The sequence below is a fragment of the Yimella sp. NH-Cas1 genome, from assembly GCF_022359705.1.
GTDB lineage: Bacteria > Actinomycetota > Actinomycetes > Actinomycetales > Dermatophilaceae > Yimella > Yimella lutea.
Genome location: NZ_JAKSGG010000003.1, coordinates 228163 through 285254, shown reverse-complemented (window position 1 = coordinate 285254; position 57092 = coordinate 228163). Strand labels below are relative to the sequence as shown.

The window sequence follows — 57092 nt, the reverse complement described above, 5'->3', positions numbered from 1 at the left end:
TGCACCGGTGTTCGCACGTGTTGAAACCGAACGGTGTCCTGCTCTTCAACATCGCCGACCGACCGGAGCGCGCCTTCCTCAAGCGGGTGTTGGCTACTGCCGCAACGGCTTTCGACACGATGGCGCTCCTGACCACCACCGAGGTCATGAAGAAGAAACGCTTCGGCAACTACGTCCTGATCGCGTCATCGACGCTCGACGAGGCCGCACTCGGACGCCGCGCTGCCGCGTCCGACTTCCCGACAGCCTTCGTCCGCGCCGGCGAGACTGCGGCTTGGGCACGCTCGGCGAAGCCGATCGCCGACCCGGACGAGGATCCAGCACCACCGCCCGAGACGAGCGGCACCCTCCGGTTCCGTTGAGCGTCAGTCGAATCGGCGTCCGGTGAGAGACTCGTACGCCTCGACGTACTTGGCACGCGTCTTGTCGACGACCTCATCGGGCAACGGCGGAGGCGCTTCGCCGGAACTCTTGTCCCAGCCACTCGCCGGTGACGTCAGCCAGTCCCGGACGAACTGCTTGTCATAGGACGGCTGCGGCCCCCGGGCGCGTAGGAGTCCGCCGGCCAGAAGCGCGAGGAGTCGGGCGTCAGCACCTCGTCGGCGAGCACCAACGTGCCGTCCGGGCGCTGCCCGAACTCGACCTTGGTGTCGGCGAGGATGATCCCGCGCTTCTCCGCAATCTCGTTGCCTCGCTTGAGGATCGCGATCGTCAGGTCCCGCAACTGCTGAGCGAGTGGCGCTCCGACCTCGGCCACGACCTCGTCGTAGGAGATCGGCTCGTCGTGCTCACCGAGGGGCGCCTTGGTCGAGGGCGTGAAGATGGGATCGGGCAGACGCGATCCGTCGACCAATCCATCCGGCAACGAGACACCGGAGACCACACCGGCGCGCTGATAGTCAGCCAGTCCGCTCCCGGTGAGGTAACCGCGAGCCACGCACTCGACCGGCGCCATCTCCAGCCGTTCCACCAACACCGCCCGACCGGCAACGGCGTCCGGCACATCCGTGGAAATCACGTGGTTGGGCACGAGATCGGCCAACTGCTCGAACCACCACAGCGAGAGCTGGGTAAGCACCTTTCCCTTGTCGGGGATGACGGAGTCGAGAACGAAGTCGTAGGCGGAGATGCGGTCGGAGGCGACCAGCAGGATCTGGTCGTCGCGGGCGACGTCACCCACAAGGGGGTGTAAAGATCGCGCACCTTTCCCGAGTAGGCGTGGGCGTATCCCGGCAGGTCGAGACTCATGTCGACATTCTTCCCGAGGCCACCGAATCCGATGACGCCGACTTCCCAAATCTGCGAATCCGCGGGTGAAGATGGAAGGAACGACGGCCACGGAATCGCCGTGAGGTCGTCAGAGGGAAAGGACCGAGCATGGGTATCGGAGACAAGATCTCGAACAAGGCCGAAGAGCTCAAGGGCGCAGCCCAGGAGAAGATCGGCGACGCTCGTAACGACCCGGGCCAGCAGGCCGAGGGCCAGGCCGAGCAGTCGGAGGCCAAGATGAAGCAGGCCGGCGAGAACGCCAAGGACTCGTTCGGCGACGCCAAGGACTCCGTCACCGGCAACTGACCCCGGAGACGTGACGAGGGCCCGGATCCGCACGGATCCGGGCCCTCGTCGTGTCCTGAGCGCTCAGACGGAGATCTCGCCGCGCTCGGCCTTCAGCGCGATGTCGGTACGGAACTGACCGCCCCGCATGCCGATTCGGTCGATCGCTGCGTACGCCTTGTGCCGAGCCTGCGCCAGACCGTCACCCAAGGCGACGATCGAGAGCACGCGCCCTCCGGCCGACAGCAGACGGCCGTCGTCCGACGACGTGCCGGCATGCAGGACGTACGCATCGCCTTCGACAGGAAGCCCTTCGATCACGTCCCCCGTCACCGGCGCAGCCGGGTAGCCCTCGGACGCCAGCACAACCGTCACCGCGTGCTGCGTATGCCAGCGCAACGACTCCAGTTGGTCGAGTCGGCCGCGAGCTGCTGCGCTGAGCAAGGACGCCAGTGGCGTGCGCAACCGGGCAAGGACGACCTGCGTCTCCGGATCGCCGAAGCGTGCATTGAACTCGATGACCCGCGGCCCGCGTGAGGTGAGTGCCAGACCGACGTACAGAACTCCGGAGAACGGCGTTCCTCGCCGCCTCATCTCGTCGACCGTGGGTTGCGCGATGGTGCGGACGACGTGATCGACGAGGTCGCCGGGCGCCCAGTCCAGCGGCGAATACGCTCCCATTCCACCGGTATTGGGTCCTTCGTCGCCGTCGCCGATGCGTTTGAAGTCCTGCGCCGGCTCCAGCGGGATGACCGTCTCGCCATCAGTGATGCAGAACAGGGACACCTCAGGACCGTCCAGGAACTCCTCGATGACCACCTGCGCACCACCGGCGAAACACGCCATCGCGTGCGCGACGGCTTCCTCAAGATCGTCGGTGACGACGACGCCCTTGCCTGCGGCGAGCCCGTCGTCCTTGACGACGTACGGAGCGCCGCTCGCGTCCAGTGCGTCCCGGGCTTCGGTCTCGGTGGAGCACACCCGGCTCATCGCCGTCGGCACCTCGGCGGCCGCCATGACCTCCTTCGCGAACGCCTTGCTGCCTTCAAGACGAGCAGCTTCACCGGATGGACCGAAGACATCAAAGCCGTTGTCCCGCAACACATCTGTCACGCCGGCGACCAGCGGGGCCTCCGCGCCGATGACAACGAGATCGGCGGACTCGGCCTGCGCGAGCCGAAGTACATCTGCCGGGTCCGTCGCCACCACAGGTCGACATTCCGCCAGCTCGGCCATGCCCGGGTTGCCCGGTGCCGCGACGACCGCCTCTACATCGGGATCTGCGGCGAGGCTTCGCACGATCGCGTGTTCGCGGGCACCGGATCCGATCACCAGAATTCTCACGGGACCGACCCTACCCAGACCACGGAAAGGGCCCGGAGCCATCGAGGATCCGAGCCGGGAACGAGAAAAAAGGACGGCAGGGCCCTCCCGAAAGTCAGGGGGGAGGTCTCTCGGGAGGAGCCCCGCCGCGAGCCTTGGGGTCGGCCGGAGGGGGACTCGGCGACGCACTCAAGGGCTCGCACAACCGGAATGTTGTTGGCTCAACTATTACGCACGGACGCGGCCCATGTCCAGAAAAACCGTGACGGCCTTGTGACACTGGCGGTGAACCGACAGTACGCTGGCGAAGAGTTGAGTCGGGCACGGGCCGGGTAGGAGGGGACGAGCATGGACGACGCGAGGCAGAAACGACGCGAGGACAGCAGTGATCTGCCGCCTCCCGTCGTGGGCGATTTCGATCTGACCGCCGACCACACCGAGATCTACCTGGCGCTGCTCGAAGCACCTTCGGCCACTCGCAACGAGTTCGTCCGTCGCGGCTTCGAGCCCGAGTACGTCGACAAGAGCATGCGTGCCTTCGAACGTCGCGGCCTGGCTCGTCCTCTCGGGTACGACGTGTGGGAGGCGATCCCGCCGGACATTGCACTGCCCGCCTTCGCCGCCCGACTGGAGGAGTACGCGACGACGATCCGTGCGTCCACCTCTGCCCTCTCCCGCAGCTACGCCAATCGTTCGGCCGATGCACCCGACCCGAGCGGTTACGACCGCTTGAACAGTGTCGAGGAGATTGCGCTGGCCACCCAACAACTGCTGGCCAGGTCCGGCACTCAGGTGGTCGGGCTGCGCAACGACTCGCCGTACACCCGCTACCTGCTGGACCTGCCGACCGACTTTCACGTGACCCCCGTCCGCAATGCACAAGGCGTCAAGCTCGCGGCTCGCGTCACAATGGACACGTCGATGATCCCGCACCCCCGCTTCAACGAGGTCGTCACCGCCCGGCGAAGCACCGGCGAGTTGTACCGCTTTCACTCGGGCCTGCCCTTCTCCGCGATCGTCAATGATCGAGGTCTGGCGGTCATCGACGCGCACGGTCCGGACGGTGAGGCGTTGGGTCTGATGATCAGCACTCCGGGCGCCGCGGCCGCCGTCAGCAACGTGGCCGAATGGGCCTGGCGACTGGGTCGCGAGTGGCGCCTGGCCCAGGAGACTTCGGGCGAACTCGATGCCCGTGACAAGCGGATCCTGGAACTGCTCTCGTCCGGCACCACCGACTCCGTGATCGCCAAACGACTCAAGGTCTCCCAGAGAACCGTCGAGCGCCGGGTGCGCGAATTGATGGATCGTCTCGGCGCGACCACACGCTTCCAGGCCGGCGTACTCGCCGCCAAGGACGGTCTGATCTGAGAACGGTCGGCACCCTGCGTAAACTCTTGCACTTGCGCGGTCCACGCAACTCACGCGAGAACCGCCGCGGCCTGTTGAGATCTGCGCTCACGCGTACGGTCCCCGACCGAAGCTGGGGGAAGCAATGACGACGTCCTCGACGAATGCGGTGTCGCCCGCCATCGAGAGTGAACTGTCTCGCGAACAGGCACACGTCGACCGCGTGTACGCCGAGCTGAAGAAGGCGGCCGACCGGGCTGCCCTCGTCGAGGCCGAGGGCCACACCCGTGGCCGTTCCTCACGCACCGGCGAAGTACGCGAGGAGGAGATCACCGGCCTGTTCGAACGCGACGTGATGGTGTTCCAGGCGAGCAACCGTCGCCGTAGTTTCGAGACCCAGCACGAGGGCTTGGTCTTCGGACGCCTCGACATCGAGCACGACAAACCCGACCACCTCGGCGACACGCGCGAGGTGCGGTACGTCGGTCGCCTCGGCGTCCGCGACGACGAGTACGAACCGCTCGTCATCGACTGGCGCGCACCCGCAGCAGCCGCTTTCTACCAGGCGACCCCGGTCGATCCCAAGGGCGTGATCCGACGCCGCGTGCTGCGTAGCCGCGGCGTGAAGGTGATCGGCATCGAGGACGACCTGATGGTGCCCGAGGCGCCTGAGGACATGGTGGTCGTCGGCGACGGCGCGCTGATGGCGGCGCTCACCCGCACCCGCGGTGGACAGATGCGCGACATCGTCGCCACCATCCAGCAGCACCAGGACGAGGCGATCCGCGCTGCCGCCCGCGGCGTCACCGAGATCAGCGGTGGCCCGGGCACCGGCAAGACGGTCGTCGCACTGCACCGCGCCGCCTACCTGCTCTACTCCGAGCGCCGCAAGTACGAGAACGGCGGCATCCTGGTCATCGGTCCTTCTTCGGCGTACACCGCCTACATCGAGCGTGTTCTTCCCTCCCTCGGCGAGGACACCGTCACCCTGCGCTCGCTCGGCGACGTGATCGAGGGGATCACCGCCACCCGCCTCGACGAGCCGGCCGCGGCAGCTGTGAAGGGTTCCCTCCGAATCCGCCCGGTGCTCGGCCGCGCCGCCCGCGACCTGCCACCGGGAGCACCCACACGTTTCCGGGCGATGATCTCCGGTCACCCGGTGCGCATCGAAGGGGATCGACTGCTCGACATCCGCCGCCGGGTGTTGCGTCATCACCAGCACAACGCCGCGACCGCTGCCGCGCAGGACGCACTCGGCGAGGCAGCGTGGACCCAGGTGCGGCCACACGTGGGCGCGCTGGAGAAGTCGGAGTTCCTCGACCGGTTCGGCGACCACCTCGAAGTCGAGTCGTTCATGAACCAGTGGTGGCCCCAGGTCGACCCCCGCGAGGTGCTGCTCTGGATGACCGATCGTGGCCGCCTGCAGCGGTATTGCGACGGTCTGCTGTCCACACAGGAGCGGGACGCGCTCGGCGATTCGCTGGACGCCGCTCTCGCGACCGGCGCGTGGAGCGTCGCCGACGCCGCCCTGGTCGACGACGTCTCGGCCCGGCTCGGGCTCGTCGTCGAACGCCAGGCCGAGGAGCGCGGGTTCTACGAGATCGAGTTGCTCGACGACCCGTCAGCCTACGACGTGCAGGAGGTTCGCACCGCCGGACAGGCCGCGTCGGTGCAGGAAGTGCAGTTCGAGCGGCGCCCCACCGACGCCCGCGAACGGCTGTTGCAGGGCAAGATCGGTCGCTGGGGCGAGTACGCCCACGTGCTCGTCGACGAGGCACAGGACCTCTCCCCCATGCAGTGGCGAATGGTCGGCCGTCGTGGTCGGTACGCGTCCTGGACGGTCGTCGGTGACGCCGCGCAGTCGTCCTGGCCGGACGAGGCCGAGGCGCTCGGGGCCCGCGAGGAAGCCTTCGGCAAGAAGGAACGCCGTCATTTCCACATGACCACCAACTACCGCAACGCCCGCGAGATCTTCGAGTACGCGGCGCAGGTCGTCCGTCGGCACGTGCCTGACGCGGACATTCCGGACGCCGTGCGCGAGACAGGTGTGTGCCCGCAGGACCTCGAAGCACCTGATGTCGTCGAATCGTCCGTGACCGCTGCTCAGGATCTGCTGGGCGAGGTCGAGGGACTCGTCGCAGTGGTGACACCCGCGAAATGGGCTGCAGCACTAGGCGCTTCGCTCAACGATTCAGACGAGCGGATCATCCTGATCGACCCGATGTCGACCAAGGGACTGGAGTACGACGCCACGGTCATCGTCGATCCTGACGAGATAACGCGAGAGTCTCCCGGCGGTGTCCGCGTGCTTTACGTTGCACTCACCCGTGCAGCGCACCGGATGACGGTCGTCCACCCGGCCTGATTCCCAAGGACATCCGTTGCCCACTCCACGGACGCGGTCGGCCCGCCGGTTAAGCGGTGTCCGAGAATCGAGGGGTGGATGACTTGAACGGCCCCGAAGACCAGCGACTGCGCTCCTACCGGCAGTCGATCGACAACATCGACGCTGCGCTGATCCACCTGCTCGCCGAGCGGTTCAAGATCACCCAGGCGGTCGGCCAGTACAAGGCCGAGCACGACCTGCCGCCGGCCGACCCGTCCCGTGAGGAACGTCAGGTCGCACGGTTGCGCACGCTCGCGGCGCAGTCGCAACTCGACCCGGAGTTCGGGGAGAAGTTCCTGCGGTTCGTGATCGACGAGGTGATCCACCACCACGAGCGGATACGCGAGGACCCGACGGCATGAGCGCGCTCAACCCAGCAATGCGCGCAGCTTCTCCGGACCGATCGCGAGCAGCAGCGTCGGCAGCCGCGGGCCGGTGTCCTTGCCGATGAGCAGGTTGTACAGCAACTTGAAGAACTCCCGCTGGGCGGCGCCGAGGGCGGCCGCGAGTTCAGGCTCCTTCTTGCGGTCGGGTCGAAAGTCGGGGCTCTCGCCCTGCATCACCTTGGGCACGCCGTAGACCTGATGGGTCAGACCGTCGAGCGACCAGTCGTCCTCGATGGCGCCGAGCTCGGTTCCATTGCCGTCCAGCAGGATTCGCAGAGATTCACGCTGGTCGTCGCTGAGCGCGGCCATCGCTGCGGCGTCGGGCTCCGCCCGGACGACAGTCTTGTCCTCGTCCGCCATGCGTGTGGCGACCCAGGTCTGCACGCAGGTCAACCTCGGGCGCAGTGACTCGAGGGAAGCAGGCGGATTCTCGGGGTCGAGTTGACCGACGATCCGCAGCGTTTGTGCTTCATCACCCGTGGTGATGTCGACGATGGACGCGAGCGTGCGGTACGCAACCGGGTACGGCGTCGAGGGCAGTTCACCGGCGGCAGTGCTGGAAGCGCGGGTGTACGACGCGACGTCGCCGGCCTGGCCCTTGCCCTCGGAAACCTTGCGCTGCAACGCATCCCACTCGTCATACATGCGCTGGATCTCGGCGTCGAAAGCGACGTCGAACGCCTGGTTCGGCTTGCGGCGCGCGTAGAGCCAGCGCAGCAGAGCCGGCTCCATGATCTGCAGCGCGTCCTCGGCGACGGGCACGCCACCCTTCGAGGAACTCATCTTCGCCATGCCCTTGATGCCCACGAACGCATACATCGGCCCAATCGGACGCTGCCAACCGAAGATCGGCGCAAGCTCGAGTCCGACCGCGTACGACGAACCGGGCGACTGGTGGTCGACACCGGAGGGCTCGAACACAACCTTCTCGTAGGCCCACCGCATCGGCCAGTCGACCTTCCAGACCAGCTTGCCGCGGTGGAAGGTGTGCAGGTCAACCGTTTCGGTGTGGCCACATGCCTCGCACTCGTAGCGCAGTTCCGCTGTGGTCTGGTCGTATCCGCTGACCCTGGTGAAGTCCTTGTCGCACACGGTGCAGTACGGCTTGTACGGGTAGTACTCGGATCCCGAACCGCCATCGTCCTCGGACGCTGCCCCTGAACCCTCTGCGGCTTCGGCCGCCGCAGCGGCCTGCTCGGCGTCCAACTTCTTGTCGACCTGTGCGGTGGAGTTGGCAGCAAGCGTGCGGTACTGGTCGAGCACCTTGTCGATCTCGCTGCGCTGACTCATCGCGAACAGGATCTGATCGGTGTACGCACCGGAGGTGTACTGCTCGGTCTGGCTGATCGACCGGTAGGTGATACCGAGTTCGGCCAGGGAGCGCTCACACTGCTCTCGGAAGTGAGCGGCCCAGGAGTCGGCTCTCGATCCGGGCGGCGCCGGCACTGACGTGATCGCCTTGCCGATGTGTTCGGCCCACGAATCATCCACTCCCGCAATGCCCTTGGGCACCTTGCGGAACCGGTCGTAGTCGTCCCAGCTGATGATGTGTTCGCACTCGATGCCGCGTCGGCGAATCTCGTCGGCCACCAGGTGCGGGGTCATCACCTCGCGCAGGTTGCCGAGGTGGATCGGGCCGGACGGTGAGATGCCGGACGCGCACACGACCTTGATGCCGCGCTTGTCCGCGTCGGCGATCACTTCGTCGGCCAGTCGGGAAACCCAGTCGTCAAGCTGCACGTCAGTCACGGTCGACCATTCTACGGGCGATCGAACGGCCGTCCCGACCGACCGAAACCAGCCGACCCACGTCCCGGATCCAGCGGCGGTGGTACCCCCGTCGGGTCGACAACCGCGGCGGACGCAGTCGGACTCAGCTGATCCCGATCGCCCAACTCAGGAAGAACAGCCCCAGCAGAAGGGTGGGGACCGCGAAGACCGCCAGACAGCTCGACTGAGCGCGGCGCCCCTCGGTCGGTCCGTCACCGCGGCGTAGCCAGGCGGCGAGCAAGGCCCACGCCGCCGACCCGATCATTACCAGGCTGATCGTCCACATGGTCGCCACGAACCAGGACGGGGTGTCGCGGACCGCCTCGGCGGCCACGAGCACGCTCGAGGGCACGTCAGTCGTGGAGCAGGTCGTGCCGGACGATGACCTCGTCACGGCCCGGTCCGACGCCGATCACGGAGATGCGAGCGCCGATCTGCTGCTCGACGAACTCCACGTACGCGCGGCAGTTCTCAGGAAGTTCCTCCCACGTGCGGCAGTGCGAGATGTCCTCGAACCAACCTGGGAGCTCTTCGTACACCGGCGTCGCGTGGTGGAAGTCGGACTGGCTCATCGGCATCTCGTCGAAGCGCTCACCGTCGACCTCGTACGCGACGCACACCGGCACCGTCTCCAGACCCGTCAGCACGTCAAGCTTGGTCAGGACGAAGTCGGTCACGCCGTTGACGCGATTCGCGTAGCGTCCGATCACCGTGTCGACCCAACCGCACCGACGCGGACGTCCGGTGGTGGTGCCGAACTCGGCGCCCTGCTTGCGCAGGAACTCGCCCTTGTCGTCCAGCAACTCGGTCGGGAAAGGACCCTCGCCGACGCGGGTCGTGTAGGCCTTGATGATCGCGATGACGCGGTCGATGCGGGTCGGCGGGATGCCCGCGCCGGTGCAGGCGCCGGCCGAGATCGCGTTGGACGAGGTGACGTACGGGTAAGTGCCGTGGTCGACGTCCAGCAGGGTCGCCTGACCCGCTTCGCACAGCACCGTGTCGCCGCGGTCGAGCGCCTTGGACAGTTCGAGGGAGGAGTCGACGACCATCGGACGCAGCCGCTCGACGTACTGCAGGAGATCCTCCACCACTTCGTCGACCTCGACGGCGCGGCGGTTGTACATCTTCACCAGCAACTCGTTCTTCACATCGAGCGCGGCACCGACCTTCTGGCGCAGGATCGAGGGATCGAAGAGGTCCTGGACGCGGATGCCGATGCGGTTCATCTTGTCGGCGTAGGTCGGACCGATGCCGCGACCCGTGGTGCCGATCTTGCGCGAGCCCAGGAAGCGCTCGGTCACCTTGTCGAGCACCCTGTTGTAACTCGGGATGACGTGCGCGTTGCCGCTGATCTGCAAGCGGCTGGTGTCGATGCCGCGCGCGTTGAGGCCGTCGATCTCCTCGGACAGGACACCCAGGTCGATGACGACGCCGTTGGCGATGACCGGGGTGACCCCCTCGGTGAGGATGCCGCTGGGCAGCAGGTGCAGCGCGTACTTTTCGCGGCTGCCGTCCGGCTGCTCGATCACCACGGTGTGACCGGCGTTGTTACCGCCGTTGAACTTCACCACGTAGTCGATGCGGCTGCCCAACAGGTCGGTGGCTTTGCCCTTGCCTTCGTCGCCCCACTGGGCACCGACGAGCACGATCGCTGGCATGACTGCTCAGACCCCTCCGTCACGGAACGAGGCCGGCCAGTCGGCCGGCTCGTAAAGGCCAACGATACCGGCCACCGATCTGCTGTGCTCAGGCGACGACGACCGCGAACGGGACGGTGAAGCCCTCGTCGAAGACGGGCTTGCCGGACGCGTCCCGGATCTCGAACTCCGCGCTGCACCCACCGGCGCGATCGGGCGCCTGGAAAGCGATGCTCGCGGAGAACGTCTCGCCCGGGTCGAGGTCCGCGATGCGTCCGGTGCGGTCGGCGTCGGTGAGACATGTGCCGGTCGACTTCACCATGTGCACGGTCCATCCCGAGATCTTCGTCGTGCCGGTGTTCTTCAGCGTGAATCCCTGCTTCGTCGTCTCGCCGGCGGCAACCTTCCCGCACAGCGAGAGACGTCCGGACCGGTACTCCATCGCCGCACCGTCGATGCGGGAGGACTTCCAGGAGCGGACGCTGGATTCGTTGGGGCGCGGGCAGGGCACCGAACCGACGGACGACGGCGAAGATGTCGAAGAGGGCCTGCTCACGGTGGGCGATGTCGCGTTCGCGGTGTTGGACGAGGACTGCTGGGTCCAGGACGCAGCCGCGTAACCCCCGACGATGAGGACGATGGCAGCGAGCAGAGTGCCGAGCTTCTCCCAGCGGCGTGCGACGTGTCGCGTACGGACCGATACCGGCATCGTCCTGGTCGGTCCCGTGGTCGGGACTTCGGTCCGCAGCTGCTTCACTCGTTCATCGCCTTCCTCTCCGGGAGGACTCCACGACGGGCCGGCAAGCTGCGAACGGTCCGGTTCACGGGTCGGTGAGGCGGTGCCGGTCGCAGTGCCGGTCACGGCCGGTCGGGATGTCGGCTGAGCTGGTTGCCCGGTGGACGGGCGACTGACCAATCGGTTCGCGCGACGCCACTGCTCGCGCCACGGGTGCGGATCGACCCCACACGCGATGAGGAACTGTTCGGTCGCTTCCCAGGTGGGCAGTCGCTTGCCACGGGTCGCCTCGTGCAACGTGGCGTGCGAGATGCACCCGGAGGTCTGGGCCATCTGCCGGAAGGAAGGCTGTCCGGCTGCCTGCCGGACGTCCGACAGGGCCTGGGCGAAACCGAGGATCACCTGACGACGATCGGTGCCGTTGTTCCCTGCACCGTTCGTGCCCGGCTGCGGCGACGCGTTCGTCATCTTCCTGTTCCTTCGTGTGTCCGACTGCGTGTCAACGGGTGTAAGACGTCAGCTCCGTGTCAATGGCTCCCCGCGATGTGGTGCCTGACGCCGGGGTCGGCCGGTCGTAGGGGTGTCGGTGTTCGACCAGAGAAAAGGACAGTGATCGACACGAAGAACGAATCCCTGTGTGAACCGCGACTCGCCCCGGAAGCCATCGGCTCCCGGGGCGAGTTGCGTTCAGCGGAGGTTCAGGCCCGCATGCCGATCTTCAGGGCCACCTCTGCCGCGAGGACGGCTGCCGCTCCGATCGCGCCTGCCAAGAGGTATCGCCGAGCATCCGGCGCATGACCGTCCGGGCTGACCGGCGGGCTGCCGATGTCCCGAACCGGTTCATCCGGTTCGCGGCCTGCTCCGATCCACTGCAACCGCTGTGCCCGCTGCCATTCATGCCGCCAAGCGGTCGGATCAGCCCCGCAGGTGAGCAGAAACTGTTCGGTGGTCTCCCAGGTCGGCAGCCGGCGTCCTGCTGCGGCTTCGTGCAATGTCGTGTGTGAGATACAGCCCGACCGGCTCGCCATCTCCCGGTAGGACGGTTGTCCGGCGCTCTGACGTACATCCAGGAGTTGCTTCGCGAACGCCTCGATCACGTCACGGCGCGGAGAGGGTGAAATCGGCATCGTTTCAGGCCTTTCTTACGGTCATCGGCACTGTCAGGCAGGTGTTTGACACGGCGTCTGACGTCCATCGACTGTTCACCGCTCCCTCTGACACGGCACCTCCTGACACCCGGCTGCATCGACTCCATGTCCGCAGCTCGGGAACAGCCCGGCCGGACGCCGGGGCACGGTTCAGCCCCGACCGCACAGGGAGGAAACACCCATGCAGGTATCCAAGCGCAAGAAGATCGTCTACGCCGTTGTCGGCACGTCGCTCATGGCGGGCACCGCAGTCGGTGGACACGCAGCCGTCAGTCATGCCGAGGGGTCCAAGATCCGTACCGGCACCGTGATGACGAAGTCCGATCCGCTGTCGGTGCGGTCCGGACCGTCCACCGACGAGGCACGCGTCGGCTCGCTCAAGAAGGGAGCGAAGGTCAAGATCACCTGCCGGACGAAGGGCCAGTGGGTCAAGGGCACCCGGTCGACCACGAACTGGTGGGACAAGATCGGCCCCGGTAAGTACGTGTCGCACGCGTACATCAAGACCAACCTGTGGATCCCGGTCTGCAAGGGGTCCGGCAGCACCAACGGCTCCTTGCCGAAGGCGCCGCGTAACAACCCGCACCCGAGCGCGATGTCGCAGGCACCGAACCTCACCGAGCGGGCCGCGCACGTCCGCAAGGAGATGGCCAAGGCGTTCCCGGGCATCCAGTGCGACGTGAGTGCCTACCGTCCAGGCCAGAAGTCGGACCACAACTCCGGCAATGCGATCGACTGCTTCCCGGGCAGGTTCGGGGTTTTCCCCAAGGGCGCGACCAAGAAGGAAGGTGACCAGGCCGCCGCGTGGCTGCGCAAGTACGCAGGCAAGCTCGATGTCCAGTACGTCATCTGGCAGAACAAGATCTGGAACAAGAAGCCGGGTCTGAACGAGAAGGGCTGGCGCGAGCACCGCCACGCCGGGCAGGTCACCCTCGGTCACTACGACCACCTGCACATCTCGGTGACCGCACCGGTGCAGTACTGACCGGTGTACGGATGCGTCACTGACATCGTCACCGACGCATCGAGCGAGGCGTCCCGGCTCTTCCCTGCGGCCGGGGCGTCTCGCTGCCGTCGTGTTCAGCGGTTGCGGTCGGCGCGCTCGGCGACCTCGAGAGCGAGCTGGAACCGCGTCTCGACCCCGTGCGCGTCCATCAAGGCGGCGATCCGACGACGCACCGTGCGCAGCGAGACGCCCAGAACGCGCGCGATGGCCTCGTCCTTCAGACCCTGACGCATCAGGTCGAGCAGTCCGTCGCCGTCGACGTCATCGGGCGCCGGCGCGGCGCCCGCCCAGAGCCGGTCGAACAGTTCGACGAACGCGGCCACGACCATCGGGTCGCGCAGAATGACCCAGTCACCGTCCGACCTGCCCCACTGCGTCGTCGCCAGCGCGGCGTCGGTGCCGAAACACACGAACTCCGAGGGCACTGACGGCACGACCCGCTGCACTTCACCCACGTCGGCCCACCGCTGCATCCACCCGGCACTGCCGTCGACGGCCGAAGCGACGTAGAGGGTTCGCACTTCACGGCCCGCTTCGACCTGGCCGACCGTGGTCGGGTATTCGGTCGGGTCCCGGTCGGGCGGGTGAGCACGGGTCCGCCGGATCGGCCCGACACTCGACGCGGCGAGTTGCTCGTGCATGGAGGTGAGCAGGGCCCCGTCGACCCGCTCTCGGGTGGGCGGGGTGGATGACGAACGTTCCTGTCCCACGCGGTAATCGGTCGCGAACTGATCGATCGAGTCGCGCAGGCGAGCGAGTTGCTGCCGACGGGTGGCCAGCTTCGCCTCCTCGACCGAAACGACCCGTTCGAGCGCCGCCCTGGGGTGATCCGCGCTGAGCGTCCCGTCCTGGGAGATCCGGACGAGGCGGTGGACGCGCAACTGCTGCACCTCGCGTTCGCCGTCGTGATCGGAGCAACCGAGTTCACGCACGTGGGCCGACAAGGGCCGGCCCGGTGTGCGCAGCACCTGCCGGTAGAGGGCCTCACCGATCGCGTCCACACCCAGAACCGCGAGTCGTCCGTCCACGGACGCCAATCTAACGACGCCGCGCCGGTGTTGGACAATGGCGCAGCCCCCGCTCACGAGAGGTCCCGAATGAGTCTGCTGATCCTCGTCCGCCACGGACAGGCATCCATCACCGGCGACGACTACGACCTGTTGTCGCCGCTCGGCGAACATCAGGCGGGGGTCACCGGGCGTGCCCTGGGCGAGCGCATGGCGCAGCCCGCGGTCATCGTGCGTGGGTCACTGCGTCGCCACGGCCAGACGGCCTCAGGCATCACCGCCGCAAGTGGTTGGTCCTGCCCGGTCGAGACCGATGACCGATGGGACGAGTTCGATCACGACGGCCTGCTGGCCGCTGCCCACCCGGAGTACGCGACCCGGCCCGCGCTGTTGGAAGCCCTTGCTGCGCAAGAGAATCCGGCGCGGGCGTTCCAGGACCTCTTCCTCGCGTCGGTCGACCGCTGGACCGGGGGTGAACACGACGGCGACTATCGCGAGTCCTTCCCCACGTTCGTCCGGCGGGTCCGTGAGGCGGCCACCGAACTGGCCGAGCGACCGGGCACGGCGGTCGTGTCGAGTTCCGGTGGACCCATCGCCGTGCTTGCCGCACTGTCGACTCTTGGTACGAATGATGCCGGCCCCGAGGTGGCGAAGGCCTGGGGGCGACTGAACGAAGTGGCCGTCAACGGCGCGGTCAGCAAGTTCCTGCGCGGGCGCCGTCCGACGCCGACCCTGCTCAGCTACAACGACCACAGCCACTTCGAGCACGACCGCGACCTCATCAGCTACCGGTAGGAGCGACATGCCTGACGTTCGAGACACGGCCGACTCCCCCGAGGTCGCCAGGCAGCGCTGCCTCGACTTCGCCTCGATGCACTCCGAGGTACCGGTGTACGCAGCGATCGTCGCGGGCATGGCGGACGACCCGGACGCGATCGACCTTCTGTGCCGGGCTGCGCCGGGACAGGCCCGTCCCGTGCTCCTGCTTGCTGCGCTGCATGACTTGGCGATGCGCCGTCCGGATTCACCTGCGGCACACTGGTTCTCCCCCAGGGCACGCCCGGCTCAGGACCCGTGGCCGGATGTCCGACGAGCGATCACCGAGTTCCACGACGAGTTGTCTCAGGTGGTCGCGACCCGGACGACGCAGACGAACGAGGTCAACCGCTCGACTTACGTGCGAGCGATGGTGGCCCGTGCATGTGCCGACCTGCCCGACACCCCGATCACGTTGCTGGAGCTGGGTGCCAGCGCCGGCTTCCTGCTGAACATCGAGCACTATCGAGTGGCAGTCGGGGACGTGGCGTTCGGCCCGCTACATGCCCGAGTCCGTTGTGAGGCCGAAAACCTGGGATCCGCCGTCGAACTCCGTATCCCACCGATCGCACGGCGGATCGGTCTGGACGCCGATCCGATCGGCCCCGACGACATCGACGACCTGCGCTGGTTGCGTGCCTGTATCTGGCCGGAGATGCCTGGTCGGGTGGAACGCTTCGACGCGGCGGTCGAGGGACTGCGCGACCATCCACCGACGCTCGTTCGCGGTGACATGGTCGACGCGCTCCCCGGCGTCATCGAGCGCGGGGACGACCACCTGGTGGTCTTCTCCTCCTGGGCCGTCACCTACCTGCCGCGCGAACGACGTCCGCTGATCGCGCGAACCCTTGATGATGTGGCATCCGCTCGCCCGGTCAGCTGGGTCACCGCCGAGCCGCCGGGTTGCGTCCCAGGCCTGCCCGACGTCCGCGACGACCACGCGGACGCCGACCGTCTGACGGGAACCCACGTCGGCCTGCGGCGTTGGCGCGACGACGCTGAGATCGCACCCGAACTACTGGGAACCGTTCATCCGCACGGGAATTCGATCAACTTCCGGTAGTCCTCACTCGTCCGGGATGAGGTCGACGACCTCGCGTCGCACGACCTTGCCGAGAAGGTTGGTGGGCAATTCCTCCACCTCGACGAAGCGACGCGGCACTTTGTACGCGGTGAGGTGCTGCTTGGCCCATGCGCGCAACTCCTCGTTCGACGGGAGTTCTCCGTCGGCCACAACGGCCGCAACGACCTGTTCCCCGCTGCGCGAGGAGGGCATGCCGACCACGGCCACGTCGCGGATCGACTCATGCTTGCACAGGACCGCCTCGACCTCGATCGGCGACACGTTGAACCCGCCGGTGACGATGAGTTCCTTCAACCGGCCTGAGATCACGAGGTACTCGCCGTCGTGACGGGCAAGGTCACCGGTGCGGAACCAACCGTCGACGAATGCTTTCTCAGTCTCTTCCGGCTGGTCGAGGTAGCCATCGAAGACCTGCGGGCCGCGCACCAGAAGTTCGCCCTCCTCACCCTCCGGCACGTCGCGGGACGGCTCGTCGGGGTCGACGATGCGGGTGTCGGTGTCGGGGAACGGCAGGCCGATCGTGCCCGCCCGGCGGGTCGAGTCGAACGGGTTGCCGACGACGACGGGCGAGGTCTCGGTCAGCCCGTAACCCTCGATGAGCCGTCCGCCGGTGGCCGATTCCCATCGCTGGACGAACTCGGCGGGCATCGACATCGCACCCGACAACACCCACTCCAGACCGCGCAGCGAGACGTCCTTCTTCTCGGCTTCGTCCAGGATCGCCTCCAACAGCGGCGGCACCCCGACGAAGAAGTTGGTGTCACTGCGCTTGATCGCGTCCAGCATCAACTTCGGCTCGGGCGATGGCACCATGCTGATCTGCGCACCGAGGACGAGCGCCAACAGGACACCGACCGTCAGCCCGAACGCGTGGAACATCGGCAGCACCGCAAGGAACCGCTCTTCGCCGAACCGCAGTCCGGTCCAGGCGACACCCTGGTGGCAGTTGGCCAGCAGGTTCGCGTGCGTGAGCGGCACACCCTTCGGGCGACCCGTCGTGCCCGAGGTGTACATGATCACCGCGATGTCGTCCGGGCGCGGACCGGGCTGCCCGAGCGGCAGCGGACCGTGTTCGCCCAGGCTCGCGAACGGTCGCGCGCCGTCCGGCAACGACCCCGCGGTCAGCTTCTTGCGCGACTCCTTGGCCTTCGCGATCGGCAGACGCAATGCCAGCCGCAGCTTCGCCGGCAACGACTTGGTGAGGTCGACCCCGATCACGTGCTCCACCGGGGTGCGTTCACGCAGCGACAACACCGCGGGGACGACGTTGTCCCAGGCCACGACCACCTTCGCGCCGTGGTCGAGGAACATCGGCTCCAATTCACCGGCGGAGTACAGCGGGTTGTGTTGCACGACATGGGCGCCCAGACGGAGCGCCGCGAGCGTCACGACCAGGTTCTCCGGGCAGGTCGGCAACAACACCGCGACGCGCGAACCGTGCTCCACACCGAGGGTGACCAGGCCCATCGCGACGCGACGCACCTCGTCCGCGATCTGCTCATACGTGCGGGTGCGACCGAGGAAGTCGGTGCAGACGGCGCTGCCGCGACGTTGCGCGGAGTCCTCGAACATCTGCGGGATCGTGAGTTCGGGGTAGTCCAGTTCCCTTGGCACCGAGCGCCGTCCGGCGGGTTCGGTCATCGGGTCTGTCTCAGGCACCGTGGTCTCCTCGTCTTCCGCCTTCCGTCATCGGAAAGGCCGCTCCTCACGCTACGAGACGAGCACACGTCCGGACGAGAAAGGTCGAACCTGTCTCACGCGGCGTCAGCCCTCGTGAGACAGGTTCGTCAGGGGTTTCTTCAAAGACCGAGTTCGCGGGCTCCGGTGGCGGACGAGTCGCGCAGGAAGTCGGCGCACCGACGGTGTTCCTCCTCCTCGCCGATCTCGCCGGCCGCCTTCGCGAGTACGGCGAGCGCCCGCAGGAAACCACGGTTCGGCTCGTGCTCCCACGGCACCGGACCCTGCCCGCGCCAGCCGGACTTGCGCAGCGAGTCCAAGCCCCGGTGGTAGCCGGTGCGCGCGTAGGCGTATGCCTCGATCACCTCGCCGTCGTCCAATGCGTCCTCGGCCAATGTCGCCCAGACCAGCGACGAGGCCGGGTAACCGCGTGCGACATCGCGCACGTCGACGCCGTCGTCGAGCTTCTGGGCGGCCGGGTCGACAGGGAGCTTGGTCTCGGGGATCCCGAGCAGGTTCTCGCCGCTCACTTGTGGGTTCCGGCCGAGCCGAGGTTCTCGCAGGCTTCGACGATGCGCTCGGCCATGCCGGCCTCGGCCGCCTTGCCCCAGGCACGCGGGTCGTACTGCTTCTTGTTGCCGACCTCGCCGTCGATCTTCAGCACGCCCTCGTAGTTGCCGAGCATCCAACCGGCCACCGGACGGGTGAACGCGTACTGGGTGTCGGTGTCGACATTCATCTTCACGACCCCGTAAGAGACCGCTTCCTTGATCTCTTCGGCGGTCGAGCCCGAGCCCCCGTGGAAGACCAGGTGGAACGGCTTGTCCGTCGAGGTGTTGAACTCGGCCTTGACCGCGTCCTGGGCCTTCTTCAGCACCTCGGGGCGCAGTTTCACGTTGCCCGGCTTGTAGACGCCGTGGACGTTGCCGAAGGTGAGCGCGGTCATGTAGTAACCGTTCTCGCCGACGCCGAGCGCCTTCGCAGTGGCGATGGCGTCCTCGGGCGTGGAGTACAGCTTGTCGTTGATCTCGTGGGCCACGCCGTCCTCCTCGCCGCCGACGACACCGACCTCGATCTCCAGGACGATGTTCGCGGCCTCGCACAGGTCGAGCAGTTCTCGCGCGATCGAGAGGTTCTCGTCCAGCGGCACGGCCGAGCCGTCCCACATGTGTGACTGGAAGTAGGGCAGACCGCCGTTCTTGACCCGCTCCGTGGACGCCGCGATCAGCGGGCGGACGAAGCCGTCCAGCTTGTCCTTCGGGCAGTGGTCGGTGTGCAGCGCGATGTTGACGTCGTAGTTCTTCGCGACTTCCTGCGCGAAGGTCGCGAACGCGAGCGAACCGGCGACCATGTCCTTGACCGTCGGGCCGGACAGGTACTCGGCGCCACCGGTGGAGACCTGGATGATGCCGTCGCTACCGGCGTCGGCGAATCCGCGCAGTGCCGCGTTCAGTGTCTGGCTGCTGCTGACGTTGATCGCCGGGTACGCGAAACCCTCCCGCTTGGCGCGGTCGAGCATGTCGGCGTACACCTCGGGTGTTGCGATGGGCATGGGGTCTCTCCCTCGTGTTCGTGGGCGAGCGTGGCCTCCTCGCCCTGCTGCCACGAGTCTGGCACGCTGGTGCGCAGCCGTGCCGAGCGGTCCGAAGAGACCCGGCGGCCACACCCCCTCACCGACGACTCCCGAACGGAGCCCGATGTCCCGCCGCCTGGTTGCGAGTTCGCTCGCTGCCGCCCTGCTCGCCCTCGTGCCGAACGCACTGCCTCGATCGGCCGACGCCGCAACCACACCCGGTCTGCGCTGGGCGAAGTGTGCCGACGTGCGCACCCACCAGTGCGTGCGGTTTTCGGTGCCGCTCGACCGCAACAACCCGGCGGCAGGATCGACCACGATCGCGGTGGAGCGTCGGCGCGCCTCGGTGCCATCGGCCCGGGTCGGGGCGATCTTCGTCAACCCCGGCGGCCCCGGCGAGGCGGCCACCGCGAAGGTCGACGATTTCGCCCGCATGCTTGGCCGGAAGGTCACCGACAGGTTCGACATCGTCGCGGTCGACCCGCGCGGAGTCGGCCGGTCGACCCAGGTCTCGTGCACGACCCGTCCGGGCACCTCGACACCGCCGAGTCTCGAACCCGGTTTTCCGGTCACGGTCGCGGAGGCTCGCGCGCAGATCAGCCACGACGACGCCGTACGGGCTGCCTGCCGGCGCACCGGCGGCCCGCTGCTGCACCACATGACCACCGCCGACGACGCCCGTGACATGGATCAGGTTCGGGCCCTCCTGGGCGACCGGCAACTGACCTTCGTCGGGTTCTCCTACGGCACCGTGCTCGGGCAGACGTACGCGGCGATGTACCCGTCGCAGGTGCGGGCGATGGTGCTCGACGGCGTGCTCGACCCCGTGCAGTGGACGGCGGGATCGCGCTCGCGGTACGTGCCGATCGGTGCCCGGCTGCACACCGGCGACGGCGCTTGGGCTGCTGTGCGACAGGCGTACGCACAGTGCCAGCGGGCCGGAAAAGCGAAGTGCGCCAGTGCGGCCCGGGGCATCGCGGAGTGGAACACGGTGTGGAGCCTGCTGGTGAAGTCGCCGCGCACCGTATGGGGCAGCCGGTTCACCTGGGCGGATCTGGTGACCAGCACGCTCTACTCGCTGTACGACCCCGGCACCGTGCCCGGCGCACTCGACGACGTGCACAACCTCTACCTCGCCCTCACCGGCAAGCAGGTCTCTCCCGCTGCGGCAACGGCCACGGTCGACCGCCAGGCGTCGCCGGCGCGGCAGGGCTTCGGGCTGCCCGGCGAGGTGCTCGAAGTCACTCGGCAGGCGGTGATGTGCTCCGACTCGCTCGACCCGTACGACCGGTGGGCCACCTGGCGCGCGGCCGCGGCGACGCGCGATCGCACCCGTGGCTTCGACGCCGCCGGCGCCTGGAGCAGCTCGCTGTGCACCAGCTGGCCCGGTGCGGGCAAGGGCGCCTATCGCGGACCGTTCGACCGGCGTCCGGCCACGCCGATCCTGTTCATGAACGCGCTTTACGACCCGGCGACCTCGATCGTCGGCGCCCGCTCGGCCCACGCGATGTCGCCCGGTTCGCGGCTGGTCACCGGCAACAAGGTCGGCCATCTGTTGCTCAACGACAGCGCATGCGCCACCCGGATCCGCACGAACTACCTGTTGACGAAGGCCTTGCCCGCCCGGGATGTCGCGTGCACCGACGTCCGGCCGCTCTACTGACCTTCTGGGTCAGCAACGAACGCGAGTCGCTGCTCAAGGTCTGACCGCTCGACATCGTTGGCACACAAGGAGATCGCTTCGCGATAGGCATCCCCGGCCTGCGTCGTTCGCCCTGCCCGGGTGAGGAACTCCGCCCGCACCGCGTGCAATCGGTGGTTGGTCGGCAGTTCGGTCAGCAGACCGTCGGCCAACGCCATCGCGGCGTCGAGGTCGCCCGCTTCGGCCACGGCGACGGCCCGGTTGAGTCGCACGACCGGCGACCCGGTGAGCTCTTCGAGTTGCCGGTAGAGGTCGGCGATCGTCACCCAGTCGGTGTCTTGTGCACGGGCGACCCGGGCATGCTCAGCGGCGATCAGCGCCTGCAGCAGGTAGGACGCCGCGACCGGGCCGTCGATCTCGATCGCGGGTGACGTCTCCCGTCCGGTGAGCGCGCCGAGCAGGTCGAGCCCCTCGGCGATCTCGTGCTGGTGCCAGGTCGAACGCTGCTGGTCGGGCAGACGCACCAACTCACCGGCATCGCCCACGCGTGCGTCGCGCCGGGAGTGCTGCAGCAGCATGAGTCCGAGCAGGGCGGTGAGCGACTGGCTCGCCCGGGCAACCGGGCTGCTCGAACGCATCAACCGCACCAATCGGATTGCCTCACCGGCCAGTTCGACCCGCACGAGGTCGGGGCCGCTGCCGGGTGCGTAGCCGGCGGTGAACGCCAGATAGGCGACTTGGGCCACGGTGTCGAGACGTCCGGGCAGCACCCGGGCGTCAGGCAGGGCGAGCGGGATGCCCGCAGCGATGACCTTCTTGCGCGCGCGAGTCAGCCGCGCCGCCATCGTCGGCTCACTCACCAGGAAGAGTTTGGCGATGTCGCCGGTCGGCACGCCGAGCACGAGCCGGAGGGTCAGTGCGGCGCCTGCCTCGGGCGCGAGCGCCGGATGCGCCGCGAGCAGCACCAGCCGCAGCAGCTCGTCACCACGGTCGTTGTCCTGCATGCGATTCCGTTCGTCGATCGCCAGCAACGGCTGCTTGCGGGCGGCTATCGCCTCGGCCCTGACCCGGTCGGCGATCCGGCGCTTCGCGGTCGTCATCAGCCAGCCGGCCGGGTTGGTCGGAGTGCCGTCTCCCGGCCAGACGCGCGCCGCCTGTTCGAACGCCTCGGCCAGCGCGTCCTCGGCGAGGTCGAGGCGGCGCGAGTGCGCGACGAGCAGGGCCAGCAGTCGGCCCCACTCGTCGCGGTGGATCTGTTCGAGCGACATCTACGCCGAGACGTCGATGTCGACGACCGGCCTGATCTCCAGGCTGTAGCAGTCCGGCAGCAGTTCGCACCACGCCACCGCTTGGTCGAGATCAGTCGCCTCCACCAGGTAGTAGCCGCCGATCGTCTCGGTCGTCTCGGCGACCGGGCCGTCGGTCACCGTCGTCGTGCCCGGCGGCAGATGCTTCGCCTCGGTGGAGGCGTGCAGTTCAGCGCCGCCGGTGATCTTGTGGCCGCGCTCGACCAGCGACTTGCTGAACAGGCTGTACTGCTCGTAGCCGTGTTTGCGCTCCTCAGCCGTCATCGTCGTCCACCAGCGGTCGGCGTCGCCGACGATCAGCACCATGTACTCGGTCATCTCAGTGCTCCTCGACGTCAGGGTGCGGGAATACGAGATCCTCGGGCTCGTGCGCAAACTCCTCGGGTGCCGGCAGCAGAATCAGATACCTGGCCATGTTCGCTCCTTGTTTCGATGTGTTCTGACATCACCATGACGAACGGGCTCGACGAACATCGACAGCCGCGCGAAGAAAACTCGTTCAGTTTCCCGTCGGGCGGATCTCGCTGCCGCAAACGCCGGTGGCGCCGTGCGCGCCACCGACGATCGACCATGTGCCGACGTGCAGCGTTTGCGAGTGGTGTCACTGCCTGTCCACTGCCCACCCAGCCGGCCCTGGTTTACCTGTGGACAAACCAGCCTTCCGGTTAGGGCTGTGGATACCGACGGGTATCGAATTCTTCTGTCTTTCAAGAGAATTCGTTGTGCAAGTCCTCCCTTCGGGCTCGAACAGACGTACGATAAAGGTAGTCCGAAAGCACCTTGGGAGGAGGCACCGGCATGACCACCGACGAATCGTTCGAGGCGTTGTCCGAAGGCATGCACGACTCGTATTCGGGTGAAGCTGCCTCCTGCGCCGCAGTGGTGTCGGACGCGTTGGCCGCGGTGACCCGGCTGGCGCAGTTGACCGACAACCTCACTGATGCCGAACTCACTGCGGCGATGAGATCACTCGCGCTGGTGCACCAACAGACCGAAGCAGCCATGGTGAGCATCGCGTCCGACGCGATCGAGCGTGGTGCGGTGTACCGGTCAACAGCGGCTGATGCGACACAGTGGGTGCGGCGGCTGTCGACCGGTGAGTCCGCAACTGCGCTCCTGAGTGCCGACACCGTCTCTGCTGCAGGGCCGCTCGTGCCGGTCGACGAACCTGACTCCGCCTCCGCCGATGATGTGGACGAGCCGTGGCAGTGCGGTCTCGAACCCTCCCACGCCTCCCGGATCGCGAAGATCGCCGACGCCGTCCGCTCCCCGCTCAACAAACCGTTGGCAGATGCATTGCAGTCGGGGCGGACCAACACCACCATCGCGAAAACCTGCCTCGACAACATCGACAAAATCCGGGCAGTCATCCCGACCGCGAGCCGCGAGGAGATCTACGGCTGGTTGCTTACCCTCGACGTCGGAGCCGGCGCGAAAACCGTCCGGGAACTCACCAAGCGCATCCTCGCCCAGTACGGCGACGAGGTCCTCGACCAGGCTGAGGACGAGCACCAACGCGTCGAATCACTGTCCTGGTCGGACGAACCGAACGGGATGGTGAGGTTCACCGCCGACCTGTCGCCCGATCACGCCGAACAGTTGAAGCAGGCCGTCGACTCGCTCGCCGGACCATCACCGAAATCAGCGTGTTGCGATGATCCGCACCACCGGCACACCCTGGGCCCCGACGGCACGTCACAGAAGACGGGTGAGCCCGACCCCAGGAGCGCCGGGAAGCGTCGCGCCGACGCCCTGGTGTTGCTGCTGGGTCTCGGCGCCGAAGCCGTCGACGCAGACCGGGAGATCAAACACCGCGGATCCGCCACGTTGGTCGTCACGATCGACTTCCTCGTCCTCGCCGGGATCCTCGCCGGGCTCGGCATCACCGACACCGACACCGGCATCACCCCCGACACCGTCCGACAACTCGCCTGCGACGCGAAGATCCTGCCGATGGTCCTCGGATCGAAGAACCAACCCCTCAACATCGGCCGCAAGAAACGCTTGGTGGAAGACGAACTCCGACGAGCCGTGATCCACCGCGACAAACACTGCACCTACGCCGGCTGCGACCGACCACCGGTCATGTGCGACGTCCACCACGTCGAATCCTGGTGGGCCGGCGGCGACACCTCGTTGGCGAACAGTGCCCTCCTGTGCAGCACCCACCACCGCATCGTCCACCGCGACCACCTCACCGCCACCGCCACCGTCACCGACACCGGCGTCACCTGGCACTACGCCCACACCGAGACCGCAGTCGCATAACAATTCCCCTTGGTTCCGAAACGCGCTCGTCCCTCGCGCTCCTCAGCCCAGCGGCAGTGGGGGTCAGCGGCAGGGGGCTCAGCGGCGGTCGGAGGCGACGTACGCCGCGCCCGCGGCGAGCGCTGTGACGGCAGCAACCGAGGGCCACGCGCCGATCTTCTTGGCCAGCGGGTGCGAACCGCCGAAGCCGCCCAGGTACAGAGCGCTCAGCGCGCCGGCGGTGACCGGGCCACCCTTGGCCAGCCAGGTGCGTCCGGCCAGTGCTCCGCAACCGGCCAACAGCACGCCACCCAGCGGGCGGATGCCGCTCTCGCGGGCGACCAGGAATCCGCCGACCAGTCCCAGCGCCACGACCGGCGCGGTGTGGACCTCGGTCGCGGGCAGCAGGCTCATTCCGTTTCGTGCGCTCATGGCTGCACGGTACGACGCGAGTCTGGGCGGGCGATCGGCAGGCTCGGCCGCTGACCCCAGACGTGTCGACGGATCCACGCGTGCATCGCCACCGCCGCCGCCGCACCGGCGTTGATCGAACGGGTGGAGCCGTACTGCTCGATGTGCAGGATCACCTCGCACACCTCGCGCATCGGCGCCGACAACCCAGGCCCCTCCTGCCCGAAGACCAGCACGCACCCGCGCGGCAGGTCGTAGGGCTCGATCGGCACCGAGCCCGGCACGTTGTCGATACCCACCAGCGTCAGACCCTCGGCGGCCGCCCAGTCAGCGAGGTCCTGGGCCGTCGGGTGGTGGAACTCGTGCTGGTAACGGTCGGTGACCATCGCGCCGCGCCGATTCCACCGCCGCTTGCCGACGATGTGGAAAGCCTTGGCGTTGAACGCGTTCGCGGTGCGGATCACCGAGCCGATGTTGAAGTCGTGCTCCCAGTTCTCGACCGCGACATGGAAGTCGTGCCGGGAGGTGTCGAGGTCGGCGACGATCGCCTCGAGGGTCCAGTAGCGGTAGCGGTCCTCGACGTTGCGCCGGTCGCCGTCACGTAACAACTGCTCGTCGTAGGGCGCCTGCACGGCACCGGAATCGTCGACCGGCCAGTCGCCGGGCCAGGGCCCGACACCGATCTCGTCCTCGACCTGGCTGTCGCCCGAGTTCTGCTGAGACACGCGGCTCAGTGCAGCAGACGCGACAGGAACTGCTGCAGACGGGGGTTCTCCGAATGCTCCAGCACCTGCTCGGGGGCGCCGCGTTCGACGATCTGTCCGCCGTCGAGGAAGCACACCTGGTCGGCCACCGAGCGGGCGAACCCCATCTCGTGGGTGTTGAGGATCATCGTGACGCCCTCCTGCTTGAGTTCGCCAAGCAGATCGAGCACCTCCCCGACGAGTTCGGGGTCGAGCGCGGAGGTGACCTCGTCGAGCAGCATCAGCCGCGGGGAGTTCACCAGCGCGCGAGCGATCGCGACGCGCTGCTGCTGACCACCTGAGAGGTCGTCGGGGCGGGCTTTCGCCTTGTGCGCCAGGCCGACCCGCTCGAGCATGCCCATCGCCGCATCGCGGGCCTCGGCTCGGTCGCGCTTGTGCACACGTACCGGCGCGAGCGTGACGTTGTCGAGCACGCTCATGTGCGGGAACAGGTTGTACGCCTGGAAGACGACACCCATCTGGGCACGCACCTTGTCGACATCGACCCGCGGGTCGGTGATGTCGCGTCCGGCGAAGGTGACGACACCGTCGTCGACCTCCTCCAGCAGGTTGATGCAGCGCAGGATCGTCGACTTGCCCGAGCCGGAGGCCCCGATGAGCACGACGCACTCGCCTTCGTCGACGGCGAGGTCGACCTGCCGCAGCACGGTGTGCGCGCCGAAGGTCTTCCGCACACCGTCGAGTTCGAGCAGGCTCACAGCATCCCTCCCGCACCCTGGAAGCCCTGCTTGCGCGCGTACCAGTCGGTGAGCCGTGCCATCGGCACCGTGAGGCAGACGAACAGGAAGCCGGCGACGACGTACGGCGTGAAGTTGAAGTCGACGGCGGTGGAGATCTGGGCCGCCTTGATCGCGTCGACCACACCGAGCACCGCGATGAGACCGGAGTCCTTCTGCAGTGACACGAGGTCGTTCATCAGGGCCGGGATGACCCGACGCACCGCCTGCGGCATCACCACGAACCGCAACGTCTGGCCGTAGCCGAGCCCGAGCGACCGGGCAGCGGCACGCTGCGACGGGTGCACCGATTCGATGCCGGCGCGCAGCACCTCCGCGACGTACGCCGAATAGGACAGCACCAGCGCGACGCCACCCCAGAAGATGCTGGTGTCGGGCAGCCCCTGCAGACCCAGCGCCGGCATGCCGAACCCCAGCAGCAGCAGCAACAGCAGCAGCGGCAGACCGCGGAACAGGTCGGTGTGGACCACCGCGAACATCCGTAACGGGAAGAACACCGGGCCGCGCAGCGTGCGCATCACCGCAAGCAGCATCGAGCACGCGAGGATGACGACGCCGCAGATGAGCATCACCCTGATGTTCAGCCAAAGCCCGCGCAGCACATCGGGGAACGACTCCTTCGCCTTCTCCCAGTTGAAGAAGGTTTCGTGCACGGCGGCCCAGCCCGGGCTGGTGACCAGCAACGTGCCGGCGACACCGAGCACCACGATCGTGCTCAACGTCGCGATGAGCGCGGACCTCCGTTGCCGGCTCGCCCGGTAGGCGGCCCGTTCCCGCTCGACGGCCGACGGGGTCCAGTCGTCCTTGGTCGTTGCTTCGTTCGGGGCAGCGGTCATCGCCGGCTTCCGACGACGACTGCTGGGCGCACGCGGCGGGTCACGACAGCTTCGGCGCGCCCTGCTTGGACAGCCACTCGTCGGCGAGCTGGGTCAGGGTGCCCTTCGACCGCAGCGCGTCGACCGCCTTGGTGACGCACTCAGTGAGGGCAGAACCCTTCGGCAGCACCGCACCGAACTGCTCGGGCTTGTCGGCGGCCTGCAGCTGCCCGACGATCGCGCCCTTGTCGTCCATCTGCGCCGCGGTCATGTAGAACGCGGTCGGCAGGTCGACGACGATGCCGTCGACCTGGTGACTCTTGAGCGCCTGGACGGCGAGGTCGTTGGTGTCGAAGACCGACGGGTCCTTGCTCGGCTTGATCTGGTTCTTCAGCGCGGTGTACGAGGTGGTGCCCACCTGCGCACCGAGCTTGGCGTTCTTCAGGTCGGCGACCGTCGTCTTGCCGTCGATCGGGCTGCCCTTGTAGGTGATGACGACCTGGGTGACGTCGTAGTAACCGCTGGAGAAGTCGACGGCCTTGCGGCGGTCCTCGCTGATCGAGACCTGGTTGAGGTCGAGGTCGAACGCCTTCGGGCCGGGGGTGATCACGTTGTTGAACGGCACCTTCGCCCAGACCACCTCGGCCTTGGTGTAGCCGAGTTCCTGCGCGATCGCGTAGGCGACGGCCGACTCGTACCCCTTGCCGTTGCTCGGGGTGTTGTCGGAGAACCACGGCTCGTAGGCCGGGTTGTCGGTGCCGATCGTCAGCTTGCCCGCGGTCTTCGTCTTCAGCGACGCCTTGTCGCAGGACGCCGCAGCCGACGTACCCGAACCGGCCGCAGACGAACTGGTCGAGCTCGACGAATCCGACTTCGGCGCACCGCACGCAGCGAGCAGGACGACCGTGGACACCACACCGATGCGCCGGGCGAACAGGCCGGCGGAGGAAGAACGCAGCATGGCCGAAGCGTACGCGGGCGGCGCCGCCCGAATTCGGGCGATTCCGCAGAGTGGTCACCCGTTCAGTGGCGGCGACACTGCCGATTGCGGCGGCTCGCGGGCGACATTCAGGGAACGATCATCCGTCCCCGTACGCTGGTGTCCCGTGATGCATACTTTCGCTCCTGTCGCTCTCGGCCCGAGCTGGATGGACCCTGCGTGGCTCCTCGAGCAGTACGGCGGGGCGTTCTTCTGGATCTCGCTCGCGATCGTCTTCATCGAGTGCGGCCTGTTCTTCCCGATCCTGCCCGGCGACTCGCTGCTGTTCGCGGTCGGCATGTTCTCGGTCAGCTCCCAGGGCATCGGCATCCCGCTGTACCTGTCGATCCCAGCGCTGATGATCGCAGCGTTCGCCGGCAACGTCGTCGGCTACGAGATCGGACGCAAACTAGGTGAACCGCTGTACGAGCGGGACGGGCGCATCATCAAACGCAAGTACTTCGACCAGACCAACGCGTTCTTCGACAAGCACGGCAACAAGGCCCTGGTCATCGGACGCTTCGTGCCGATCGTGCGCACGTTCATCACCGTCGTTGCCGGCGTCTCCAAGATGGACCGCCGCCGGTTCTTCACCTGGTCGGGTGTCGGCGCCGTCCTGTGGGTCGGGCTGATCGTCGGAGCCGGCGCGCTGCTGGGCAACGTGGCGTTCGTGCGCGACAACCTAGAGACCGCCATCCTGATCATCGTGGCGGTCTCGGTGCTGCCGATGATCGTCGAGTACATCCGCCACCGCCGCCAGGCCGAGGCGATCATCGACGAGACCACGGACGCGGCCCGCGACATCGTCACCGGCGATCACAAGAACTGATCGGCGAACGCGCCGAGGCGCCCGGACCGCTTCGGTCCGGGCGCCTCGCTGTCTGCGATGCCGCTCACCAGGTCACCATCGGGCGCGGCTGTTGAGGGGCGCTCTGCTCCTCCTCCACCCGACGCGCGGCGGCCCGCTTGGCGAACGCCTGAGCGTACCCGGCGCCCGCCGCCAGGAGCGTGAGACCGACGACGATGAAGGCACCGGCGCGGACGATGCCGTCCAGACTGGACAAGTCGTGCAGGAACAGCTTGCCCAGCGCCAGGACACTGACGCTCAGCCCCATCGAAACGGTCGCGGTCGCGCTGCCCTCCACGCGTAGGCTCAGCCACAGCAGCGCCGAAGCGATCAGCATCCAGGTCACCGTGATCGCGAACTGCGCAACCGGGCGGCCGCCGTCGCCGAGCACGAGGGCGAACAGTCCGCGGTGCACCAGACCGACGCTCGCCAGCAGAGCGATCGTGCCGAGCGCGGTGGCACCTTCCTTGTCCGCACCGTAGCGGCGCACACCGACCAGCGCGATCAGCAGAGCGGAGATCGTCATCAACAGACCCGCGGTGAACGCGACGCCGGGTTCGTCCTCGACCGAGGTCCCGACTCCCGTGACAGCGACGGCGAGGTACCCGGCCGCGGTGAAGACGATCGACAACGCCGCGGCGTAGTGGTTCTTCACCTGGTAGGTGGACGCTGCCAGGACGACACCGATACCGAGCAGGATCACCGACAACCACGGACCGCGGGTGACGGTCACTGCGGACGCCAGCAGTGCAGCACCGACCACGAGAGCCGCGGCTGCAGAGGTACCGGCACCCACCTGTCGGGCGGCGATCACCGCGCCGAGGGTCATCACGGCGATCGCCGCGCCGGCGATCGCGGCGACCGGACCGGTCAGGGAAGTGACGGCGACGATCATCGGCACACTCGCGACGGCGTACACGCAGGCAGTGATCCATTCGTTCGTGCGACGGCTCGCCGTCAGTGCCGAGGAGAGAGCGATCGTGGCCACGAGGTAGGCCGCGATGTGCGTGCTGGCCCGGTACGACTCCAGTTCTGCGGCGACCGTCGCCGCGAGCGCCACCGGCAGGGTGCGGGCGGCTGCGATGGCCGGCCAGTCCTTGGAGAACTCGGGGACGCAGCCGGCCGCCTGCAACAGCACGAGGAAGGCGATCAGCGGGACGGTGAGACCTTCGGTCAGCACCGGGGCGAGCACGCCGACTCCGGCGGTCATCATCACCGCAAGAGCCTGAGAGTTCCAGCGCATCGCGATCGCCACCGTGCCGGCCGCGATCGCCGCGGCGATCACGAGTCCGGCGGCTCCGGGGATCCATTCGTAGAAGTTGGTCGCCGCGACCACGCACAGGAAGAGGCCGGCGGTACCGGTCGCGGCCAGTGCGATGGCACCGATGCGTCCACCGAGGCGCGACTCCAGGCGAATCGATCCTGCGAGCAGCAGACCGGACAGCAGTGCGCCGCCGGTCACGCGAATCTCGGGGCGCAGCAGTCCTGCTCGGGCAGCGATGACCAGCAGCATGACGACGCCGATGAGGGTCACGAAGACCCCTGCGCCGGCGAAGATCTTGCCGATGACACCGTCGCGCTCCCACCAAGGTCGGCGGACCTGTGGTCGGAGCGGCGGGTATTGATAGGCCGGCTGCGGACCGGACCCGGTGTTGTAGTGAGCGCCGTTCGGGTACTGGTGCTGACCCTGCGGGCCAGGCTGAGTGTTCGGTGTCGTGTTCATGCCTTCAACCCTGGTTCGGCGCGGCCGAACGGACATGAGTAGCACTACTCAACCGACATAGGTACTTCCTGAACGTTCCCCTACCTACGTGTGCAGACGACGGCGTCCACACCGGAGCCGGTCTCAGTCGAGACCGTGCTCCATGGCGTACCTCGCCAACTCGACGCGGTTGCTCAGCTGGAGTTTGCGCAAGGACGACTGGACGTGGTTCTCGACGGTGCGGTGCGAGACACCGAGGCGGGTGCCGATCTGCTTGGCGCTCAAGCCTTTTGCGACAAACCGGAGCACCTCGGTCTCGCGGTCGGTGAGCTTGGGCAGGTCCGGTCCGTCGCCCGTCGGGACGGTCGCCATCCGGCGGTACTCCCCCAGCACCAGACCGGCCAGGCCGGGCGTGAAGATCGCTTGTCCCTCGGCAGTGGCGGTGACGGCCTCCACGAGTTCAGCTTGGCTCGCCGACTTCACCAGGTATCCGCTGGCACCGGCCTTGACCGCTTCCAGCACGTCCTCGCGCTCGGAGGACGCGGACAGGACGAGAATCCGGGTCGCCGGTGAGTGTTCCAGCACGGCGACCGTCGCCTGTGCGCCGTTTCCGTCCGGAAGGTGCATATCCATCAGGACGACGTCGGGCTTGGTCGCAGCTGCTCGATTCGCCGCTGCCGCAACAGAATCCGCGGTTGCGACCACCTCGAATCCGTGCTCGGTGAGGTCACGACCGACACCGTCGCGCCACATCGGGTGGTCGTCGACCACCATGATCGTCGTCATCGCTGCTCGGCTCCCGTCGACGGAATGTGTACCTCCCACTCGGTGCCCTCACCGGGCGCGGTGAACAGGTCGACCGTGCCGCCGAGGTCGGTGACGCGACCCCTGATCGACTTGCTCACACCCATCCTGCCCTCGGCCGCTGCCTCGGCGAGCCGGGACGGGTCGAAGCCCGCACCGTCGTCCCGCACCGTCACCACGATCTCCTCGCCGTCGTCCTCGAGCAGGACGTACGACCTCGCGTCGGCGCCGGCATGCTTGGCGGTGTTGTCGATCGCGGCACACACGACGGCCACGATCTCGTCGGTCATCTGCTCGGGCAGCACGATCGGTTGCCCGGGCGCGGCGAGGGAAACCTGCGTCGGCAGTACTTCCTCAAGGCGTGATCGCAGGTCACGCTCCACCGGCACCGGCGCCTTGACGCCGGCCTGACGAGACAGCAGTTTGCGTAACGCGTCCTCCTGCTCCGCGGCCAGTCGGGCGAGTTCGGCTGTCGGACCACCGATTTCCGCGCCCCTGCGACGCACGAGCGCGAGCACCTGGAGGGTCGAGTCGTGCACCTCCCGGGCCAGTCGTTCGCGCTCCGATGCGGCCGCCTCGAGCCGGATCGCCCGGTCTATCTGCTCGCGGGCACGCCGGACGATCTGGGCTCCCATCCCGACCGCAAGGCCGACGGTCAGCAGAATCGGCAGCGTCGCGTCGAAACCGATGTTGTCGAGTTGGTTGCAGATCGCGAGCGCCGACAGCCCGACGAGACCGGCGCACGCCAGTCCCCACCACGGACCGAGCAGGATCGCAACGGACACAACCGCATTCGCGGCCCAAAAGGTCGTAGGCACCGTCTGGTGGCGATCGAAGTAGTTGTTCTTACCGCCCACCACCAAGGTGCTAGCCATGAGCAACAGCGTCACCACGACCTCGGCTGCGACGACCTGCCGGCGGCGGCGGTACCCGAACGCGAGCAGCATCGCCGCGATGCCCGACCAGATCAACATCAGGGCGAAGACGGCCCAACTCAGCAAGGGTCGGACGTAATGCTCGACCACGGTCCACTGCACCGCACCGGCATAGATCAGCGAGGCGAGACGAAACACCTGGGCGGCGCGCCACAACGGCAACAGACCCGATGAATCGCGTTGCAGCGTCGCCGTACTCACGTCATCACAGTAGTCGGCAAAGCGCACTGACCTGCGAAGTTGATGCTCTCTTGGTGAACCTTGCGAAACCCATACCTGCGTCTGGTGCGCACCTGACGTACTGCTTCGTAGGTTGGGACCGGCGCCCGACGCGTGACGCCGAACCGACGAAAGGCTCATCATGACCACGCGCATGACCAAGCGCATCGGCGACGGCTTTACCAGTTCCCCGGCCAAGGCGGCGAACGCCGCCTTCGTGCGCCGCTGACCGACAGCCGCGCACCCACGAACGCGAAAGGTCCGGGCACCGCGGGGGTGTCCGGACCTTTCGTCCTGTTCCGATTGTTACGAGGCGGTCAGTTGCCCTGGCCCGGGTAGCCCTGCGGCTGCTGGCCACCCTGCTGCGGGTAACCCTGCGGCTGCGACTGCTGGTGCGGATACTGCTGTCCCGGAAGGGGATTCGGCGTCGTACCCTGCTGCTCGATCTGCGGGTACTGCGTCGAGTGCGGCTCGACCGGGTCACCTGGGTCGGGCATGTTGTATCCGCCGGGACCACCTGCGGTACCGCCGGGACCGGTGCCGAAGTTCACGTTCGGGACGGCGCGCTCGTTGCCTTCGGCTTCGAAGTACTCGGCCCGCGCGACACCGGCCGGACCCGCGAAGAATTTGGTCGGGATCGACTCGATCGCGGTGTTGAGTTCGCGGACGATCGCGTTGTAGTAGCGGCGACCCGAGGCGATACGGTCCTCGGTGGACGACAGTTCGTTCTGCAGTCCGAGGAAGTTGGAGTTCGACTTCAGATCCGGGTAGGCCTCGGCGACCGCCATGAGGCGTCCGAGCGCCTGGGTCAACTGGCCCTCGTTCTGCGCAGCGGTTGCCGGTGTGTCGCCGCCGCTGATCGCGGCCGAGCGGGCGCGCAGCACTTCGTCGAGCGTTGCGCGTTCGTGCTGGGCGTATCCCTTCACGGTCTCGATGAGGTTGGGGATGAGGTCGTGACGTCGCTTGAGTTCGACGTCGATCTGGTGCCAGGCCTCCTGCACCTGGTTACGCTTCTTCACCAGGCCGTTGTAGGACGAGATGCCCCACACTACGAGCAGGACGATGATCAGGACGATGGCGAGCAGAACCCACGTCATCAGCAAGTCTCCTTAGGTTGCACTGCGGCTCAGCCTACGTGCTGCCGGACTCGCTGGTCAGTTCTCCACACCTGCGAACCTGAGCGCCACCAACTGCGCCAGCCGCGGGTCGTCTCCGAGCGGGTCTGCAACCACGTCCACCCCGGCGCGCTGGAGCCGGTCGTGGAAGAACCCCGGTCCGATCAGGTAGCTCGCGAGCGCCACCGACTGTCCGGAGCGCCGGGCCGCAGCGACGGCGTCCGGGACGCTCGGTTCACGTGCGGCCAAGTAGCCGATGCTCACCGGCCCCGACCGGCGCTGGGCAAGCAGGTCACGCATCGCTTCGGCATCCGTTGCCCCGGCGTCTCGGCTCGAACCGGCCACCGCGAGCACGATCGAGTCCCCTTCGTCCGCACCGGCGGAGCGCAAACGGTCAGTGAGAACGTCGGCCAACAGGTCATGCGGACCGAGCGCCCTCGTTGCCGTCGCGTTCGCGTGAGACTCGACAGCGTTCGCGACGTCGACCTCGGTGTGGAAGCCGGACGACAACAACAGCGGTACGACCGTTACCGAATCATGTTGAGCGGCAAGCTCGTTCACGACCACGGGGAGTTCGGGCTGCTGGACGTCGACATACGCCTCCCGCACCACGAGATCGGGACGAGCGCCCGCGACCTGCGCGACGATGGATCGGACGACATCCTGACCCTGCGGGTTGTCCGTGCCGTGCGCGCAGACGACCAGCGCCCTCACGCCGAGAGCGCCGGCCGAACGGCTTCGGCGGGATCGGCCAACTGGTCCACGACCTCGCCGATCACGATGACCGCCGGATTGCCGACACCTTCGGTCAGAACACGACCGGTGATGGTCGCGAGCGTTCCGCGGACGGTGCGTTGCTCGGGGCTGTAGGCCTTGTGAACGACCGCGACCGGAGTGTCGGCGTCCTTACCGGCACGCAGCATCGACGCGGTGAGTTCGGGCAGCCGGCCCATTCCCATCAGGACGACGATCGTGTGCGGCCACAACGCGAGCACCTCGGGCGACACCTCGTCGTGACCGGAGATCATCAGCACGCCGCTGGCCACGCCACGGTGGGTCACCGGCACCAGGCCGGCCATCGGAGCCGCGTACGCCGAACTCACGCCCGGCACGACCTCGACCTCGACCCCGGCGTCCCGGCAGGCGTTCCATTCCTCCCCGCCCCGACCCAGGACGAACGGGTCGCCGCCCTTGAGGCGAACCACGTACTGACCACGACGGGCGCGGTCGATCAGGATCTGGTTGATCTCGTCCTGGGGCACCGGGTGGCGGTGCGGCGTCTTGCCGACATCGACGATCTCCGCGTCGAGTCCGTCGAGCAATCCCACGGGTGCCAGCCGGTCGGTGACGACGACGTCGGCACGCTCCAGTTCACGTTGACCTCGGACGGTGATCAGGTCGTCCGCTCCGGGACCGCCGCCGACCAGGACGACCTTGCCCCGGGCCGCAGGCGAGTGGGCACGCCTCACATCGACCACCCCAATCAAAACGTTTGCTTATGGATTCCAGAAGCAAGTGTAGGGATAGCGCAGTCACCCGCCAGGAGTGCCCGGCATGTGAACCTGACGTGCACCTCAGGCGAGGCCGACGTCCTCCAGGCTGAACGCGGCGAAGTAGGGCACGCCCGCCTCGTCCTCGATGACCTGCTGGGCACCTGTGGCGCGGTCGACGATCGTCGCGACGGCGATCACCTCGGCGCCGGCTTCACGTGCCGCCTTCACCGCCTCCATGGGCGAGTTGCCGGTGGTGGTCGTGTCCTCGACGATCAGCACTCGGCGACCCTGGATCGACGGCCCTTCGATCCGCTGCTGCAGGCCGTGCGCCTTGCCCTGTTTGCGCACCACGAACGCGTCGAGGCGGTCGCCGTCGGCCGCCGCCGCGTGCAACATCGAGGTCGCCACCGGGTCTGCACCGAGGGTGAGACCGCCGACGGCGTCGTAGTCGAGGTCGCGCGTGAGGGCACGCATCACGCGTCCGACCATCGGCGATGCCTCACCGGAGAGCGAGATGCGACGAAGGTCGACGTAGTAGTCGGCCTCCTTGCCGGACGAGAGAGTCACGCGGCCGTGGACGACGGCGTTCTTCTTGATCAGATCGAGCAGGCGGGCGCGGTCGGCAGCTACGGAAGTCACGGTGGTGAGCGTAGTCAGACGCAGCTCAGGACGGTTCGCGGTCGAGGACCCGTGCGGCGAGTTGCACGGCGCGAAGGCCAGGCCGGCCTCGGTGTCCTCGCGCTTGGTGAACAGACAAATCGGTTTCTCCTCAGTCCTTGTTCGGGCGGTGCCGGCGCACCAGTTTGGGTTTGCGGACGATCGATCGAGGCGCCACCCGCAACAGTCCGGTGATCGCCTTGTACTGCACGCCGGGGACGCTGACGATGCGGCCCTTCTCGACGTCGGCGAGGCAGTCGCGAACGAGGCGGTCGGAGTCCAGCCACATGAACTCCGGCGCCGCCTGCTCGGCCTTGATGCCGGCGCGGTCGTGGAACTCGGTGTGAGTGAAGCCCGGGCACAGCGCGGTGACCCGAACACCGGTGTTCTGCAACTCGACGGCGAGCGACTCGGAGAACACCGTCACCCACGACTTCGCAGCCGAATAGGTGCCGGACGCAAGGAAACTCGCGACCGAGGAAACGTTGATGATCGTGCCGGAGCCGCGCTGCTTCATGGCGCGAGCCGCGGCGTGCGAGAGGACCAGCACGGCGCGGACGAGCACGTCGAGCATCTGCTCCTCCGCCTCCACGTCGTTCTGGATGAACGACTTGCGCAACCCGAAGCCGGCGTTGTTGATCAGCATCTCGACGGGTCGCTCCTGGTCGCTCAGGCGACGCGCGACGTCCTGCAGGTCGCCCCGATCGGACAGGTCGGCGGGCAGCACCTCGACCTGGACGCCGTGTGCGGCCTCGAGTTCGACGCGCAGGTCGGTCAGGCGCCCGAGGTCGCGGGCGACCACGACGAGGTCGTAGCCCTGCTGGGCGAGTTGGGTGCAGAAGGTCTTACCGATGCCGGCGCTCGCGCCGGTCACGAGAGCGATGGCCATGTGCTCGATCCTACGAGCCCACCGACGGCATCATGCAGCGCGTCGGGGGCCACGTTTAGGCTCGACCCGTGCGCATCGCTACCTGGAACGTCAACTCCGTCCGCTCCCGCATCGACCGAGTGATGGGGGTGCTCGAGCGTCACGATCTCGACGTCCTGCTCCTGCAAGAGACCAAGTGCCGTGACGACCAGTTCCCGATGCTCGACCTCGCAGCCAAGGGTTACGAGCTCGCGCATCACGGCCTCAACCAGTGGAACGGCGTCGCGATCATCTCGCGCGTCGGCATCGAGGACGTCGCGGTCGGCTTCCCGAGCATGCCCGGCTTCGGCGAACCCATCGCACCCGAAGCCCGCGCGATCGGCGCGACCTGCGGTGGCGTCCGGGTGTGGTCGCTGTACATCCCCAACGGACGCGAGATCGACCACCCGCACTATCACTACAAGCTCGAATGGCTGTCCCGGCTGCGCGACGACGCCATGGGCTGGCTGGCCGACGACGCGGACGCGCAGATCCTGCTCGCCGGCGACTGGAACATCGCGCCGACCGATGACGACGTCTGGGATGTCGCCTTCTTCGAGGGCAGGACGCATGTCACCGCACCCGAACGTGCGGCCTTCCAGGCCATCGTCGACGCCGGCTTCAGCGACGTCGTCCGACCCTTCACCCCCGGCCCGGGCGTCTACACCTACTGGGACTACACGCAGTTGCGTTTCCCGAAAAAGCAGGGCATGCGCATCGACTTCGCGCTGGCGTCCCCTGCCCTCGCCTCCCGGGTCACCGACGCGATGATCGATCGCGAGGAACGCAAGGGCAAGGGCGCATCCGACCACGCGCCCGTGGTGGTCACGCTCGACTGAAGCCGCGGCGGTTAGGGTCGTCCCGGCCGTTCAACACCGGGAAAGCAGAGCATGAGCAATTACGACCCCGAGCACCCGTACTCCGAGGAGCCGACCCGGGCGACCCCGCGACTCGACCCGAGTGCGCTGAACAAGCCGCACACGCAACCGATCGACGACTCATCCGGTACGCGCGAAGTGCCCTACGGCTCGCCCCCGCCTGATCGGAGTTACGGGCAGAGTTACGGGCAGGGTCATGCCCAGGGTTACGGCCGGCCGTCGTACGGCGCCGGGAACGAGCAGTACAACCCCTACGGCGGCAACGGCTACGACCCGTCCGTGAACGATCAGTCACCGCAGAACCCCTACGGCGCACCCCAGCAGTACGCGCAGCCTGCGCAGTACGGCGCACCGCAGTACCCGCATCCCTACGGCAATCAGTACGACAACCAATACGGCTACGCGCCTCCGGGCGGCTTTCCCCAGCAACCGCAGACCAACGGCATGGCGATCGCGGCGCTGGTCACGTCGCTGGCCGGCTGTCTGTGCGGGTTCGGCTTCCCCATCGGTCTAATCCTGGGCTTCATGGCGCTGCCGGAGGCCAAGCGTCAGAACGACAGCGGATCCAAGGGGATGGCGATCGCCGGCATCGTCATCGGCGGGCTCGGCACGCTGTTGATCGTCGGCTACATCGTGCTCATAGTGGTCTGGGGAATCGGCTCGGCATGACCATTCAGCCCGACGTGCAGCCCGCCGTCCAGCACGACATGGTCGTGATCGGGGCAGGGTTCTCCGGTATCGCGATGACGATCGCGGCGAAGGCCGCCGGACGCGACGTGCTGGTGCTGGAGAAGGCCGACGAGATCGGTGGCACCTGGCGCGACAACCGCTACCCGGGCGTGGCCTGCGACGTCGAGAGCCACCTGTACTCCTACTCCTTCGAACTCAACCCGGACTGGTCGCGCGCCTACGCGCCGGGCGACGAGATCCAGGACTACCTGCTGTACGTCGTCGAGCAGTACGACGTCCGCCGGCATGTGCAGTTCGGCGCGGCCGTGCAGCAGGCGTGGTTCGAGGAGCAGACCTCGCGCTGGGAGGTCGCCTACTCCACACCCGACGGAGGACTGGAGACCGTCACCTGCCGCGACCTGGTGCTCGCCGTCGGCTCGTTGCACGTGCCGACCGCCCCCGCCATCCCCGGCCTCGACGCGTTCCGGGGCGAACTGATGCACACCGCCACCTGGGTGCCCGGCACCACCGCCACCGGCAAGCGGGTCGGCGTCATCGGCACCGGCGCGAGCGCTGTCCAGGTGATTCCGGAACTGGCCGCGGACGCCGCGGCGCTCACCGTCTTCCAGCGCACACCGACCTGGGTGATGCCCAAGAACGACCACGAGATCTCCGAAGCGACCTCGGAGCGGTACGAGCGCCGTCCGGCGCTGATGAAGGCGCGACGAGCCAAGATCAGGGCCGCCAACGAGACTCGCGCGCTGGGGTTCGTCAAGCAGCCCGCGCTGATGAAGGCGGTGCGCCTGCGCGCCATGCACCATCTGCGATCGTCCGTCGACGACGAAGAGCTGCGCGCGCAGTTGACGCCCGCCTACACGCTGGGTTGCAAGCGAATTCCGTTGTCGGACAACTACCTGACGGCACTCTCACGCCGCAACGTGAAGCTGGCGACCGAGCCGATCATCGATGCGGGACCGAACGGTCTGGTGACCGCCGACGGTGTCGAGCACCCGCTCGACCTGCTGGTGTTGGCGACCGGGTTCGATCCGAGCGCCGCCTGGAAGTCGGTCAATGTCTTCGGCGCGAAGCACGCCTCGCTGACCCAGCGCTGGGAGGAGGGCATCGACAGTTACTACGGCGTGACCGTGCCCGACTTCCCGAACATGTTCATGCTGCTCGGGCCGAACGCGGAACTCGGCCACACCTCGGTGCTGCTGATGATGGAGGCCCAGGTCGAACTGGTCGTGAAGTTGCTCGCCGAGCGTGACCGCCGCGGTGCGAAGCTGGTGAGCGTGCGTCCGGAGGTCGTGCCGGCTCACATGGCGCAGATCGATGAGCGCAGCGCCGACACCGTGTGGCAGCGGGGCGGATGCAGCAGCTGGTACCTCGACAAGGGCGGCCGCAACCGCACCCTCTGGCCGGGTACGGTCGCTGAGTTCGAGCGTCGGGTCCGCAACCCCGAATGGGTCGACTACGAGTTCACCAGCCGCTGAGCGCACCGATCAGAGCGCGGTGGTTGCCCGCTCACCGTCGATGCGTTGCAACGGCTTTCGACCGAGGAACCATGACAGCAGCGCCGCCACAGTGGCAGCGATCGCCGCCCCGAGGAAGACGGTGTTGACCTGTCGCACCCCGGCCGCGCGGTAGTCGGCCTCCGTCGGCGCCGAGATCGCCGAGATCTCCTGGTAGTACTGGTGCAGCCCGATGGCGGTCAGCAACGCGAGTCCCACGACCATGCCGACCATCCGCGAGACGACGATCAGCGCCGAGGTCACGCCGTGGTCGGACTCGCGCGCGTCGGCGAGCGCCGCGTCGTTGACCGGGGCGATCGCGAGGCCGACGCCGAGCCCGACGGCGATCAGCACCACGGTCGCCTGAGCGGTGTCGAGGACATTTCCGCTCCACCGTGACATCGCGAACAGCCCGACCGCGGCAAGCGCCAGACCCACGGCGGAGACGATGCCCGGGCCGACCTTGCGCAGCAACCAACCGCCCACGAGCGCACCGACGGGTACCGCGATCAGGAACCGGACGAGGATCACCGCGGCCTCGGTCTGGTCATCGGTCACCGTGAGCCGGGCCAGGATCGGCACGTCGACGACGATCGCGACGATCGCGGTGCCCACCAGGAGGGAGACCGCGAGGGCCGGCAGGACGCGTCCGACCACAGCGCCACGGGCGATGAGTGGTTCCTTCGCCCGCCGGTGCCACCACAGGTAGACGGCCATCGCGACGAGTCCGAGTGGCAACAACCACAGACCCATCGGTCCGACGACCTCGGTCTCGGGGTTGGCGGAGGAGAACGTAAGCACCAGGCAGCCCAGCACGGTCGCGATGAGCAACGCCCCGAACAGGTCGGCACGGCGCAGGATCGGCCACCAGTACCGCGCCGACAGCACCAACAGCGCGGACAGTGCGCCCAGACCCCAGAGCCCGACCGGTGTCATCAACCGTGCGTCGTGTCCTTCGTAGGGCACGAACGGGTCGCCGTACTCGATCGAGGTGGTCAGTGATTCCGGTGCGACGAGCGCGAGACCGAGCAGCGCCACGCAGGCCAGTGCGGCGACGGCCGTGAGGGCGTGCCACCACCGCGGAATGCTCGTCGAGGCGAGCTCGCTGCGCGAACTGCGGCCACCGGTGAGGCGGATGAGGATCGCCAGCACGATACCGCCGATTCCGTTGACCCAGAAGATCGCTCGCCAGTCCCACAGGTGCAGGATCAAGGCGCCGAACAACGGGCCGAGCACACTGCCGACCTCCTGCACGGCGCCGACCACACCGAACGCCGTCCCCCGTTGGCCGACGGGCCAGAGCGAAGCGACGATCGCGAGCGTCGCGGGCACCAGGCCCCCGCCGCCGATGCCCTGAAGGACGCGTCCTGCCACCAGTACCGGCAGATCGACCGCGACCGCGGTGATCGCCGAGCCGACGGTGAACAACGCGAGGCACCACATCAGGATCCGCTGGCGATCGACGAGATCAGCCAAGCGTCCGATCAGGGGCAATACCGCGATGTATCCGAGCAGGAACCCGCTGATGATCGGGGTTGCCTTCTGAAGTGCGTCGATGCCCAGCCCGACGCCCTGCATCATGTCGGGCAGGGCGAGGACGACGACGTAGGTGTCGGCGGCGGCGAGGGCGACGGCGACGGACGCCGTGGCCAGCAGCGCCTTAGGGCGCTGTGATGTCAACCGTCTGCCCGTAGTTGGTGAAGGTCAGGTCGTAGCGTGTCTTGTCGCTGCCCTTGAAGAAGGGTCCGATCACCTGCGCCGAGCGCACCTGATTGTCATCGGTGAGTCCGTACTTCACCGAGAACGTGCCGGTGCCGTCGCCCATGTAGAGCACCGCCTTGATCGCGCTGCCCGGCAGCGAGCCGGTGATTTCCTGGACGATGTCCTTGCCGTCGCGCAGTTTGCCGCCGAGCTTGGCGCCCTTGGTCTGTGGCAGGAGCGTCGAGACACCCTTGTCCTTGCTGAACAGCACGTTCGGGTCGGGAGCACCGTAGGTGTTGGGGTTGATCGTGGTGGTCTTGGCGGAGAACGGCATCTTCGCCCACGTCTTGCCGTCGACCGAGGTCACCGGCACCGACGCGGCGAGCGACCCGGCCTGCACGTTGAGGGTGCCCTTGAAGGCGGGCTTGGCGATGACGTCACCCTCGCCGGACAGCACCCCGCTGCTGTCCTTCGGCACGTCCGTGCCCTGCAGCTTGAAGTGGTACCCGGGGGTGCCGTCGAGCACCTTCTTCGCCTCGGTGAGTCGGTCGGTGGCGGTCAGTTCCTTGCCGGACGAGCCGGTGGGCCCCTCCTTCTTGTCCTTGGTGCTGCTGCACCCGGTCACGAGCAAGGACGCCGCCAGAACAACGGCGCCGGCCGTACTGAGTGCGGAGGACTTCGAAGTGCGTACGCGCATGGGAACCAACCTATCCATCGAGATGCCCGTCCGGGCCGACTTGTCCGACGCGCGGGTAACCCCGGAAGTTCCCGCAGCCGACCGCGCGTCGGACACGACGGTGTTCGATGAGTCAGCGTCCGTCGGCGAGGCGTTCCCAGGTGCGCGTACCGACGACGCCGTCGACCTTCAGTCCGACCATCCGCTGATAGCGCCGCACCTCACGTTCGGTGGCCGCCCCGAACTTCACGTCGGCCTTCAGACCGGAGTCGAAGCGGGCATTGAGCGCCAGTTGCAGGAGCTGGACGTCGTTCGTGCTCATCCCCCGGCGCAGCTTCTGCCGGCCCGCGGTTCGGGCGATCAACGCGCACCAAGTCTTGGGTCCGACGATCATGTCGGTCTTCAGTCGGCACCGCGCCTGGAAGTGCTTGACCAGTTGCTGCGTCTGCGGGTCGTAGTACGCGACCTTGAACCTGCTGCCGGTGGTCGGCTTGTACTTATTGGCCTGCAACCAGCTCTTGAGCAGCAGCACGTCGTCGTAGTGCACCAGCCCAGGACGCACCTTCGGGTAGTGGAATCCGTCCGCGCTGGCCGAGGACGCGGCGGCAACGCCGGTGACTGCGGCAACCGCGGTTGCTCCTGCACCGGCCAACAGAGTCCGCCGGCTGGGGCGGTCACGCTTCTGCTCGCTGTGTGGCCGATTGTCGTGGATGGTCATGATCGTCTCCCCTGTGTTCGAGAACTTCGGATGAACGGGTCCGTTTGAACCGAGCGGCCCTTCAACAGCGACGGGAGCCGGCCGCTGTTCGTTCCGACACGAACGACGCGGGGTGCGTGCCGCAGCCGGGCAATTCCCCCGTATTCGTGTTGGCTGGCAGGCATGACCTCCCTCGACCGCCACACCGTCCTCGCCTCGGACGGAGCCCTGCTCGCGGCGTACGTCCGCCGCCCTTCCGAGGCAACTGCACCCGACGCACCGACCGTCGTCCTCGCCCATGGCTGGACGCTCACCCACCGCTCCTGGCACCGGGTGGTCGATGCCCTCGGCGACGGCGTGCGCGTCGTGTTGTGGGATCAACGCGGACACGGCGAGTCCACTCTCGCCGGCGGCCGGCACCGCTCGTCCGGTGAATCGGTCGGCCGTCTGGGGCAGGACCTGCGCGAGGTGATCGCAGCCTTGGTGCCCGACGCATCGCCGCTGGTCCTCGCCGGCCACTCGATGGGCGGCATGACCGTCATGGCCTACTCCGGCACCGCGACACCCGAGGAGATCGACCGCGTCCGCGGCGTCGTGTTCTGTTCCACGGCAGCCGGCGGGCTGCGCGGCACCGGCCTGCCCGGCGAGCAGAAGATCATGCGAGCCTTGTCGAGGCTGCCGTTCCGCGGACGGCCGGGACGGTTGATCCGGGACAAGCGACAGCGCGAGTACCTGTTCGGTGCCGATGCCCGCGACGAGGATGTCGCGCTCACCACGGCGCTCACCGGCGGGGCCAGCCTGATCACCTACGGAGCGTTCTACGGCGCCTTGATGAAGCACGACGAGGTGGCTGCGCTGGCCAGGCTGGAACACACGCCGACGACGGTGATCGTCGGCGGACGCGACAAGCTGGCGCCGAAGGTGTTGGCTCGTCGTATCCACGAGGAGATGCCACACGCGCAGCTCAAGGTCCTGGACGACCGCGGGCACATGGTGCCGTTGGAAGAACCCGAGGTCGTCGTCGGCGCGATCGAGCAGTACCTCGGCTGACGGCTGCGGCCCGTTCTGTGCACAGCGAGAAACGCCCCGAGGTCCTTTCGGATCCCGGGGCGTTTCCCGTCCTCAGCTGAGCGTGAGCTCCGGCTTGTCTGCGTCCTTGTCGACGGTGACCGTGTCGCCATCGCGCACCTCGCCGGACAGCAGTGCCTTCGCCAGACGGTCGCCGATCTCCTTCTGCACCAGACGGCGCAGCGGACGGGCACCGTAGGCCGGGTCGTAGCCCTCGTCGGCCAACCACTGGCGGGCCGTCTCGGTGACCTCGAGCGTGATGCGGCGGTCCTTCAGACGCTCCCCGAAGGAAGCGACCTGCAGGTTGACGATCTCGGCGAGTTCGTCCTTCGACAGCGGTTCGAAGATCACCGTTTCGTCGAGACGGTTGAGGAACTCCGGCTTGAACGACGAACGCACCGCGGTCATCACAGACTCGCGCTTCTGCTCCGGCGACAACGCCGGGTCGATGAGGAACTGCGACCCGAGGTTGCTGGTGAGCACGAGGATCACGTTGCGGAAGTCGATCGTGCGGCCCTGACCGTCGGTCAGGCGTCCGTCGTCGAGCACCTGCAGCAGGATGTCGAAGGTCTCCGGGTGGGCCTTCTCCACCTCGTCCAGCAGCACCACGCTGTAGGGCCGGCGGCGCACCGCCTCGGTCAGTTGACCGCCCTCCTCGTAACCGACGTAGCCCGGAGGGGCACCGATGAGCCGCGCCACCGAGTGGCGCTCGGAGTATTCGGACATGTCGATGCGCACCATCGCGCGCTCGTCGTCGAACAGGAAGTCGGCCAACGCCTTCGCCAGCTCGGTCTTGCCCACGCCGGTCGGGCCGAGGAACAGGAACGACCCGGTCGGACGGTTGGGGTCGGCGATGCCGGCCCGCGAGCGCCGGACGGCGTCGGACACCGCCCGTACGGCGGCCTGCTGGCCGATCAGCCGCTTGCCGAGGAAGTCCTCCATCCGCAGCAACTTCTCGGTCTCGCCCTCGAGCAGTCGCCCGGCGGGGATGCCGGTCCAGGAGCTGATGACGTCGGCGATGTCGTCGGCGCCCACCTCGTCCTTGACCATCAGGGCCTCGCCACCGGCGCGCGAGGACGTCGCCTCTGCGGCCTGCGCGTCGGCCATCTGTTGCTCCAGCGCGGGCAGGTCACCGAAGCGGATCTTCGAGGCACCACCGAGGTCGCCCTCGCGCTCCAATCGGTCTGCCTGAGTGCGCAGTTCGTCGATCTGGGCCTTGAGTTCACCGACCTGGTTCAGCGACTTCTTCTCGGCCTCCCAGCGTGCGTTGAGGGCGGCGAGTTGCTCCTGCTTGTCGGCGAGATCGGCCAGCAACTTGGCGAGCCGGTCCTTGGAGGCGTCGTCGGTCTCGTTCTCCAGGTGGAACTGCTCCATCTTCAGGCGGTCGACCTGTCGTCGCAGCTCGTCGATCTCGACCGGGCTGGAGTCGATCTCCATCCGCAGCCGCGATGCGGCCTCGTCGACGAGGTCGATCGCCTTGTCGGGCAGTTGCCGGCTGGTGATGTAGCGGTCGGACAGCGAGGCGGCGGCCACCAGCGCGGAGTCGGCGATCGCCACCTTGTGGTGGGCCTCGTACCGCTCCTTCAGGCCACGCAGGATCGCGATGGTGTCCTCGACACTCGGCTCACCGACGAACACCTGCTGGAAGCGGCGCTCCAGAGCCGGGTCCTTCTCGATGTGCTCGCGGTATTCGTCGAGGGTCGTCGCGCCGACCAGCCGCAGTTCGCCGCGGGCGAGCATCGGCTTCAGCATGTTGCCGGCGTCCATCGCGCTGTCGCCGGAGGCTCCGGCGCCGACGACGGTGTGCAGTTCGTCGATGAAGGTGACGACCTGGCCGCTGGAGTTCTTGATCTCTTCCAGCACCGCCTTCAGCCGCTCCTCGAACTCGCCGCGGAACTTCGCGCCGGCGACCATCGCGCCGAGGTCGAGGCTGATCAGACGCTTGTCGCGCAACGATTCGGGCACGTCGCCGGCGACGATGCGCTGGGCGAGACCCTCGACGACCGCGGTCTTGCCGACGCCAGGCTCACCGATGAGCACGGGGTTGTTCTTGGTGCGCCGCGAAAGCACCTGGATGACCCGGCGGATCTCGGCGTCGCGGCCGATCACCGGGTCGAGCTTGCCCTCACGGGCGACCGCGGTGAGGTCGGTGCCGTACTTCTCCAGCGCGTCGAACTGCCCCTCGGGTTCGGCCGAGGTGACCTTGGCGCCGCCGCGGGTCTTCGGGATCGCCTCGGCGATCGCCTCGGCGTCGAGGCTGAACTGGTTGGTGCGCGCGAGCGCGAGCAGCAGGTGGTCGGTGGAGACGAACGAGTCGCCCATCGAGGTCATCGCCTGGCGGGCCTGTTCGAGCACGCCCACCAGCGCGCGCGACATCGACGGCTGACCCACGCTCGACCCGCTGGCGGCCGGCAACGACCGCAGCGCCTGGTCGGCGACGCCACGAACGGCGGCCGCGCTCGTTCCGACCGCCTCGAGCAGCGGCCCGGTGGTGGTGTCGGTCTGTGCGGCCAGTGCGGCGAGCAGGTGGGCCGGCTCGATCTGGGGGTTGCCGGCGGTGATCGCCGATCGGGTGGCCATGGACAGCGCTTCCTGCGCCTTCGTGGTCAGCTGAAGATCCACTCTCGGGACTCCTTCGGTTCGGACATACGTTTACGAGGTGACGCTGGCTCGCCCCACGCTAGTCGAGCGGTGACGGACAACGTCGGCTGCCTATGTCAACGCCGCCGAAATTGAGCCTATTCCGCTCAACTTCGAACATGCGCGTCGCTCCCGTCACGAGGCCCCGGCTTGAGACTTGCCGTTCCCGAACTGCAGCACGGGTGCACCGCGCCTGATGCTCCCTCAGCCCACCGGCGTCGAGTGGACATGACGTGACCCGACCGTTCGCTGCGCTGTCCGAACCGCGACGCGGGATGCAACCGAGTCCGTAGACTGAACGTCGGCAGCAGGGCGGGAGAAGCTGTCACCCCGCGCGATTCGATCCAAAGGAGGCACTCGATGTCCGCTGTGCAGTTGGCCAAGGGCCAGAATGCGCCACTGTCCGCCAGCCAGGTCGCCGTGACGGTGCAGGTCGGCGCCGCAGCAGACCTGTCCGCGCTGCTGCTGACCAGCGACGGCAGGGTGCGTGGTGATCAGGACATCGTGTTCTACAACCAGCCCGAGGGTCCCGGCGTCCGTTGCATCCCGCCGAGCGGTGGACAGCCCTGGCAGCTCCAGGTGCGTCTGGGCGAACTGCCGCCCGAGATCGAGAAGGTGCGTGTGGTGACCTCGCTGGACGAGGCCGGCCGCACCTTCGGCTCGCTGGTTTCCGCGCCGGTGGCTGTGGTGACCAGCGCCGACGGCGCACCGCTCGCTCAAGCCGAACTGTCCGGGCTGAGCAGCGAGTCGATCCTCATCGCCGTCGAGTTCTACCGGCGCAATGGCGAGTGGAAGCTGCGCTCGGTCGGGCAGGGTTACGGCGGTGGACTGGCCGACCTGCTGCGAGACCACGGCGCCGACGTCGCCGACGAACCTGCCACAGCGGCTCCGGTACCTGCGGCGAACACCCCCGCCTCGCAACCGGTTTCGACCCAGCCGCCGGCTCCAGCACCCCGCCGTCCGGACCCGTACACGTCCGACGCCATGGCTGCGCCATCCCCCGCGCCGGCACCGGCCGCCCCGCCGACGAGTCAGGGCGGCGACGACCCCTACGCCCAAGCACCGGCAGCACCCGCCGGGGACGACGGTTCCCGCCTGACCCGTGGCCGTCCGGTGAACCTGAGCAAAGGCCAATCGGTCAACCTGCGCAAGGACGACGGAAGCAACCTCAGCCTGGTCCGCATGGGCCTGGGCTGGGACCCCGTCCAGCGAGGCGGAATACTGTCGCGACGCACCGCCGAAGTCGACCTCGACGCTTCCGCAATCCTGGTGGCGGGCAACGACATCGTCGACCTCGTCTTCTACAACCGGCTGTCGTCAGCCGACGGATCCGTGCGTCACACCGGAGACAACCGGACGGGTGCCGGGGACGGCGACGACGAGGTGATCATGGTCGATCTGAACCGCATCCCGGTGCACGTCACCAGCGTCATCCTCGTCGTGAGTTCCTACGAGGGGCATACGTTCCAGATGGTGCAGAACGCCTTCTGCCGGCTCATCGACGAGGCGGGCCGCGGCGGCGAATTGGTGCGATACCAACTGTCCGGCGGCGATGCCACCACCGGCATGGTGATGGCCGCACTACGCCGCACTGGCTCGGGCTGGCGGATGCAGGCGATCGGCGAGGCAGTACAGGCACGAGTGCCGCAGGAGGTCTTCCCGATGATGAGCCGCTTCGCCCAGTGAGAACGCCGTGACCGAACTCGTCAGCGGACAGAACCACCCGTGGCCCGAAACGCGGGTGACCGTCCGGCTACACGGGCGGGCCGACCTGTCGGCGTTGCTGCTCGGTAGTGATGCGAAGGTGCGGGACGAGCAGGACTTCGTGTTCTACAACGCACCGCACACGACCGGTGTGAAGTGGACGGCCGATGCGCAAGACGCGCAGACCGTCCACATCGAGACCGCTCACCTGTCTGCTGAGATCCAGGTGGTCCGGCTGCTGGTGAGTGTCGACGACGACCAGCCGCCGCTCGCCGACGGTGTCGTCCAGGTCTCGGCCCACGGAGAATCGAGCGAAGTACGTTACGAACCAACTCGATTGGACGGCGAACGCTGCCTGATCGGGCTCGAGGTTTATCGCCGCAACGATGCGTGGAAGGTGCGCGCCGTCGGGCAGGGCTGGCGCGACGGACTGCCCGCCGCACTCCAAGCACACGGGATCGACGTCGAGACACCTGAGGCCCCGATCGAAGCAGCAGCGCCGCCGGTTACACCACCTGCGATTCCTCTACCGACGTCAACTCAACCCCCGGCCCACGGCAACCCCACTCAGGTGTTCGCCGGACCGGACGACGACACGGTGGCCGGGGCGTTGCGAGCGATCCGGAGCCTGCGCCACGACATCAGTCAGGCCCGGCGCGCACATCAGACCGCACTCGCCTACGCCGCCGACAAGATGCTCGCCGCGCAGGAGAACGCACGCGGTGCAGTCGGTACAGCCGGGGTGCCGGCGTCCGTCGAGCAGGAGTGTGCCGAACTCGTGTCCCGTGCCGAGGAACGGTACGCACAGGAGGCCGAGGCTCTGCATAGCGAACTCGTCGCCGAGGAGTTCGCGATGCCCCTCCCCCTCGCGCGTCTGGATTCCCTGGACTGGGAGACGCTGGCCGGAGGGACGCACTCGCCCACGAACCGCGCGATCGACCGCAACGATCACACAGCGTCCGTCATCCGCCTCGGCTCGCTGTACCCACCTCAAGGACCCTCGCTCAACCTGCCGATGCCGCACACCTGGGCCGCACGTGCACTGATGTGGTCGGACGATCCGAACCGCCCACCGGTAGGAGCCGCGTGGGTGCACGGACTCATCGCCCGGATGATGGCACTCACCCCACCCGGCGGGTTCGACGTCCAGCTGGTCGACCTCGACGGATCGCTGTCGTCGTCACTCGGACAGTTCGGTCCGGGCATCACCGACGACGTCACTCGCCATCGCTCGCCCGCCGAGTTGGTTTCGTTCGTCGATCAACTCGCGCACCGCGTCGATCTGGCACGGATGGCCGTCGAGTCCCGGATCCCCGACGCGCTGGATGACGTCCGGGACGACGCCCGTCACCTGGTGGTGCTGGCGCACTGGCCGCACGGGTACGACGAGCAGATCCAACGGCGCATCGCCGAGTGTCTGCCGTGGGGTTACGCGCTCGACGTCCAGTTCGTCGTGCTGACCCAGTTCGATGCCGCGGCCGAGCCACCGACGGAAGGCAGCGCGATGGAGGAGATACTGCGTTCGGCGCTGTGGCTGCAGGACGGTCCGGAACCGAACCTGTTGGACGACACCGGTGTTGCGTGGTGCTTCGATCCCGAGGCGACGGCGAGTGCCCGCTCCGTGGCGGCCCGGATCACCTCGTCCGGTCAGCGGTCCTGAGTCCAGCCCTTGCCGGTGACGTCGTCGTCGAGCCAACCGTCGCGGTCTGCGGTCATCTCCTCGAACCGGGCGACCAGCGCGTTGGCGACGGCCGAGGTCGGGTCGTCGATGGTGTCGACCCGGACGTAGACCGCCCAGTCGTGGGCCTCCGCATCGTCCTCTCCGGCCAGCGCCTCACGGACGACGCGAACCTCGTCGAATTCTTCGTCGCGCAGCTCTTCGGCCACTTCGTCGGCGTCGTCGCGTTCGGGGAACACCAGCAGGTACTCGGTCACGCGCACACCCTGCCACCGCGATCCTCGCCGAACAAAAGGGCGCACCGCACGCACGAATGTTCGCTCGCAGGTCACTCGCTCGTCGCAGACCCGTCGCCCGAACCACTTACCGTGCCCCTCGATGACTGGACGTTTCGTGGCGATCGGGGACTCCTTCACCGAAGGTGTGGGCGATCCGAACCTGTTGTATCCCAACGGGGTTCGAGGATGGGCCGACCGCATGGCCCGGCAACTGGGACGGGCCGACGACCGGTGGAAGTACGCGAACCTGGCGATCCGCAGCAAACTGCTCGACGAGATCGTGCAGGAGCAGTTGCAGGACGCCATCGCGCTCGAACCCACGGTCGCCTCCTTCTACGCCGGTGGCAACGACATTCTGTCGATCCGGGTCGACATGAACTCGGTGATGGAACGCTACGAAGCAGCGTTACGCGAACTGACACACGCCGTCCCCGACGTTGTGCTGTTCACCACGTTCGACACCACCAGCAGCCGCGTACTCGAACCCTTCCGCCGCCGGATCTCCTTCTACAACAATGTGGTTCGCGATCTTTCCGTGTCGTACAACGCCATCCTGGTCGACCACACCCGCCTCTCGGAGTTCCGCGATCGGCGCATGTGGGCACCCGACCGCATCCACATGTCGGGCGCCGGACACAAGGTGCTCGCCGCCGAGGTGCTCAAGACACTCGGCGTCCCGCACACGTTGAAGTTGCCGCAACTGGGTCCATGGGAGCCGCGGCCGTGGCGACAGGCGGTGCGTACCGAGAGCGCGTGGGTGCGCCACGAGGTGTTGCCGCTGTTGCGCCGACGACTCAGCGGCGTCAGGGAGGGAGATTCGCTCACCCCGAAGTGGCCCGAGCTCGTCCACCCGTCCGACGGCATGAAGCGGCTGGCGCGCTCCCGCGCGGGCGACGCCGTCTGGGTGCACGAGCACGTCGGCGCCACGGCCTGATCGATCGAGCCGGACAGCCGTACGACGGCCGTCCGGAAGGCAGAGTGGAGACATGAGCAACCACAAGGCAGAACAGAACAAGATCGTCGTCAGCCGCACCATCGAGGCTCCGGCCGACGCCATCTTCGACATCATCAGCAACCCCAAGCGCCACCCCGAGTTCGACGGCTCCGGCTTCGTGCGCAGCGAGGACCAGGGCGACCGGATCACCGCCAACGGCCAGGTGTTCACCATGAACATGGAAGGCGATCACATGGGCGGTGAGTACAAGACCGACAACCACGTCACCGGCTATGCCCACGACCGCCTCGTGGCATGGCAGACCGCCCCCGCCGGCACCGAGCCCAAGGGCTGGGAGTGGGTCTGGGAACTGGAGCCGAAGGGCCAGCACGAGACCGAGGTGACGCTCACCTACGACTGGAGCAAGGTCACCGACAAGGACTTGCTGAAGAAGATCAGTTTCCCGCTGGTCGAGAAGGACAAGCTGGAGCACAGCCTGCAGCGCCTGTCCGAACTGGTCTGAGTTCCTCTCGGGCACAACGTTCTACGAGGGTTCCGCGGCAACGTCGCGGAACCCTCGTGGTGTGCTCGCGGGCAGGAAGCTCGGTGCGCTCGCGCTCTGGCAGTTCCACGCCGGCCTGGCCTGGGCAGTGCTTGCGATGGCCGCCGTCGCCGGCGCAATCGTGGCCTGTTGGTACGCCAAGAGCCACGGACGCCAGGAAGCACCTACCGTGAATACTGTCGAAGAAGGAGTCACCACATGAGCGCATCCACCGCTTCCAGCACGCAGCACCACGTCGACCTCACCGAGTCGCGCGCCGCGCACAATTACCACCCGCTGCCCGTCGTCCTCGCCCACGGTGAGGGCGCCTGGGTGACCGACGTCGACGGCAACCGGTACCTCGACTGCCTCGCCGGCTACTCCGCGCTCAACTTCGGCCACGGCCACCCGCAGCTGATCGCCGCCGCCGAGACCCAGCTGCGCAAGCTGACCCTGACCAGCCGCGCGTTCTACAACGACCAGCTCGGAGAGTTCGCCGCCGAACTCGGTGACCTCGTCGGCAAGGAGGTCATCCTGCCGATGAACACCGGCGCCGAGGCCGTCGAGACGGCCCTGAAGGTGGCACGACGTTGGGGCCACGAGGTGAAGGGCATCCCGGCCGAACGCGGGCAGATCATCGTCATGGAAGGCAACTTCCACGGCCGCACCACCACGATCGTCTCGTTCTCGACGGACGAGGAGGCGCGCGCCGGATTCGGGCCGTTCACACCGGGATTCGTGGTTGTTCCCTACGGCGACGCCGAGGCGCTCGAAGCCGCGATCAACGACGAGACGATCGCCGTGCTCATCGAGCCGATCCAGGGCGAGGGTGGCGTCGTGATCCCGCAGGCCGGCTTCCTCGGCCGGGTGCGTGAACTCTGCACGCAGCACAGCATGCTGTTCATCGCCGACGAGATCCAGTCGGGTCTGGCACGGACCGGTCGCACGCTGGCCGTCGAACACGAGAACGTCGTGCCCGACATCGTCGTGCTCGGCAAGGCGCTCGGCGGCGGCATCCTGCCGGTCTCTGCGATTGCCGCGAACCACGACGTGCTCGACGTCATCACTCCGGGCAGCCACGGTTCGACGTTCGGCGGCAATCCGTTGGCGGCGGCGGTAGGACGCGAGGTCGTCGCGATGCTCGGCACCGGCGAATTCCAGGACGCCGCAAGCCGATTGGGTGCACGCCTCACCGAACGTCTCAACGGCCTCGGGGACGCGGTGGTCACCGTCCGCAGCCGTGGACTGTGGGCCGGCCTCGACCTCGACCCGAACGTGATGAGCGGACGCGACCTGAGTGTCGCGCTGATGCACCGCGGTGTCCTGGTCAAGGACACCCACGGCTCGACCGTGCGTATCGCTCCCCCGCTCGTGGCGTCCGAGTCGGACATCGATCTCATCGCCGACTCCATCTCCGAGTCACTGGCCGACGCGATTCGATGAGCTGTAAGCCGAGTGCGCCGACGTGGCACACCGAACAGGCCGCAAGCTGCACAACCCCGCCGGATCAGCGTTGACTGGACGCATGACAACCGTTGCTGATCAGCTCGTCGCTCAACTTCAGGACGCCGGCGTCCGCCGCATCTACGGCATCGTCGGCGACAGTCTCAACCCGGTGGTCGACGCCGTGCGCCGTACCGGCGGCTCGGCGAAAGGTGGGATCGACTGGGTCCACGTGCGCCACGAGGAAGCCGCTGCGTTCGCAGCCGGCGCCGATGCCCAGGTCACCGGTGAACTCGTCGCGTGCGCCGGCTCGTGCGGTCCGGGCAACCTGCACCTGATCAACGGCCTGTACGACGCGAATCGTTCGGGCGCGCCGGTGATCGCGATCGCGAGCCACATCCCGAGCTCCCAGATCGGCCAGGGGTACTTTCAGGAGACGCACCCCGACCGCATCTTCAACGAGTGCTCGGTCTACTCCGAGCTCATCTCCACCCCGACCCAGGCCCCCCGCGTGGTGGCGTCCGCGATCAGGCACGCGGTGGCCGAGCCGGGCGTCGCGGTCATCACCTTGCCCGGCGATGTCGCCGACGAGGAAGCGACGGCAGAAGCGCCCCGCTATGTTCCGGTCGAGCGCGGAGTCCTCACTCCCCCGGCGGCGGTCATGCAACGGCTCGCCGACGCCATCAACGCCTCCGACAAGGTCGCTCTCTTCGTCGGGCATGGCATCGCCGGCGAACACGACGCCGTCGTCGAGCTCGCCGACCTCATCGGTGCACCCGTCGGGCACTCACTGCGTGGCAAGGAGCTCATCCAGTACGACAACCCGTACGACGTGGGCATGACCGGCTTGCTCGGTTACGGCGCTGCGGCGGCCGGGATGGAGGACGCCGACCTGCTGATCATGCTCGGCACCGACTTCCCTTACGACCAGTTCCTACCCGACGTCACCACGGCCCAGGTCGACCGCGATGCCGCCGTGATCGGCCGACGTACCTCCGTGGACATTCCGGTACACGGTGACGTGGGTACGACCCTGCGCGCGCTGATCCCGTTGGTGCAGCGTAAGAAGAGCCGCACGTTCCTGGAGAAGACCCTCAAGCGTCACGACGGGCTCATGGACAAAGCAGTAGGCGCCTACACGCGCAAGGTGGAGAAGAAGAAGCCGATCCACCCCGAGTACGCGGCGTCCGTCCTGGACCAAGTCGCGGCGGACAACGCGGTGTTCACCGCCGACACCGGCATGTGCAACGTGTGGAGCGCTCGGTACATCAACCCGCTCGGCTCGCGCCGCCTCATCGGCTCGTTTCTGCACGGATCGATGGCGAACGCGCTGCCGCAGGCCATCGGCGCACAGTTCGCCCAGCGCGACCGGCAGGTGATCTCGATGTCAGGTGACGGTGGCCTCGGCATGCTGCTGGGCGAGATGCTCACCGCGGCGGCCTACGACCTGCCGATCAATGTCGTGGTGTTCAACAACTCGACCCTGGGCATGGTGAAGCTGGAGATGCTGGTCGACAAGTTGCCCGACTTCGGCGTCGACGTGCCCGAGGTCAACTACGCCGCGATCGCAGCAGCCATGGGCTGGAAGTCGATTCGCGTGGAGGACCCGAAGCACTTGGAGAAGGCGTACCGGGAAGCGCTGGCGCACGACGGGCCGGCACTGGTGGACGTCGTGACCGACCCGAACGCGTTGTCGATCCCGCCCAAGGTGACCGGCACGCAGATCTTCGGATTCGCCACGGCGATGAGCAAGATCGTGTTCAACGGCGGCGCGGGAGAAGCGGTGTCGATGGCGCGGTCCAACCTGCGCAACCTGCCCCGCTGACGACAAGGAAACCGGTCGCAATTGCGACCGGTTTCCTTGATTACGGGTGTAGATCAGCGCTGGGGCGCCAAACCACCAAGGACGTGCCCGGGGCCCGGCGACGGGCACGTTCGCCCGGCCGCAGTGCGACGATCTGACCGCCCGGCGCAGCGGCGAAAACTCTTGCCGCCGAAGCGTATTGGAGCTGATCCTGAAGTTCGTGGACCCTGGCGCGGAGGGTGTCGACCTGTGCCTCGACCTCCATGATCCGGGCGATGCCGGCCAGGCTGACGCCTTCCTCCTGGGACAGGCGCTGCACCTCCCGCAACATCTCGATGTCGCGGGCGCTGTAACGGCGTCCGCCACCCCGGGTGCGCGACGGGGTGACGATGCCGAGCCGGTCGTACTGACGCAACGTTTGAGCGTGCATTCCGGCCAGCTCGGCCGCCACCGAGATCACATACACCGGGGCGTCCATGTCGGGTATGGGCGAGCGGTCCATCACTGACGCGCCTTCGCCATCAGATCGGCGCGCGGGTCACCGCCCCGTTTGTCGGCGATCTCGGCGAGCGTCTTCTTGTCGTCGTCCGACAGATCTGTCGGCACCACCACGTGCACCTTCGCGAGCAGGTTGCCCGCGCCGGACTTGGCCTGGATGCCTCGGCCCTTGATCCGCAGCACCTGACCGGACTGCGTTCCGGGAGCGATCTTGACCTTGACGGTCGAACCGTCGAGGGTCGGTACCGCGACCGTGGCGCCCAAGGTCGCCTCGGCGAAGGTGACCGGCAGGTCGACGGTGATGTCGTTGCCGTCCCGGCCGAACACCGGGTGCGGCTGCACGTGCACTTCCAGCAGCAGGTCGCCGGCACCGCCGGGGCCGGGCTGCCCCTTGCCCCGCAGCCGGATCGTCTGTCCGTCCTTCACGCCCGCGGGGATACGGGTCTTGATCGTCGAGCCGTCGGCCGACTGCAGCGAGACGGTCTCGCCCTCAGCCGCGGAACGGAACGACAAGGTGGTCTGAGCACGGACGTCGCGGCCCTTCGGGGGCGCTTGGCTGAATCCGCCGTTGCCGCCGAATCCCCCTGCGCCACCACCGAACTGGCCGAGGATGTCGTCCAGGTTGAAGGTCTGTCCGCCACCGGTGGAGAAGCCGCCGGCCGGACCGGCACCGCCGCCACCGAACATCGAACCGAAGAGGTCCTCAAAGCCGGCTGCTCCGGCGCCACCCCCTCCACCGCCTGCGGTGAAGCGAGCTCCCCCGCCGACCATCGCGCGCAACTGGTCGTACTCGGCGCGCTTGTCCTTGTCGCCGAGGACGGAGTTGGCCTCCCCGACGTCCTTGAACTTCTGCTCGGCGACCGTGTCGCCCGGGTTCTTGTCCGGGTGGTACTGCCGGGCCAATTTGCGGTAGGCCTTCTTGATGTCGGCCTCGGACGCGTCCTGGGGCACCCCGAGGATCTTGTAAAAGTCCTTCTCCAGCCAGTCCTGGCTCGCCATGCTTTCTCCTTGGTCCTTCGTCGTGGGCCACGGTTCCGATCTGTTTCCCGTCCGCGTGGCCCACGACGGGGAACTGCATCACTGAGGGTCTGCGACCGCCACGCGGGCCGGGCGCACGACACGCTCGCCCACCTTGTAACCGGGCTGCATCACCTGAACGACGGTGGTGCCTTCGCTGCCCTCGGGCACCTCGGCCTCGATGTGCATCAGGGCCTCGTGGTGCATCGGGTCGAACGCGTCGCCCACCTCACCGAAGCTGGCCAGGCCGTAGCGACCCAGGATCGCATCGAGCTTGGCGGCGATCTTGGCGAACGGCGAACCCTCCTCGAGGTCGCCGTGCTG

General features: G+C 67.5%; 55 protein-coding genes and 1 pseudogene (2 of these 56 only partly in view). 22 read left to right on the top strand and 34 right to left on the bottom strand.

Features of this window, described 5'->3' with window-relative positions; genetic code table 11:
• Window positions 1-362, top strand: the final stretch of a protein-coding gene (locus MF407_RS01725; RefSeq protein ID WP_239701023.1) for a fused MFS/spermidine synthase. It extends 451 nt beyond the left edge of the window; the window shows 362 of its 813 coding nt (coding positions 452-813); the start codon falls outside the window, past its left edge; its stop codon occupies window positions 360-362.
• 3 nt (window positions 363-365) lie between these two features.
• On the opposite strand, the pseudogene MF407_RS01720 reads toward MF407_RS01725, so the two are convergent.
• Window positions 366-1248 (bottom strand): annotated as a pseudogene (locus MF407_RS01720) (phosphoribosylaminoimidazolesuccinocarboxamide synthase).
• Window positions 1249-1377: 129 nt separating this feature from the next.
• Between MF407_RS01720 and MF407_RS01715 the strand changes: the two are divergent.
• On the top strand, window positions 1378-1575 hold the full coding sequence (locus tag MF407_RS01715; RefSeq protein WP_239701021.1) for a CsbD family protein: 198 nt from the start codon (window positions 1378-1380) through the stop codon (window positions 1573-1575).
• A gap of 63 nt (window positions 1576-1638) precedes the next feature.
• On the opposite strand, the gene purD is transcribed toward MF407_RS01715, so the two are convergent.
• Entirely contained in the window at window positions 1639-2898 is a 1260-nt protein-coding gene (gene purD / locus MF407_RS01710; RefSeq protein WP_239701020.1) for a phosphoribosylamine--glycine ligase, read from the bottom strand.
• Between the two features lie 327 nt (window positions 2899-3225).
• Here purD and MF407_RS01705 point away from each other — a divergent pair, with 327 nt between their 5' ends.
• From MF407_RS01705 to MF407_RS01695, 3 genes are all read left to right on the top strand, one after another.
• A complete protein-coding gene (locus MF407_RS01705; RefSeq protein ID WP_239701017.1) occupies window positions 3226-4245 on the top strand; it encodes a helix-turn-helix transcriptional regulator in 1020 nt (339 codons plus the stop codon).
• Window positions 4246-4369: 124 nt separating this feature from the next.
• The gene (locus tag MF407_RS01700) at window positions 4370-6589 is read left to right on the top strand and encodes an AAA family ATPase (protein WP_239701014.1); all 2220 of its coding nucleotides are present in this window, start codon (window positions 4370-4372) and stop codon (window positions 6587-6589) included.
• A 74-nt stretch (window positions 6590-6663) separates the two neighbouring features.
• Window positions 6664-6972, top strand: a complete 309-nt coding sequence (locus tag MF407_RS01695) for a chorismate mutase (RefSeq protein WP_205744667.1) — start codon at window positions 6664-6666, stop codon at window positions 6970-6972.
• 6 nt (window positions 6973-6978) lie between these two features.
• On the opposite strand, the gene lysS is transcribed toward MF407_RS01695, so the two are convergent.
• From lysS to MF407_RS01670, 5 genes are all read right to left on the bottom strand, one after another.
• The gene (lysS, locus tag MF407_RS01690; protein WP_239701010.1) at window positions 6979-8745 is read right to left on the bottom strand and encodes a lysine--tRNA ligase; all 1767 of its coding nucleotides are present in this window, start codon (window positions 8743-8745) and stop codon (window positions 6979-6981) included.
• Window positions 8746-8869: 124 nt separating this feature from the next.
• Window positions 8870-9118 carry a hypothetical protein gene (locus MF407_RS01685; protein ID WP_129624657.1) on the bottom strand — a complete coding sequence of 83 codons (249 nt, stop codon included), beginning with the start codon at window positions 9116-9118 and terminating at the stop codon, window positions 8870-8872.
• A gap of 1 nt (window position 9119) precedes the next feature.
• On the bottom strand, window positions 9120-10424 hold the full coding sequence (locus MF407_RS01680; RefSeq protein WP_239701008.1) for an adenylosuccinate synthase: 1305 nt from the start codon (window positions 10422-10424) through the stop codon (window positions 9120-9122).
• 88 nt (window positions 10425-10512) lie between these two features.
• A complete protein-coding gene (locus MF407_RS01675; protein ID WP_239701004.1) occupies window positions 10513-11607 on the bottom strand; it encodes an NBR1-Ig-like domain-containing protein in 1095 nt (364 codons plus the stop codon).
• 230 nt (window positions 11608-11837) lie between these two features.
• Window positions 11838-12266, bottom strand: a complete 429-nt coding sequence (locus tag MF407_RS01670; RefSeq protein WP_239701002.1) for a hypothetical protein — start codon at window positions 12264-12266, stop codon at window positions 11838-11840.
• A 202-nt stretch (window positions 12267-12468) separates the two neighbouring features.
• On the opposite strand from MF407_RS01670, the gene MF407_RS01665 reads away from it, so the two are divergent.
• Entirely contained in the window at window positions 12469-13272 is an 804-nt protein-coding gene (locus MF407_RS01665) for an SH3 domain-containing protein (RefSeq protein WP_141929306.1), read from the top strand.
• 95 nt (window positions 13273-13367) lie between these two features.
• On the opposite strand, the gene MF407_RS01660 is transcribed toward MF407_RS01665, so the two are convergent.
• Entirely contained in the window at window positions 13368-14321 is a 954-nt protein-coding gene (locus tag MF407_RS01660; protein ID WP_239701000.1) for a helix-turn-helix domain-containing protein, read from the bottom strand.
• 69 nt (window positions 14322-14390) lie between these two features.
• Between MF407_RS01660 and MF407_RS01655 the strand changes: the two genes are divergently transcribed.
• Both MF407_RS01655 and MF407_RS01650 read left to right on the top strand, forming a co-directional pair.
• A complete protein-coding gene (locus MF407_RS01655) occupies window positions 14391-15095 on the top strand; it encodes a histidine phosphatase family protein (protein WP_141929308.1) in 705 nt (234 codons plus the stop codon).
• Between the two features lie 7 nt (window positions 15096-15102).
• Window positions 15103-16179, top strand: a complete 1077-nt coding sequence (locus tag MF407_RS01650) for a DUF2332 domain-containing protein (protein ID WP_129624664.1) — start codon at window positions 15103-15105, stop codon at window positions 16177-16179.
• Between the two features lie 3 nt (window positions 16180-16182).
• Here the strand turns inward: MF407_RS01650 and MF407_RS01645 are convergent, their stop codons facing one another.
• The 3 genes from MF407_RS01645 to fbaA all read right to left on the bottom strand — a co-directional run bounded on the left by MF407_RS01645 (window position 16183) and on the right by fbaA (window position 19429).
• A complete protein-coding gene (locus tag MF407_RS01645; RefSeq protein ID WP_205744668.1) occupies window positions 16183-17859 on the bottom strand; it encodes an AMP-binding protein in 1677 nt (558 codons plus the stop codon).
• 140 nt (window positions 17860-17999) lie between these two features.
• On the bottom strand, window positions 18000-18407 hold the full coding sequence (locus MF407_RS01640) for a DUF3151 domain-containing protein (protein ID WP_129624665.1): 408 nt from the start codon (window positions 18405-18407) through the stop codon (window positions 18000-18002).
• A complete protein-coding gene (gene fbaA, locus MF407_RS01635; RefSeq protein ID WP_129624666.1) occupies window positions 18404-19429 on the bottom strand; it encodes a class II fructose-bisphosphate aldolase in 1026 nt (341 codons plus the stop codon). The genes MF407_RS01640 and fbaA overlap by 4 nt, the downstream gene beginning before the upstream one ends.
• Before the next feature lie 145 nt (window positions 19430-19574).
• On the opposite strand from fbaA, the gene MF407_RS01630 reads away from it, so the two are divergent.
• Window positions 19575-21113 carry an alpha/beta hydrolase gene (locus MF407_RS01630; protein ID WP_239700998.1) on the top strand — a complete coding sequence of 513 codons (1539 nt, stop codon included), beginning with the start codon at window positions 19575-19577 and terminating at the stop codon, window positions 21111-21113.
• Here the strand turns inward: MF407_RS01630 and MF407_RS01625 are convergent.
• Both MF407_RS01625 and MF407_RS01620 read right to left on the bottom strand, forming a co-directional pair.
• Window positions 21107-22360, bottom strand: coding sequence for a DUF6596 domain-containing protein (locus tag MF407_RS01625; RefSeq protein WP_129624668.1), 1254 nt, complete (start codon window positions 22358-22360; stop codon window positions 21107-21109). The two genes, MF407_RS01630 and MF407_RS01625, sit on opposite strands and share 7 nt — an antisense overlap.
• A complete protein-coding gene (locus MF407_RS01620; protein WP_239700996.1) occupies window positions 22361-22717 on the bottom strand; it encodes a YciI family protein in 357 nt (118 codons plus the stop codon). It lies immediately after the preceding gene.
• A 480-nt stretch (window positions 22718-23197) separates the two neighbouring features.
• Between MF407_RS01620 and MF407_RS01615 the strand changes: the two genes are divergently transcribed.
• Window positions 23198-24667 carry an HNH endonuclease signature motif containing protein gene (locus MF407_RS01615; protein WP_239700994.1) on the top strand — a complete coding sequence of 490 codons (1470 nt, stop codon included), beginning with the start codon at window positions 23198-23200 and terminating at the stop codon, window positions 24665-24667.
• Window positions 24668-24745: 78 nt separating this feature from the next.
• Here MF407_RS01615 and MF407_RS01610 read toward each other — a convergent pair whose 3' ends face one another.
• The 5 genes from MF407_RS01610 to MF407_RS01590 are packed head-to-tail and all read right to left on the bottom strand — an operon-like array spanning window position 24746 to window position 28334.
• Complete coding sequence (locus MF407_RS01610; protein WP_168990140.1) at window positions 24746-25078, bottom strand: hypothetical protein; 333 nt, start codon at window positions 25076-25078, stop codon at window positions 24746-24748.
• The gene (locus MF407_RS01605) at window positions 25075-25782 is read right to left on the bottom strand and encodes a TrmH family RNA methyltransferase (RefSeq protein ID WP_239700992.1); all 708 of its coding nucleotides are present in this window, start codon (window positions 25780-25782) and stop codon (window positions 25075-25077) included. Before MF407_RS01605 ends, MF407_RS01610 begins: the two co-directional genes overlap by 4 nt.
• Window positions 25783-25787: 5 nt before the next feature.
• Window positions 25788-26519: an amino acid ABC transporter ATP-binding protein gene (locus MF407_RS01600; RefSeq protein WP_239700990.1), complete on the bottom strand. Its 732-nt coding sequence runs from the start codon at window positions 26517-26519 to the stop codon at window positions 25788-25790.
• Window positions 26516-27394 (bottom strand): amino acid ABC transporter permease, encoded by an 879-nt coding sequence (locus tag MF407_RS01595; RefSeq protein ID WP_239700988.1) that lies wholly within the window; start codon window positions 27392-27394, stop codon window positions 26516-26518. Before MF407_RS01595 ends, MF407_RS01600 begins: the two co-directional genes overlap by 4 nt.
• Window positions 27395-27434: 40 nt before the next feature.
• Window positions 27435-28334, bottom strand: coding sequence for an ABC transporter substrate-binding protein (locus MF407_RS01590; protein WP_239700985.1), 900 nt, complete (start codon window positions 28332-28334; stop codon window positions 27435-27437).
• Between the two features lie 148 nt (window positions 28335-28482).
• Between MF407_RS01590 and MF407_RS01585 the strand changes: the two genes are divergently transcribed.
• Window positions 28483-29181, top strand: a complete 699-nt coding sequence (locus MF407_RS01585; RefSeq protein ID WP_239702832.1) for a VTT domain-containing protein — start codon at window positions 28483-28485, stop codon at window positions 29179-29181.
• A gap of 64 nt (window positions 29182-29245) precedes the next feature.
• On the opposite strand, the gene MF407_RS01580 is transcribed toward MF407_RS01585, so the two are convergent.
• The 8 genes from MF407_RS01580 to MF407_RS01545 all read right to left on the bottom strand — a co-directional run bounded on the left by MF407_RS01580 (window position 29246) and on the right by MF407_RS01545 (window position 37013).
• Window positions 29246-30922, bottom strand: a complete 1677-nt coding sequence (locus tag MF407_RS01580) for a DUF2339 domain-containing protein (protein WP_239700981.1) — start codon at window positions 30920-30922, stop codon at window positions 29246-29248.
• A 123-nt stretch (window positions 30923-31045) separates the two neighbouring features.
• Window positions 31046-31687, bottom strand: a complete 642-nt coding sequence (locus MF407_RS01575; RefSeq protein WP_239700978.1) for a response regulator transcription factor — start codon at window positions 31685-31687, stop codon at window positions 31046-31048.
• Window positions 31684-32841 (bottom strand): DUF5931 domain-containing protein, encoded by a 1158-nt coding sequence (locus tag MF407_RS01570; protein WP_239700975.1) that lies wholly within the window; start codon window positions 32839-32841, stop codon window positions 31684-31686. Before MF407_RS01570 ends, MF407_RS01575 begins: the two co-directional genes overlap by 4 nt.
• A 335-nt stretch (window positions 32842-33176) precedes the next feature.
• A complete protein-coding gene (locus MF407_RS01565; RefSeq protein WP_239700972.1) occupies window positions 33177-33956 on the bottom strand; it encodes a LemA family protein in 780 nt (259 codons plus the stop codon).
• A 57-nt stretch (window positions 33957-34013) separates the two neighbouring features.
• Window positions 34014-34688, bottom strand: coding sequence for a sirohydrochlorin chelatase (locus MF407_RS01560; protein WP_239700969.1), 675 nt, complete (start codon window positions 34686-34688; stop codon window positions 34014-34016).
• Window positions 34685-35443 carry a uroporphyrinogen-III C-methyltransferase gene (gene cobA / locus MF407_RS01555; RefSeq protein WP_239700964.1) on the bottom strand — a complete coding sequence of 253 codons (759 nt, stop codon included), beginning with the start codon at window positions 35441-35443 and terminating at the stop codon, window positions 34685-34687. Before cobA ends, MF407_RS01560 begins: the two co-directional genes overlap by 4 nt.
• A gap of 105 nt (window positions 35444-35548) precedes the next feature.
• A complete protein-coding gene (gene pyrE / locus MF407_RS01550) occupies window positions 35549-36106 on the bottom strand; it encodes an orotate phosphoribosyltransferase (protein WP_239700963.1) in 558 nt (185 codons plus the stop codon).
• 130 nt (window positions 36107-36236) lie between these two features.
• Complete coding sequence (locus MF407_RS01545) at window positions 36237-37013, bottom strand: SDR family oxidoreductase (RefSeq protein WP_239700960.1); 777 nt, start codon at window positions 37011-37013, stop codon at window positions 36237-36239.
• Between the two features lie 68 nt (window positions 37014-37081).
• Here MF407_RS01545 and MF407_RS01540 point away from each other — a divergent pair, with 68 nt between their 5' ends.
• The 3 genes from MF407_RS01540 to MF407_RS01530 are packed head-to-tail and all read left to right on the top strand — an operon-like array spanning window position 37082 to window position 40071.
• On the top strand, window positions 37082-37870 hold the full coding sequence (locus MF407_RS01540; protein ID WP_239700957.1) for an exodeoxyribonuclease III: 789 nt from the start codon (window positions 37082-37084) through the stop codon (window positions 37868-37870).
• Window positions 37871-37921: 51 nt separating this feature from the next.
• Window positions 37922-38578, top strand: coding sequence for a DUF4190 domain-containing protein (locus MF407_RS01535; RefSeq protein WP_239700954.1), 657 nt, complete (start codon window positions 37922-37924; stop codon window positions 38576-38578).
• Window positions 38575-40071 (top strand): NAD(P)/FAD-dependent oxidoreductase, encoded by a 1497-nt coding sequence (locus MF407_RS01530; protein ID WP_239700952.1) that lies wholly within the window; start codon window positions 38575-38577, stop codon window positions 40069-40071. The genes MF407_RS01535 and MF407_RS01530 overlap by 4 nt, the downstream gene beginning before the upstream one ends.
• 9 nt (window positions 40072-40080) lie before the next feature.
• Here MF407_RS01530 and MF407_RS01525 read toward each other — a convergent pair whose 3' ends face one another.
• The 3 genes from MF407_RS01525 to MF407_RS01515 form a co-directional block, all read right to left on the bottom strand.
• Window positions 40081-41769: an MFS transporter gene (locus MF407_RS01525; RefSeq protein WP_239700949.1), complete on the bottom strand. Its 1689-nt coding sequence runs from the start codon at window positions 41767-41769 to the stop codon at window positions 40081-40083.
• Window positions 41750-42487: an LppX_LprAFG lipoprotein gene (locus tag MF407_RS01520; RefSeq protein WP_168990143.1), complete on the bottom strand. Its 738-nt coding sequence runs from the start codon at window positions 42485-42487 to the stop codon at window positions 41750-41752. The genes MF407_RS01525 and MF407_RS01520 overlap by 20 nt, the downstream gene beginning before the upstream one ends.
• A gap of 112 nt (window positions 42488-42599) precedes the next feature.
• Entirely contained in the window at window positions 42600-43184 is a 585-nt protein-coding gene (locus MF407_RS01515) for a peptidoglycan-binding protein (protein WP_239700947.1), read from the bottom strand.
• A gap of 162 nt (window positions 43185-43346) precedes the next feature.
• On the opposite strand from MF407_RS01515, the gene MF407_RS01510 reads away from it, so the two are divergent.
• A complete protein-coding gene (locus MF407_RS01510; RefSeq protein ID WP_239700944.1) occupies window positions 43347-44213 on the top strand; it encodes an alpha/beta hydrolase in 867 nt (288 codons plus the stop codon).
• A 72-nt stretch (window positions 44214-44285) separates the two neighbouring features.
• Here the strand turns inward: MF407_RS01510 and clpB are convergent, their stop codons facing one another.
• A complete protein-coding gene (gene clpB, locus MF407_RS01505; RefSeq protein ID WP_129624687.1) occupies window positions 44286-46853 on the bottom strand; it encodes an ATP-dependent chaperone ClpB in 2568 nt (855 codons plus the stop codon).
• 378 nt (window positions 46854-47231) lie between these two features.
• Between clpB and MF407_RS01500 the strand changes: the two genes are divergently transcribed.
• Window positions 47232-48557, top strand: coding sequence for a TerD family protein (locus MF407_RS01500; protein WP_239700941.1), 1326 nt, complete (start codon window positions 47232-47234; stop codon window positions 48555-48557).
• 7 nt (window positions 48558-48564) lie between these two features.
• A complete protein-coding gene (locus MF407_RS01495) occupies window positions 48565-50235 on the top strand; it encodes a TerD family protein (protein WP_239700938.1) in 1671 nt (556 codons plus the stop codon).
• On the opposite strand, the gene MF407_RS01490 is transcribed toward MF407_RS01495, so the two are convergent.
• A complete protein-coding gene (locus MF407_RS01490; RefSeq protein ID WP_239700935.1) occupies window positions 50223-50510 on the bottom strand; it encodes a hypothetical protein in 288 nt (95 codons plus the stop codon). The two genes, MF407_RS01495 and MF407_RS01490, sit on opposite strands and share 13 nt — an antisense overlap.
• A gap of 121 nt (window positions 50511-50631) precedes the next feature.
• Here MF407_RS01490 and MF407_RS01485 point away from each other — a divergent pair, with 121 nt between their 5' ends.
• From MF407_RS01485 to MF407_RS01465, 5 genes are all read left to right on the top strand, one after another.
• A complete protein-coding gene (locus MF407_RS01485; RefSeq protein ID WP_129624691.1) occupies window positions 50632-51465 on the top strand; it encodes an SGNH/GDSL hydrolase family protein in 834 nt (277 codons plus the stop codon).
• Between the two features lie 52 nt (window positions 51466-51517).
• A complete protein-coding gene (locus tag MF407_RS01480; protein ID WP_129624692.1) occupies window positions 51518-51988 on the top strand; it encodes an SRPBCC family protein in 471 nt (156 codons plus the stop codon).
• A gap of 61 nt (window positions 51989-52049) precedes the next feature.
• Window positions 52050-52229, top strand: a complete 180-nt coding sequence (locus tag MF407_RS01475; RefSeq protein ID WP_239700932.1) for a hypothetical protein — start codon at window positions 52050-52052, stop codon at window positions 52227-52229.
• On the top strand, window positions 52226-53449 hold the full coding sequence (rocD, locus tag MF407_RS01470; protein ID WP_129624694.1) for an ornithine--oxo-acid transaminase: 1224 nt from the start codon (window positions 52226-52228) through the stop codon (window positions 53447-53449). The genes MF407_RS01475 and rocD overlap by 4 nt, the downstream gene beginning before the upstream one ends.
• A gap of 82 nt (window positions 53450-53531) precedes the next feature.
• Window positions 53532-55274, top strand: a complete 1743-nt coding sequence (locus tag MF407_RS01465; protein ID WP_239700929.1) for a pyruvate dehydrogenase — start codon at window positions 53532-53534, stop codon at window positions 55272-55274.
• 40 nt (window positions 55275-55314) lie between these two features.
• On the opposite strand, the gene MF407_RS01460 is transcribed toward MF407_RS01465, so the two are convergent.
• The 3 genes from MF407_RS01460 to grpE all read right to left on the bottom strand — a co-directional run.
• Window positions 55315-55755 (bottom strand): helix-turn-helix transcriptional regulator, encoded by a 441-nt coding sequence (locus tag MF407_RS01460; RefSeq protein WP_239700926.1) that lies wholly within the window; start codon window positions 55753-55755, stop codon window positions 55315-55317.
• Window positions 55755-56750: a DnaJ C-terminal domain-containing protein gene (locus tag MF407_RS01455; protein ID WP_239700923.1), complete on the bottom strand. Its 996-nt coding sequence runs from the start codon at window positions 56748-56750 to the stop codon at window positions 55755-55757. Before MF407_RS01455 ends, MF407_RS01460 begins: the two co-directional genes overlap by 1 nt.
• Window positions 56751-56828: 78 nt before the next feature.
• Window positions 56829-57092, bottom strand: partial view of a nucleotide exchange factor GrpE gene (gene grpE / locus MF407_RS01450; protein WP_239700921.1) — the end only. Its footprint extends 513 nt past the window's final position; only the last 264 of its 777 coding nucleotides appear in the window; its start codon lies beyond the right edge, outside the window; the stop codon is at window positions 56829-56831.

Coding starts and splice junctions, on each gene's coding strand:
- MF407_RS01715 (WP_239701021.1), top strand. CDS start 1,378: ATGGGTATCGGAGACAAGATCTCGAACAAGGCCGAAGAGCTCAAGGGC.
- MF407_RS01705 (WP_239701017.1), top strand. CDS start 3,226: ATGGACGACGCGAGGCAGAAACGACGCGAGGACAGCAGTGATCTGCCG.
- MF407_RS01700 (WP_239701014.1), top strand. CDS start 4,370: ATGACGACGTCCTCGACGAATGCGGTGTCGCCCGCCATCGAGAGTGAA.
- MF407_RS01680 (WP_239701008.1), bottom strand. CDS start 10,424: ATGCCAGCGATCGTGCTCGTCGGTGCCCAGTGGGGCGACGAAGGCAAG.
- MF407_RS01675 (WP_239701004.1), bottom strand. CDS start 11,607: ATGACGAACGCGTCGCCGCAGCCGGGCACGAACGGTGCAGGGAACAAC.
- MF407_RS01670 (WP_239701002.1), bottom strand. CDS start 12,266: ATGCCGATTTCACCCTCTCCGCGCCGTGACGTGATCGAGGCGTTCGCG.
- MF407_RS01665 (WP_141929306.1), top strand. CDS start 12,469: ATGCAGGTATCCAAGCGCAAGAAGATCGTCTACGCCGTTGTCGGCACG.
- MF407_RS01655 (WP_141929308.1), top strand. CDS start 14,391: ATGAGTCTGCTGATCCTCGTCCGCCACGGACAGGCATCCATCACCGGC.
- MF407_RS01650 (WP_129624664.1), top strand. CDS start 15,103: ATGCCTGACGTTCGAGACACGGCCGACTCCCCCGAGGTCGCCAGGCAG.
- fbaA (WP_129624666.1), bottom strand. CDS start 19,429: ATGCCCATCGCAACACCCGAGGTGTACGCCGACATGCTCGACCGCGCC.
- MF407_RS01630 (WP_239700998.1), top strand. CDS start 19,575: ATGTCCCGCCGCCTGGTTGCGAGTTCGCTCGCTGCCGCCCTGCTCGCC.
- MF407_RS01625 (WP_129624668.1), bottom strand. CDS start 22,360: ATGTCGCTCGAACAGATCCACCGCGACGAGTGGGGCCGACTGCTGGCC.
- MF407_RS01620 (WP_239700996.1), bottom strand. CDS start 22,717: ATGACCGAGTACATGGTGCTGATCGTCGGCGACGCCGACCGCTGGTGG.
- MF407_RS01615 (WP_239700994.1), top strand. CDS start 23,198: ATGACCACCGACGAATCGTTCGAGGCGTTGTCCGAAGGCATGCACGAC.
- MF407_RS01610 (WP_168990140.1), bottom strand. CDS start 25,078: ATGAGCGCACGAAACGGAATGAGCCTGCTGCCCGCGACCGAGGTCCAC.
- MF407_RS01595 (WP_239700988.1), bottom strand. CDS start 27,394: ATGACCGCTGCCCCGAACGAAGCAACGACCAAGGACGACTGGACCCCG.
- MF407_RS01590 (WP_239700985.1), bottom strand. CDS start 28,334: ATGCTGCGTTCTTCCTCCGCCGGCCTGTTCGCCCGGCGCATCGGTGTG.
- MF407_RS01585 (WP_239702832.1), top strand. CDS start 28,483: ATGCATACTTTCGCTCCTGTCGCTCTCGGCCCGAGCTGGATGGACCCT.
- MF407_RS01580 (WP_239700981.1), bottom strand. CDS start 30,922: ATGAACACGACACCGAACACTCAGCCTGGCCCGCAGGGTCAGCACCAG.
- MF407_RS01575 (WP_239700978.1), bottom strand. CDS start 31,687: ATGACGACGATCATGGTGGTCGACGACCACCCGATGTGGCGCGACGGT.
- MF407_RS01565 (WP_239700972.1), bottom strand. CDS start 33,956: ATGACGTGGGTTCTGCTCGCCATCGTCCTGATCATCGTCCTGCTCGTA.
- MF407_RS01545 (WP_239700960.1), bottom strand. CDS start 37,013: ATGGCCATCGCTCTCGTGACCGGCGCGAGCGCCGGCATCGGTAAGACC.
- MF407_RS01535 (WP_239700954.1), top strand. CDS start 37,922: ATGAGCAATTACGACCCCGAGCACCCGTACTCCGAGGAGCCGACCCGG.
- MF407_RS01530 (WP_239700952.1), top strand. CDS start 38,575: ATGACCATTCAGCCCGACGTGCAGCCCGCCGTCCAGCACGACATGGTC.
- MF407_RS01520 (WP_168990143.1), bottom strand. CDS start 42,487: ATGCGCGTACGCACTTCGAAGTCCTCCGCACTCAGTACGGCCGGCGCC.
- MF407_RS01515 (WP_239700947.1), bottom strand. CDS start 43,184: ATGACCATCCACGACAATCGGCCACACAGCGAGCAGAAGCGTGACCGC.
- MF407_RS01510 (WP_239700944.1), top strand. CDS start 43,347: ATGACCTCCCTCGACCGCCACACCGTCCTCGCCTCGGACGGAGCCCTG.
- MF407_RS01500 (WP_239700941.1), top strand. CDS start 47,232: ATGTCCGCTGTGCAGTTGGCCAAGGGCCAGAATGCGCCACTGTCCGCC.
- MF407_RS01485 (WP_129624691.1), top strand. CDS start 50,632: ATGACTGGACGTTTCGTGGCGATCGGGGACTCCTTCACCGAAGGTGTG.
- MF407_RS01480 (WP_129624692.1), top strand. CDS start 51,518: ATGAGCAACCACAAGGCAGAACAGAACAAGATCGTCGTCAGCCGCACC.
- rocD (WP_129624694.1), top strand. CDS start 52,226: ATGAGCGCATCCACCGCTTCCAGCACGCAGCACCACGTCGACCTCACC.
- MF407_RS01465 (WP_239700929.1), top strand. CDS start 53,532: ATGACAACCGTTGCTGATCAGCTCGTCGCTCAACTTCAGGACGCCGGC.
- MF407_RS01460 (WP_239700926.1), bottom strand. CDS start 55,755: ATGGACCGCTCGCCCATACCCGACATGGACGCCCCGGTGTATGTGATC.
- MF407_RS01455 (WP_239700923.1), bottom strand. CDS start 56,750: ATGGCGAGCCAGGACTGGCTGGAGAAGGACTTTTACAAGATCCTCGGG.